Origin of the sequence: Streptomyces sp. WI03-4A, assembly GCF_033792105.1 — a bacterium.
Lineage (GTDB): Bacteria > Actinomycetota > Actinomycetes > Streptomycetales > Streptomycetaceae > Streptomyces > Streptomyces collinus_A.
In genome coordinates, this window is sequence record NZ_JARAUO010000011.1 from 1 (window position 1) to 57,142 (window position 57,142).

50 protein-coding genes (1 of these 50 cut by a window edge) are annotated in these 57,142 nt (G+C 73.2%); 31 read left to right on the top strand and 19 right to left on the bottom strand.

The features are described 5' to 3' along the window. Positions 1-1,526 (bottom strand): serine/threonine-protein kinase (locus PV343_RS14250; RefSeq protein WP_319147405.1); only part of this gene is annotated, 1,526 nt, incomplete at its 3' end. A gap of 253 nt (positions 1,527-1,779) precedes the next feature. Between PV343_RS14250 and PV343_RS14255 the strand changes: the two genes are divergently transcribed. Further along, positions 1,780-2,499 carry a hypothetical protein gene (locus tag PV343_RS14255; RefSeq protein ID WP_319147261.1) on the top strand — a complete coding sequence of 240 codons (720 nt, stop codon included), beginning with the start codon at positions 1,780-1,782 and terminating at the stop codon, positions 2,497-2,499. 129 nt (positions 2,500-2,628) lie between these two features. On the opposite strand, the gene PV343_RS14260 is transcribed toward PV343_RS14255, so the two are convergent. Continuing rightward, on the bottom strand, positions 2,629-3,210 hold the full coding sequence (locus PV343_RS14260) for a biotin transporter BioY (protein ID WP_319147262.1): 582 nt from the start codon (positions 3,208-3,210) through the stop codon (positions 2,629-2,631). A gap of 445 nt (positions 3,211-3,655) precedes the next feature. On the opposite strand from PV343_RS14260, the gene PV343_RS14265 reads away from it, so the two are divergent. The 8 genes from PV343_RS14265 to PV343_RS14300 all read left to right on the top strand — a co-directional run bounded on the left by PV343_RS14265 (position 3,656) and on the right by PV343_RS14300 (position 12,225). Beyond that, on the top strand, positions 3,656-4,855 hold the full coding sequence (locus PV343_RS14265; protein ID WP_319147263.1) for an ROK family transcriptional regulator: 1,200 nt from the start codon (positions 3,656-3,658) through the stop codon (positions 4,853-4,855). A gap of 207 nt (positions 4,856-5,062) precedes the next feature. Beyond that, positions 5,063-6,106: an ABC transporter substrate-binding protein gene (locus PV343_RS14270; RefSeq protein WP_319147264.1), complete on the top strand. Its 1,044-nt coding sequence runs from the start codon at positions 5,063-5,065 to the stop codon at positions 6,104-6,106. Beyond that, positions 6,103-6,951, top strand: coding sequence for an ABC transporter permease (locus PV343_RS14275; protein WP_319147265.1), 849 nt, complete (start codon positions 6,103-6,105; stop codon positions 6,949-6,951). The genes PV343_RS14270 and PV343_RS14275 overlap by 4 nt, the downstream gene beginning before the upstream one ends. Then, complete coding sequence (locus PV343_RS14280) at positions 6,927-7,661, top strand: ABC transporter ATP-binding protein (RefSeq protein WP_319147266.1); 735 nt, start codon at positions 6,927-6,929, stop codon at positions 7,659-7,661. Before PV343_RS14275 ends, PV343_RS14280 begins: the two co-directional genes overlap by 25 nt. After that, positions 7,658-9,001, top strand: coding sequence for an LLM class flavin-dependent oxidoreductase (locus tag PV343_RS14285; RefSeq protein WP_319147267.1), 1,344 nt, complete (start codon positions 7,658-7,660; stop codon positions 8,999-9,001). The genes PV343_RS14280 and PV343_RS14285 overlap by 4 nt, the downstream gene beginning before the upstream one ends. A gap of 20 nt (positions 9,002-9,021) precedes the next feature. Further along, positions 9,022-9,912: a TauD/TfdA dioxygenase family protein gene (locus PV343_RS14290; protein WP_319147268.1), complete on the top strand. Its 891-nt coding sequence runs from the start codon at positions 9,022-9,024 to the stop codon at positions 9,910-9,912. Between the two features lie 119 nt (positions 9,913-10,031). Next, positions 10,032-11,435 carry an amino acid permease gene (locus PV343_RS14295; RefSeq protein WP_319147269.1) on the top strand — a complete coding sequence of 468 codons (1,404 nt, stop codon included), beginning with the start codon at positions 10,032-10,034 and terminating at the stop codon, positions 11,433-11,435. A 142-nt stretch (positions 11,436-11,577) separates the two neighbouring features. Next, positions 11,578-12,225, top strand: coding sequence for a superoxide dismutase (locus PV343_RS14300; RefSeq protein WP_319147270.1), 648 nt, complete (start codon positions 11,578-11,580; stop codon positions 12,223-12,225). Between the two features lie 106 nt (positions 12,226-12,331). On the opposite strand, the gene PV343_RS14305 is transcribed toward PV343_RS14300, so the two are convergent. After that, positions 12,332-12,994: a DsbA family protein gene (locus tag PV343_RS14305; RefSeq protein ID WP_319147271.1), complete on the bottom strand. Its 663-nt coding sequence runs from the start codon at positions 12,992-12,994 to the stop codon at positions 12,332-12,334. Positions 12,995-13,129: 135 nt separating this feature from the next. On the opposite strand from PV343_RS14305, the gene pepN (PV343_RS14310) reads away from it, so the two are divergent. Both pepN (PV343_RS14310) and PV343_RS14315 read left to right on the top strand, forming a co-directional pair. Next, positions 13,130-15,712 carry an aminopeptidase N gene (gene pepN, locus PV343_RS14310; protein ID WP_319147272.1) on the top strand — a complete coding sequence of 861 codons (2,583 nt, stop codon included), beginning with the start codon at positions 13,130-13,132 and terminating at the stop codon, positions 15,710-15,712. 207 nt (positions 15,713-15,919) lie between these two features. Beyond that, positions 15,920-16,957, top strand: coding sequence for a hypothetical protein (locus PV343_RS14315; RefSeq protein WP_319147273.1), 1,038 nt, complete (start codon positions 15,920-15,922; stop codon positions 16,955-16,957). Positions 16,958-17,045: 88 nt separating this feature from the next. Here the strand turns inward: PV343_RS14315 and PV343_RS14320 are convergent, their stop codons facing one another. The 5 genes from PV343_RS14320 to PV343_RS14340 all read right to left on the bottom strand — a co-directional run bounded on the left by PV343_RS14320 (position 17,046) and on the right by PV343_RS14340 (position 22,176). After that, positions 17,046-18,209 (bottom strand): serine hydrolase domain-containing protein, encoded by a 1,164-nt coding sequence (locus tag PV343_RS14320; RefSeq protein ID WP_319147274.1) that lies wholly within the window; start codon positions 18,207-18,209, stop codon positions 17,046-17,048. A gap of 142 nt (positions 18,210-18,351) precedes the next feature. Next, entirely contained in the window at positions 18,352-20,100 is a 1,749-nt protein-coding gene (locus PV343_RS14325) for a TIGR03767 family metallophosphoesterase (protein WP_319147275.1), read from the bottom strand. Positions 20,101-20,299: 199 nt separating this feature from the next. After that, a complete protein-coding gene (locus PV343_RS14330; RefSeq protein ID WP_319147276.1) occupies positions 20,300-20,782 on the bottom strand; it encodes an NUDIX hydrolase in 483 nt (160 codons plus the stop codon). A 9-nt stretch (positions 20,783-20,791) separates the two neighbouring features. Further along, the gene (locus PV343_RS14335) at positions 20,792-21,727 is read right to left on the bottom strand and encodes a pyridoxamine 5'-phosphate oxidase family protein (protein WP_319147277.1); all 936 of its coding nucleotides are present in this window, start codon (positions 21,725-21,727) and stop codon (positions 20,792-20,794) included. 2 nt (positions 21,728-21,729) lie between these two features. Then, on the bottom strand, positions 21,730-22,176 hold the full coding sequence (locus PV343_RS14340) for a VOC family protein (protein ID WP_319147278.1): 447 nt from the start codon (positions 22,174-22,176) through the stop codon (positions 21,730-21,732). 125 nt (positions 22,177-22,301) lie between these two features. Here PV343_RS14340 and PV343_RS14345 point away from each other — a divergent pair, with 125 nt between their 5' ends. Together PV343_RS14345 and PV343_RS14350 are read left to right on the top strand one after the other, a co-directional pair. Continuing rightward, positions 22,302-22,844 carry a CGNR zinc finger domain-containing protein gene (locus PV343_RS14345; protein WP_319147279.1) on the top strand — a complete coding sequence of 181 codons (543 nt, stop codon included), beginning with the start codon at positions 22,302-22,304 and terminating at the stop codon, positions 22,842-22,844. Positions 22,845-23,000: 156 nt separating this feature from the next. Beyond that, positions 23,001-26,312 carry a S8 family serine peptidase gene (locus tag PV343_RS14350; RefSeq protein WP_319147280.1) on the top strand — a complete coding sequence of 1,104 codons (3,312 nt, stop codon included), beginning with the start codon at positions 23,001-23,003 and terminating at the stop codon, positions 26,310-26,312. A 69-nt stretch (positions 26,313-26,381) separates the two neighbouring features. Here PV343_RS14350 and PV343_RS14355 read toward each other — a convergent pair whose 3' ends face one another. Both PV343_RS14355 and PV343_RS14360 read right to left on the bottom strand, forming a co-directional pair. Further along, entirely contained in the window at positions 26,382-27,644 is a 1,263-nt protein-coding gene (locus tag PV343_RS14355) for a hypothetical protein (protein WP_319147281.1), read from the bottom strand. 1 nt (position 27,645) lies between these two features. After that, positions 27,646-28,206 (bottom strand): sigma-70 family RNA polymerase sigma factor, encoded by a 561-nt coding sequence (locus PV343_RS14360; RefSeq protein ID WP_319147282.1) that lies wholly within the window; start codon positions 28,204-28,206, stop codon positions 27,646-27,648. A 344-nt stretch (positions 28,207-28,550) separates the two neighbouring features. Here PV343_RS14360 and PV343_RS14365 point away from each other — a divergent pair, with 344 nt between their 5' ends. Together PV343_RS14365 and pepN (PV343_RS14370) are read left to right on the top strand one after the other, a co-directional pair. Then, entirely contained in the window at positions 28,551-29,567 is a 1,017-nt protein-coding gene (locus PV343_RS14365) for an aspartate-semialdehyde dehydrogenase (protein ID WP_319147283.1), read from the top strand. A 197-nt stretch (positions 29,568-29,764) separates the two neighbouring features. Next, positions 29,765-32,338, top strand: coding sequence for an aminopeptidase N (gene pepN / locus PV343_RS14370; protein WP_319147284.1), 2,574 nt, complete (start codon positions 29,765-29,767; stop codon positions 32,336-32,338). A gap of 46 nt (positions 32,339-32,384) precedes the next feature. Here pepN (PV343_RS14370) and PV343_RS14375 read toward each other — a convergent pair whose 3' ends face one another. The 4 genes from PV343_RS14375 to PV343_RS14390 form a co-directional block, all read right to left on the bottom strand. Then, a complete protein-coding gene (locus tag PV343_RS14375; protein ID WP_319147285.1) occupies positions 32,385-33,359 on the bottom strand; it encodes a LysR family transcriptional regulator in 975 nt (324 codons plus the stop codon). 47 nt (positions 33,360-33,406) lie between these two features. Next, positions 33,407-34,258, bottom strand: coding sequence for a DMT family transporter (locus tag PV343_RS14380; protein ID WP_319147406.1), 852 nt, complete (start codon positions 34,256-34,258; stop codon positions 33,407-33,409). Positions 34,259-34,483: 225 nt separating this feature from the next. Continuing rightward, positions 34,484-35,413 (bottom strand): EamA family transporter, encoded by a 930-nt coding sequence (locus PV343_RS14385; RefSeq protein WP_319147287.1) that lies wholly within the window; start codon positions 35,411-35,413, stop codon positions 34,484-34,486. A 30-nt stretch (positions 35,414-35,443) separates the two neighbouring features. Then, positions 35,444-36,736 carry an MFS transporter gene (locus PV343_RS14390; protein WP_319147288.1) on the bottom strand — a complete coding sequence of 431 codons (1,293 nt, stop codon included), beginning with the start codon at positions 36,734-36,736 and terminating at the stop codon, positions 35,444-35,446. A 107-nt stretch (positions 36,737-36,843) separates the two neighbouring features. Between PV343_RS14390 and PV343_RS14395 the strand changes: the two genes are divergently transcribed. Next, positions 36,844-37,362, top strand: coding sequence for a MarR family winged helix-turn-helix transcriptional regulator (locus PV343_RS14395; RefSeq protein ID WP_319147289.1), 519 nt, complete (start codon positions 36,844-36,846; stop codon positions 37,360-37,362). 110 nt (positions 37,363-37,472) lie between these two features. Here the strand turns inward: PV343_RS14395 and PV343_RS14400 are convergent, their stop codons facing one another. Genes PV343_RS14400 through PV343_RS14410 form a run of 3 tightly spaced genes read right to left on the bottom strand, consistent with a single transcriptional unit; the run spans position 37,473 to position 40,171 of the window. Beyond that, positions 37,473-37,733: a hypothetical protein gene (locus tag PV343_RS14400; RefSeq protein WP_317443371.1), complete on the bottom strand. Its 261-nt coding sequence runs from the start codon at positions 37,731-37,733 to the stop codon at positions 37,473-37,475. Between the two features lie 47 nt (positions 37,734-37,780). Beyond that, the gene (gene malQ, locus PV343_RS14405) at positions 37,781-39,925 is read right to left on the bottom strand and encodes a 4-alpha-glucanotransferase (RefSeq protein WP_319147290.1); all 2,145 of its coding nucleotides are present in this window, start codon (positions 39,923-39,925) and stop codon (positions 37,781-37,783) included. Then, positions 39,926-40,171 carry a hypothetical protein gene (locus tag PV343_RS14410; protein ID WP_133921117.1) on the bottom strand — a complete coding sequence of 82 codons (246 nt, stop codon included), beginning with the start codon at positions 40,169-40,171 and terminating at the stop codon, positions 39,926-39,928. 152 nt (positions 40,172-40,323) lie between these two features. Here PV343_RS14410 and PV343_RS14415 point away from each other — a divergent pair, with 152 nt between their 5' ends. From PV343_RS14415 to PV343_RS14435, 5 genes are all read left to right on the top strand, one after another. Further along, positions 40,324-40,941, top strand: a complete 618-nt coding sequence (locus tag PV343_RS14415; protein WP_319147291.1) for an RNA polymerase sigma factor — start codon at positions 40,324-40,326, stop codon at positions 40,939-40,941. Further along, entirely contained in the window at positions 40,938-41,825 is an 888-nt protein-coding gene (locus tag PV343_RS14420; RefSeq protein WP_319147292.1) for a zf-HC2 domain-containing protein, read from the top strand. The genes PV343_RS14415 and PV343_RS14420 overlap by 4 nt, the downstream gene beginning before the upstream one ends. A gap of 158 nt (positions 41,826-41,983) precedes the next feature. Further along, on the top strand, positions 41,984-42,742 hold the full coding sequence (locus PV343_RS14425; protein WP_387949919.1) for an ABC transporter ATP-binding protein: 759 nt from the start codon (positions 41,984-41,986) through the stop codon (positions 42,740-42,742). Then, positions 42,739-44,067, top strand: a complete 1,329-nt coding sequence (locus tag PV343_RS14430; protein ID WP_319147294.1) for a hypothetical protein — start codon at positions 42,739-42,741, stop codon at positions 44,065-44,067. The genes PV343_RS14425 and PV343_RS14430 overlap by 4 nt, the downstream gene beginning before the upstream one ends. Continuing rightward, a complete protein-coding gene (locus PV343_RS14435) occupies positions 44,064-44,666 on the top strand; it encodes a hypothetical protein (protein ID WP_319147295.1) in 603 nt (200 codons plus the stop codon). The genes PV343_RS14430 and PV343_RS14435 overlap by 4 nt, the downstream gene beginning before the upstream one ends. A 41-nt stretch (positions 44,667-44,707) precedes the next feature. On the opposite strand, the gene PV343_RS14440 is transcribed toward PV343_RS14435, so the two are convergent. After that, positions 44,708-45,244 carry an HNH endonuclease gene (locus PV343_RS14440; RefSeq protein WP_319147296.1) on the bottom strand — a complete coding sequence of 179 codons (537 nt, stop codon included), beginning with the start codon at positions 45,242-45,244 and terminating at the stop codon, positions 44,708-44,710. A 312-nt stretch (positions 45,245-45,556) separates the two neighbouring features. Here PV343_RS14440 and PV343_RS14445 point away from each other — a divergent pair, with 312 nt between their 5' ends. The 7 genes from PV343_RS14445 to PV343_RS14475 all read left to right on the top strand — a co-directional run bounded on the left by PV343_RS14445 (position 45,557) and on the right by PV343_RS14475 (position 53,679). After that, positions 45,557-46,675: a mechanosensitive ion channel family protein gene (locus PV343_RS14445; RefSeq protein ID WP_319147297.1), complete on the top strand. Its 1,119-nt coding sequence runs from the start codon at positions 45,557-45,559 to the stop codon at positions 46,673-46,675. A 226-nt stretch (positions 46,676-46,901) separates the two neighbouring features. Next, complete coding sequence (locus PV343_RS14450) at positions 46,902-48,113, top strand: ROK family transcriptional regulator (RefSeq protein WP_319147298.1); 1,212 nt, start codon at positions 46,902-46,904, stop codon at positions 48,111-48,113. Between the two features lie 96 nt (positions 48,114-48,209). Next, a complete protein-coding gene (locus PV343_RS14455; protein ID WP_319147299.1) occupies positions 48,210-49,553 on the top strand; it encodes an ABC transporter substrate-binding protein in 1,344 nt (447 codons plus the stop codon). Between the two features lie 2 nt (positions 49,554-49,555). Further along, positions 49,556-50,497 (top strand): carbohydrate ABC transporter permease, encoded by a 942-nt coding sequence (locus tag PV343_RS14460; protein ID WP_319147300.1) that lies wholly within the window; start codon positions 49,556-49,558, stop codon positions 50,495-50,497. Positions 50,498-50,499: 2 nt separating this feature from the next. Beyond that, the gene (locus PV343_RS14465; RefSeq protein ID WP_319147301.1) at positions 50,500-51,393 is read left to right on the top strand and encodes a carbohydrate ABC transporter permease; all 894 of its coding nucleotides are present in this window, start codon (positions 50,500-50,502) and stop codon (positions 51,391-51,393) included. 7 nt (positions 51,394-51,400) lie between these two features. Then, the gene (locus PV343_RS14470) at positions 51,401-52,666 is read left to right on the top strand and encodes a 6-phospho-beta-glucosidase (RefSeq protein WP_319147302.1); all 1,266 of its coding nucleotides are present in this window, start codon (positions 51,401-51,403) and stop codon (positions 52,664-52,666) included. Then, the gene (locus PV343_RS14475) at positions 52,657-53,679 is read left to right on the top strand and encodes an N-acetylglucosamine kinase (protein WP_319147303.1); all 1,023 of its coding nucleotides are present in this window, start codon (positions 52,657-52,659) and stop codon (positions 53,677-53,679) included. Before PV343_RS14470 ends, PV343_RS14475 begins: the two co-directional genes overlap by 10 nt. 78 nt (positions 53,680-53,757) lie before the next feature. On the opposite strand, the gene PV343_RS14480 is transcribed toward PV343_RS14475, so the two are convergent. Next, positions 53,758-54,177: a VOC family protein gene (locus tag PV343_RS14480; protein WP_319147304.1), complete on the bottom strand. Its 420-nt coding sequence runs from the start codon at positions 54,175-54,177 to the stop codon at positions 53,758-53,760. A 192-nt stretch (positions 54,178-54,369) separates the two neighbouring features. Here PV343_RS14480 and PV343_RS14485 point away from each other — a divergent pair, with 192 nt between their 5' ends. The 3 genes in view from PV343_RS14485 to PV343_RS14495 are tightly spaced (at most 54 nt apart) and all read left to right on the top strand, a layout consistent with a single transcriptional unit that may run on beyond the window. Beyond that, complete coding sequence (locus PV343_RS14485; protein WP_387949784.1) at positions 54,370-55,800, top strand: hypothetical protein; 1,431 nt, start codon at positions 54,370-54,372, stop codon at positions 55,798-55,800. Between the two features lie 14 nt (positions 55,801-55,814). Beyond that, on the top strand, positions 55,815-56,843 hold the full coding sequence (locus tag PV343_RS14490; protein ID WP_319147305.1) for a glutamate ABC transporter substrate-binding protein: 1,029 nt from the start codon (positions 55,815-55,817) through the stop codon (positions 56,841-56,843). Between the two features lie 54 nt (positions 56,844-56,897). Next, positions 56,898-57,142, top strand: the start of a protein-coding gene (locus PV343_RS14495; protein ID WP_319147306.1) for a hypothetical protein. It continues 1,066 nt past the right edge of the window; 245 of the gene's 1,311 nt are visible here — the first part of the coding sequence; its start codon is at positions 56,898-56,900; the stop codon falls past the right edge of the window.

Sequence of the window (57,142 nt, forward strand, 5' to 3'; positions counted from 1 at the left end):
GCTCCCGGCGCTTCCGGGTCCCCGGGCACGGCGGCCGTCCCCCCGGGCGCGGACGCGTCCCGGCGGGCCGCGCCCTCGGCTCCCGCCGCACTCGGGCTGCCGGCCCGACGGCCGCCACCGTCGACTCCCGCCCCTCCAGGGGCGTGCGGCTCGACCGCCACCGTCCCCGGACCTGACGCCTCCCAGCCCGCGTTCCCCTCACCCGCCGCACTCGGGCTCCCCGACCGACGGCCGCCACCGTCGACTCCCGCCCCTCCAGGGGCGTGCGGCTCGACCGCCGCCGTCCCCGGACCTGACGCCTCCCAGCCCGCGTTCCCCTCACCCGCCGCACTCGGGCTCCCCGACCGACGGCCGTCTCCGTCGACTCCCGCCTCTACGGCGGCTGTCGGCTCGGCGGTCAACTGCCGTTGGGCGACCGCGTCGGGGGCATCGTCCTCGGGCTGCCCCGGTGCGGGGCGCGGGGCTTCGGTCTGTGCTTCCTCGGCGCGGGTCGGCTGCGGCTCCGGCCCTTCGGGCCTCGGTGGTGCGGCGACTGTCGCCTCGGCCCCGGCCGGCCCCGGCGCCGTACCCGAACCCCCAGCCCCGGCCCCAGCCCTGAGCTCAGCATCCGCCCCGGGGTCCCCGTCCTCGGGACTCGTCGGCCCGGGTTCCGGCTGCTCGCGGGTGGACGCCGTGGCGGCCGGTGTCGGGGCGGGAGGGTGGGCTGTGGTGGGCGTGTGTTCCGGCGATGGGGGCGTGGGTGCTGCCGGGAGGGTCGGTGGTGGGGGTGGGTTGGCGATCAGGTGGAGGGTCGTCTCCAGAGCGGTGAGGGTGGGGCGGGTGGCCGGGTCCTTGCTCAGCAGTGCGGCGATCAGGGCGCGCAGCGGGCCCGGGGACGTGGGGAGTTCGGGCTCCTCGTACAGGACCGCGTGCAGAGTCGCAAGGGTCGTGTGGCGGGAGAACGGGGAGTGGCCCGCCAGCGCAGCGCAGAGGGTCGCCCCCAGGGACCACAGGTCGGACGGCGGCCCCTGACGCCGGCCGGAGATCCGCTCGGGGGCCATGTAGTCCGGGGAGCCGACGAGCATGCCGACCATGGTGAGGGCCGTGGCGTCCTGGATCGCGGCGATGCCGAAGTCCGTGAGGACCACGCGCCCCGCCCCGGCCGTGCCGGCCTCGACCAGCACGTTCCCCGGTTTGATGTCCCGGTGCAGCACCCCCCGCGCGTGCACCTGGCGCAGCGCCGCCACCAGGCCGAGACCGATGCGCGCGGTCTCCCGCGGGCCGAGCGGGCCCTCCTCGGCCATGATCCGCTCCAGCGACCGGCCGGGGACCAATTCCATGACGATCCAGAGGCGTTCGCCCTCGTCCACCACGTCGTAGACGCGCACCACGTTGGGATGGTCGATCCGCGCCGTCGCCCGCCCCTCCCGCAGGGTGCGTTCACGGCGGGTGCGGATGTCCTCGGCGTCGGATCCGTCGATGCGGATCTCCTTCACCGCGACCAGCCGGTCGAGTATTTCGTCGACGGCCCGCCACACCCGCCCCATTCCCCCCTGGCCGATGCTTTCGACCAGCCGGTAGCGCGCGTTCACCAGAAGCCCCGGAATCCCACCGGCTCCCGGCCCTCCCGCTTTCCCCATAATTCCCGGCACCGTGTCGCACCCCCCTTGTAGACCGCCCGTGATGAAACACAACGGTCACACTTCACGCCGTACCAGCATAGTGCGGGGAAATCTTGTGGTACCTCTTCAAGTACTGCGAATTCAGGCGCAGTCCAGGGGGAAGCAAGGGGGGGCGAACATGAGTTCTCGGCTCAGGGCGGGCATCACGGGATCGCTGGTCACGGCATCTTTCTCGGCCGTGTTGGTGCTTTCGTGGACGGCAGCCGCCGATGACCAGGGACCAGGCAGTGAGAAGGGGGGAAAGGTGGTCGACGAGGCCCCGGCGGGGGTGCGGTTGCGCACCCTGTTGCCGGAGAGGATCTCGGTCGACAACAGTTCGAAAAAGACGGCGATTACCGCCACGGTGAAGAACGAGGGAACCAAGGACAGCGACGGCGTCCGGCTTTTGGTGGTCGGCTTCGACGGACTGCGGATCACGGGTGTCCAGGGCTGCTCGGCGATCGCGGAAAAGAACCTGCCGGAAGGTTCGAACAGCGGTTTCAGTTGCCCGGTCGGCCGGCTCGCGGCCGGGAAGTCCAAGTCGTACGCGGTACGGGCCACCTACGACCTGCGCAAGACCGGGAAGATCTGTCTGCCCGTGCAGTCGGCGGACGGGAAGAAGACCTTCTGGCAGCAGGGCCCGGTGCCGTTCGGCACGACCAACCCGTCGCCGAACGCCCCGGCGACCCCGCTGCTCCTCGGCACCGACAACAAGCCGGCCGCGCCGGGCGGCGACGAGCTGCCGAAGACCGGTGTGGGGCGTGACGTGCTGCCCCTCGGCGCCACCGGTGCCGCGCTGGTCGCGGCCGGCGCGGCCGGCGTGTGGTGGTCCCGGCGCGGACGGCACGAGGCGGCCTGACCGGACGCACGCACGCCGAACACACGGCGGCCGCACACCCCCGACGCGGTACGTGGGGGTGTGCGGCCGCCGTGTGCGTCACGGGCCGGCCGGGAGGGGCCGGTTCCGCCGTGGCGGGCTCCGCGGGTGTCAGCGGTCGCCGGCGAGCTTCCAGGCGGCGGGCAGCGCGCCCATCGCCAGGGCGGCCTTCAGGGCGTCGCCGATCAGGAACGGGGTGAGCCCGGCCGCGATCGCCTGGCCGGCGGACATGCCGGTGGCCAGGGCCAGGTAGGGGACGCCCACGGCGTAGATGACGGCCTCGCCGAGGATCATCGTGCCCGCCATGCGCAGCGGGGAGCGGTCGGCGCCGCGGCGGGCCAGCGCGCCCACCAGCGCGGAGGCGAGCAGCATGCCGAGGACGTAGCCGAAGGAGACGGCGCCGTAGCCGGAGCCGCCGCCCGCGAACCACGGCACGCCGACGGCGCCGGCGACGGCGTACAGGGCGAGGGAGAGGAAGCCGCGGCGGGCACCGAGCGCGGTGCCGACGAGCAGCGCGGCGAAGGTCTGGCCGGTCACCGGGACCGGGGAGCCGGGCACCAGCACCGACAACTGGGCGGCGAGCCCGGTGAGGACGGCACCGCCGACCACGAGGGCGACGTCGCGCACCCGGGTCGCGGGCAGGAGATCGGCGAGGACTGCGCCGGGGCGGACGGCGGCGGTGGCGGTGCTCATGGGGACTCCGCGGAAGGTGTGGGCACGGGGGAACAGGGCGACGCTATACCGGTGTCCGGGCGCTGATCACCGTCAGCGCCCGACAAAGGCGGCGACGGAGCCTTGGTGGGCTCCGCACAAACGATGCGGGTTACACCCGGTACGGCGTGATACCGGTCACTGAGGTGGGGTGGCACGCGGTACGCGGAGGAGTGACGGCCCGTCTGTAGGGTTCCACCAAAGGCCCGGTGGGCGTCTCGCCCGTCGGTCGCCGTCTGGGCAGCGCGGGGGCGTTTTGCTAGCTTCGGACGCATGGTTGCCCAGGCCCGGAACTTCACGTCGCGTCGCTACGTCGACCTGCGACGCCAGGGCACGGCCACCTGTCGCCGCCCGGGGTAGAGGCGGCCCCCGGGGACGCCTCTCCTTCCGAGACGTGTCGGCTCCGTTTCCCGAGGACGGCTTCCCTATGCCCCGTACCGCGGCATCCACCCTTGTCTCCCCCGTGCCCCGCGCCGCCGGCAGCGACCGGCGGCGCACGAGTGCCAGCTTCGTGCTGCGGTCCGTGCTGGAGCACGGACCGGTGGCGCGCAGCACCATCGCCCGGCTGACCGGGCTCTCGCCCGCGTCGGTGACCGAGCACTGTGCGCGGCTGGCCGGGCTCGGGCTCATCCGCGAGGACGCGGCGCCCCGCCGCTCGGGCGGGGTCGGCCGGCCGCACGTGCCCGTCGACCTCGACGGGGAGCGGTTCGTGGTCGGCGGAGTTCACGTGGCCGTGCCGTACACGACGGTCGCGCTGCTCGACCTGCGGGGCCGGGTGGTGGCCGAACGGCAGCTGACCCACGAGGGGACCGATCCGGGCCGGGTGCTCGACCGGGCGGCCGACGCGTTCGCCACGCTGCTCGCCGGGGTGCCGGGCCGCCGGCCGCTGGGGATCGGGGTCGCGGTCGGCGGCTGGGTGGACCGGGAGACGGGCACCGTGGTCGAGCACGGGCTGCTGGGCTGGCGAGAGGTGCCGGTGCGGGACCTGCTCGGCGCCCGCACCGGGCTGCCGGTCCATGTGGACGGCCACGCGCGGGCGTTGGTCCACGGTGAGCGGATGTTCGGAAGGGCCAGGGGCAGCCGCAGCGTGCTGCACCTGTTCGTGGGCAACATGGTCGACGCGGCGTTCGCCACCAACGACGAGGTGCACCACGGGCCGCGTTCGGCGGCCGGGGCCATCGCCCATCTGCCGGTGCCGGGCGGCGACGAGCCCTGCGCGTGCGGCCGTACGGGCTGCCTCCAGGCGGAGCTGAGCGAGCGGACGCTGTGCCGGCGGGCCCGGGCGGCCGGGGTGGACGACGGGGTGAACCCGATGCGGGTGGTGGCCGCTGCGGCGGCCGGGGACACGGTGGCCCGGGGGCTGCTGCGGGAGCGGGCCGGGGCGACCGGACGGGCCGTCGGGCTGCTGCTCGACGTGCTCAATCCGGAGACGGTCGTGGTCACCGAGATCGGTGTCCTCCACTTCGAGGACTGCCTGAGCGCGCTGCGGGACGCGGTCGGCCCGGCCCGGTCCGCGGCCGTCCTCCCGACGAGTTTCCCGGATTCCGTGCTGGCGGTGGCGGGCGGCTCGGTGATGCTGGACGTGCTGTTCCGGGATCCGCTGAGTGCGTCACCTGAGGTTATTTAATTCAGAAACTCGGAATGTTGACAGAGAACACCAACAGCAAGGAACATGCTGGTCATGAGCCTGCTTACGAGCTGTCGCACCCTCTGTTGCTGACACATTGCCGCGCGTGAAGCGCGTGTTTCCGGCTCCTTTCATTTTTCTTTCCTCCGGTATCGCGTACCGGAATTCCATCTGCGTTTCCCCTCCTTTCCTCCGGGGAGTACTCCCATGCACCGTCGTGTCTTTCTCACCTCCATGCTGGGCGCGTCCGCCGCCGCCGTCGGCCTCAGCGGCTGCGCCAAGGGCGACGCGTCCGCCGACACCAAGGCGGCCGCCACCAGGCCGCTCTCCGACAAGGTGCCGGCCGGCACCAGCCTGAAGATCGCCTCGTACCAGAACACGCAGCAACTGCAGTTCCGGCTGGCCAAGTTGCCCGAGCTGCCGTTCACCGTGTCCGACTGGGTGAACCTCGGGGCCGGTCCCGACATCATCAACGCGTTCCGTGCCAAGTCCCTCGACCTCGCCAACAACGCGGGCATCCCGCCGATCCAGGCGCACTACCAGGGCTTCGACGCGAAGATCGTGGCGATCGACATCACCCGCAAGCCCAACTACGTGTTCGCCACCAAGCCCGGCAGTGACATCCGCTCCCTGCAGGACTTCAAGGGCAGGAAGCTCGCCTTCTCGCAGGGCCAGGCCCAGGGCGTCGTCCTGCTGCGGGCGCTGAAGAAGGCCGGCCTGAAGTACGACGAGGTGAAGCTGGTCCCGCTGACCAGCAACCAGTTCCTGACCGCCCTGCAGTCCGGCCAGGTGGACGTGGCCCCGCTCGCGAACAGCCAGGCGCCCGCCTATCTGAAGCAGTACGGCTCCAAGGGGGCGCGCACGGTCGCCACCGACGTCGTCGACCTGCTCAACCTGCTCTGGGCGCCGCAGTCGGTGCTCGCCGACCCGGCGAAGGCGGCCGCGATCGCCGCCTACATCCCCCAGTGGGCCAAGGGCCAGGTGTGGCAGTACGAGCACCCGGACGTGTGGAACGAGGAGTTCTACGTCAAGACCCAGAACCTGAACCTCGCCCAGGCGAAGTCCATCTCCGCGCTCGCCAACAAGCCGCTCTTCCCGCCGCGCTGGGACGAGGCGATCGCCTGGGAGCAGGAGACGGCCGACCTGCTCGCCGAGGGCGGTTTCGTCAAGAAGTTCGACGTCTCCTCGCTCTTCGACCACCGCTTCGAGCCCCTCGCCGCCCGGGCCGTGCCGGCGGAGTACCGGAAGTGAGCGCCGTGACCACGACGACGACCGCCGTGGCGGCGCCCGACGCCGCCGAACTGCCCCAGGTGCGCCGGCGCAGGCGCCTGTCCCCCGGCCGCCGGCTGCCCGCCGCCCGTCTCGCCGGGCCGCTGCTGGTACTCGCCCTGTGGGCCGCCGCCTCGGCGGCCGGGACGCTGGACACGGGCGCGATCCCGGCGCCCTGGACGGTGCTGCGGACGGGCGCCCGGCTGTGGACCGACGGCACGCTGTCGACCGACGTGCTGACCTCGCTGAAGCGGGCCGGGTCGGGTTTCGCGATCGGCCTGACCGCCGGCATCGTCCTGGCGCTCGCCTCCGGTCTCAGCCGGACCGGGGAGGCGCTGATCGACGGGACCGTGCAGCTCAACCGGGCGATACCGACCCTCGGCCTGATCCCGCTGTTCATCCTCTGGCTGGGCATCGGGGAGACCTTCAAGATCGCCATCATCGCGATCGTCGTCTACATCCCCATCTACCTGAACACGCATGCCGCGCTGTCCGGCATCGACAGCCGGTTCGTCGAGCTGGCCGAGGTACAGGGCCTGTCGAGGCTCAGGTTCGTCCGCCAGGTGGTGATCCCCGGCGCGCTGCCCGGATTCTTCGTGGGGCTCCGGCTCGGTGTCACCGGCTCCTGGCTCGGCCTGGTCGTGCTGGAGCAGATCAACGCCACCAGCGGCCTCGGCTACCTGATGTTCCAGGCGCAGAACTACGGCCAGAGCGACGTGATCCTGGTCGGCCTGCTGATCTACGGCGTCTTCGGCCTGGTCTCCGACAGCGTGGTCCGTCTCGTCGAACGGAGGGTGCTGTCATGGCGCCGCACACTGAGCAACTGACCCGCCCCGCCGTCCGGCTGCGCGGACTGACCCGCTCGTTCGGGGACCGCACCGTCCTCGACGGCATCGACCTCGACCTGCCGGCCGGGCAGTTCACGGCCCTGCTCGGGCACAGCGGCTCGGGCAAGTCGACCCTGCTGCGGGCGGTCGCAGGACTCGACCACGGGGTGGCGGGCGAAGGGCGGCTCACCGCGCCCGAGCGGGTGTCGGTGGTCTTCCAGGACTCCCGGCTGCTGCCCTGGCGCCGGGTGCTGGACAACGTCCTGCTGGGCCTGGACGGCAAGGACGCCGCCGAACGCGGCCGGGCCGCGCTGGCGGAGGTGGGCCTGGGCGGCCGTGAGCGGGCCTGGCCGGGCGAGCTGTCCGGCGGTGAGGCCCAGCGTGCCGCGCTCGCCCGCTCCCTGGTCCGCGAGCCCGAACTGCTGCTGGCCGACGAACCGTTCGGGGCGCTGGACGCGCTCACCCGGATCCGGATGCACAACCTGCTGCGCGAGCTGTGGAAGCGCCACCGGCCCTCCGTGCTGCTCGTCACCCACGACGTGGACGAGGCGATCGTGCTCGCCGACCGCGTCCTCGTCCTGGACCGGGGCCGGATCGGCCTCGACCTGACCATCGACCGGCCCCACCCGCGCTCCTACCGCGAGCCGGTGCTGGGCGAGTACCGCGAGCGGCTGCTGGCAGCCCTCGGTGTCACGGAGGACCACGCATGACCCGCCTGCTCCACCTGAACGCGTTCCTGATGAACACCGGCCACCACGAGGCCTCCTGGCGGTTGCCGGAGAGCGATCCGTACGCGCACGTCGACCTCGCCCACTACGTGCGGCTGGCCAGGACCGCCGAACGCGGCACCTTCGACTCGCTGTTCCTCGCCGACGGCCCCCAGCTGTGGAGCAACCTCGCCCAGCGCCCGGCCGGCGCCCTGGAACCGCTCACCCTGCTGACCGCGCTGGCGACGGCCACCCAGCACATCGGGCTGATCGCCACCGCGTCCACCTCCTACAACTCCCCCTACAACCTGGCCCGCAAGTTCGCCTCGCTGGACATCATCAGCGGCGGCCGGGCCGGCTGGAACATCGTCACCACCGCGGGTGCCGAGGCCGCCCGCAACTTCGGCCTGGACGCCGAGCCCGCGCACGCCGAGCGCTACGCGAGGGCCGCGGAGTTCCTGGACGTGGCCTCCAAGCTGTGGGACAGCTGGGAGGACGACGCGGTCGTCGCCGACAAGGCGGCCGGCGTCTGGGGCGACGACGGCAAGATCCACCCGCCCCGGCACCGGGGTGCGTACTTCAGCGTGGCGGGCGCCCTCAACGTGCCCCGCTCCCCGCAGGGCTACCCGCTGCTGGTGCAGGCCGGCTCCTCGGACGACGGCAAGGCGTTCGCCGCCCGGTACGCGGAGGCGGTGTTCACCGCCCAGCAGACCCTCGCCGGCGCCCAGGCCTTCTACGCCGACCTCAAGTCCCGCACCGAGGCGGCGGGCCGGAACCCCGAGCACATCAAGGTGCTGCCCGGCATCGTCCCGGTGCTCGGCTCGACGGAGGCGGAGGCGCGGGCCGCCGAGCAGGTGCTGGAGGACCACATCGTGCACACGCACGGCGTGGACCGCCTGGAGAACCTGCTGCGGCTGGCGCCCGGCACGCTGGAGCTGGACGCCCCGCTCCCCGACGACCTGCCGTCGGAGTCCGCCATCGAAGGCGCCAAGAGCCGCTACACGCTCGTCGTGGAACTCGCCCGCGGCGAGCGGCTCACCGTGCGGCAGCTCATCGGCCGGCTCGGCGGCGGGCGCGGCCACCTCACCGTCGCCGGGACGCCCGAGCAGATCGCCGACCGGATCGAGACCTGGTTCACCCAGGGCGCCGCCGACGGCTTCAACATCATGCCGCCCGTGCTGCCCTCCGGTCTCGAGGCGTTCGTCGAGCACGTGGTGCCGATCCTGCGCACCCGCGGCCTGCTGCGCACCGCCTATGGCCCGGAGCGGACCCTGCGTGAGCGCTACGGCCTGCCCCGCCCCGCCAACCAGTACCTGACCCCCGCCACCCCCGCCTTCGCCTGACCCGCCCGAGAGGAATCCCCATGTCCATCGAGATCACCAAGGTCACCGCACGCATCGGCGCACAGGTCTCCGGCGTCGACATCACCGCGCCGCTCGCCCCGGAGGAGGTCACCGCGATCCGCGAGGCCCTGAACGTCCACAAGGCGCTCGTGTTCGACGCCGGCGCGCTGGACGACGCCGGGCAGCAGGCGTTCGCCCGCCACTTCGGCGACCTGACCACCGCGCACCCGACGGTCGGCGCGGTCGACGGCGCCCCGAACGTGCTGCCGGTCGACAGCGAACGGGGCCGCGCCAACCACTGGCACACGGACGTCACCTTCGTCCTCAACCCGCCGCAGGCCAGCACCCTGCGCTCGCTCACCGTCCCGCCGTACGGCGGCGAGACCCTGATCGCCAACGCGGCGGCCGCCTACCGCGACCTGCCCGAGCCGCTGCGGCGGCTGGCCGACACCCTGTGGGCGGAGCACACCAACGACTACGACTACGCGGTGCCGGACGAGGAGATCGACGAGGAGAAGGCCGCCCAGCGGGCGCAGTTCACCTCGATCAGGTTCCGCACGACGCACCCGGTGGTCCGGGTCCACCCGCTGACCGGGGAGCGCGGGCTGTTCATCGGCGGGTTCGCGCAGCGGATCGCCGGTCTCTCGGTGGGCGAGTCCCGCAAGGTCCTCGACCTGCTCCAGTCCTACGTCACCCGTCCGGAGAACGTGCTGCGCCACCGCTGGTCGGAGAACCAGCTCGTGCTCTTCGACAACCGGATCACCCAGCACTACGCCATCGACAACTACGACGGCGCGCCCCGCCGGCTGCACCGGGTGACCGTCGCCGGTGACGTCCCGGTGGGCACCGAGGGCAAGGAGAGCTGGTCGGTGGAGGGCGACGCGGCGCACTACACACCGCTCGCCGCGTAACGGCCGTCTCACCCTCCGCACGGCGGGTGTCCGGATAGTGGGCGGCCCCTTCGCGTCAGCGGACGGGCCGCCCAGACTGTGGGGCGTTTTTGCCCCTCGATCGCAGGACGTGCCGCGCCATGCCCAGCAGCCCCTCCCTGGACACACCCCCGCAGCGGCGGGCGGACGCCCCGCAGGCCCCGGACGCCTCCCTGTCCCACGGCCTCAAGCAGCGCCACCTGTCGATGATCGCCCTCGGCGGGGTGATCGGCTCGGGCCTGTTCGTCGGCTCCGGTGCCGGCATCGCCGCCGCGGGCCCGTCCATCGTGGTCGCCTTCGCCCTCTCCGGCCTCCTGGTGATGCTGGTGATGCGGATGCTCGGCGAGATGTCGGCCGCGTACCCGTCCTCGGGTTCGTTCTCCGCGCACGCGGAGCGGGCGATCGGTCCCTGGGCGGGGTTCGCCGCCGGCTGGTCGTTCTGGGTGCTGCTGTGCACGGCCGTCGGCATGGAGGGCATCGGCGCCGCGAAGATCGTCCAGGGCTGGCTGCCGGGCACGCCGCAGTGGATGTGGGTGGCGCTGTTCATGGTGGTCTTCTGCGGCACCAACCTGGCCGCGGTGAAGAGCTTCGGCGAGTTCGAGTTCTGGTTCGCCGCGCTGAAGGTCGGCGCGATCAGCCTCTTCCTGGTGCTCGGCGCGCTGGCCGTCGCCGGCGTCCTGCCCGGCACCGACTCCCCCGGCGCCTCGAACCTGACCGACTTCCTGCCGCACGGCAGCGAGGGCCTGGTCATCGGCCTGCTGGCGTCCGTGTTCGCCTACGGCGGCCTGGAGACGGTCACCATCGCCGCCGCCGAGTCCGAGGACCCGGTGCGGGGCGTGGCGAACGCCGTGCGCACGGCGATGTGGCGCATCGCGCTGTTCTACGTCGGCTCGATGGCGGTCGTGGTCACCCTGGTCCCGTGGGACTCGAAGGAGATCGTGACCAAGGGCCCGTACGTCGCCGCCCTCGACCACCTGGGCATCCCCGGCGCCGGCCAGCTGATGAACGTGGTGGTGCTGGTCGCCCTGCTCTCGGCGATGAACGCCAACACCTACGGCTCCTCGCGCATCGCCCACTCGCTGGTGCGGCGCGGCATGGGCCCGAAGGCGCTGGCGAAGGTCTCCGGCGGGGTGCCGCGCGTCGCGGTCCTCGTCTCCTCGGCCTTCGGTTTCGCCTGCGTCCTGCTCAGCTACTGGCGGCCGGACGACGTCTTCGCGTGGCTGCTGAACATGATCGGCGCGGTCATCCTGGTCGTCTGGATCTTCATCGCCGTCTCCCAGCTGGTGCTGCGCCGCCGCATGGAGCGGGACCCGGCGCAGCGGCCGGCGGTCCGGATGTGGGGGTTCCCGTGGCTGACCTGGGTCGCGCTGGCGGGCATGGCGGCGATCTTCGTCCTGATGGCGCGGCAGCCCGACACCCGGGTGCAGCTCTACTCGACGGGCGGCATGACGCTGGTCCTCGCGGCCGTCGGGTACGCCCGGCAGCGGGCGCGCGCCGGGCGCTGACGCCCGGCGGACCGATCCGCCGATCCCGACCGCGGCCCCCACGTGTGCGACACGTGGGGGCCTTCGTGTTGCCCCGGGCCTTCTTGTTGCTAGCGTGTAGTTGCAAGTAAGTTGCAATAAGAGGTCCGGAGGGGAATCGTCCATGCCCGTCTACACGCTGCCCGAGCTGCCCTACGACTACGCGGCGCTGGCGCCCGTGATCAGCCCCGAGATCATCGAGCTGCACCACGACAAGCACCACGCGGCCTACGTGAAGGGCGCCAACGACACCCTGGAGCAGCTCGCGGAGGCGCGGGAGAAGGAGTCGTGGGGCACGATCAACGGCCTGGAGAAGAGCCTGGCCTTCCACCTCTCCGGGCACATCCTGCACAGCGTCTACTGGCAGAACATGACCGGCCCGAAGGAGGGCGGCGGGGAGCCGCTGGCGGCCGACGGCGTGGGCGAGCTCGCCGAGGCGATCAAGGAGTCCTTCGGGTCCTTCGCCGCGTTGCGGACGCAGCTGTCCAAGGCGGCGGCCACCACCCAGGGCTCCGGCTGGGGCGTGCTGGCCCATGAGCCGCTCAGTGGCCGCCTGATCGTCGAGCAGGTCTACGACCACCAGGGCAACGTCGGCCAGGGCGCGACCCCGCTGCTGGTCTTCGATGCCTGGGAGCACGCCTTCTACCTGCAGTACCGCAACCAGAAGGCGGACTTCGTCGAGGCGATGTGGCAGGTCGTGAACTGGCAGGACGTGGCCCGCCGCCACGCCGCCGCCCGGTCCGGGGCGAACGCCCTGCTGATCACAGCCTGAGACGTCCTGCCCGTGATCGTCTTCTCACCTTTCACGCAGGCAGGCGGAGAGACGGAGGGCCCCCGCGAGGACGTGACTCGCGGGGGCCCTCCGGCGTGCGCGGGACCTACAGGTTGCTGAAGTCGGGGCCCTTGGTGCGGGTGCGCTTGATCTCGTAGAAGCCCGGCACCGAGGCGACCGCCAGGGTGCCGTCCCACAGGCGGGCCGCCTCCTCGCCCCGCGGGGCGGGGGTGACGACCGGGCCGAAGAAGGCGATCTGCTCGCCGTCGGGGCCGGGCACCGCGATGACCGGGGTGCCGACGTCCTGGCCGACCTTCTCGATGCCCTCCTTGTGGGAGGCGCGCAGCTCGGCGTCGAACTCGAAGTCCTCCTGGTCGGCGTACTCGATCAGGTCGGCGGGCAGGCCGACGTCGGCGAGCGCGCCGGCGATGGCCTCCACGGTCGGGCCCTCGCCGTCGTTGTGGATGCGGGTGCCGAGCGCGGTGTAGAGGGGGCCGAGGACGTCGTCGCCGTGCTTCTGCCAGGCGGCGGTGACCACGCGCACCGGCTTCCACGCCTTGGTGGCGAGCATCTCCCGGTACTCGTCGGGCAGCTCCTCCAGCCGGTCCTCGTTGAGGACGGCGAGGCTCATGACGTGCCAGCGGACCTCGATGTCACGGACCTTCTCCACCTCCAGCACCCAGCGGGAGGTCATCCAGGCCCAGGGGCACAGCGGGTCGAACCAGAAGTCCACGGGAGTCCTGCCGGGCGTGGTCTCGGTCTCGGACATGCTTCTCCTCGGGAAAGGGCTTTTGAAGCGACAACAATCGCCCCGGCACCCCCATTCCCTGGTGCCCGTGTCAGGGGCACATGGCAGGATCGGTCCTGTTCCACGCATCCAAGCGACCACAAGGGAGTGCCGCCCGTGCCCGGTGAGAATCTGACCCGCGACGAGGCCCGGGAGCGGGCCGCCCTGCTGTCCGTCGACGGGTACGAGGTGGCGCTGGACCTGCGCTCCGCCCTCGGCGAGGGGAACGGCGGGCCGCGCACGTTCCGTTCGGTGACCACGATCAGGTTCCGCTGCAACGAGCCGGGCGCGTCCAGCTTCGCCGACCTGATCGCGCCGGGCGTGACGTCCGTGACGCTCAACGGCAAGGACCTGGACCCGGGCGAGGTCTTCGACGGCTCCCGGATCGCCCTGGAGGACCTGGCCGCCGAGAACGAGCTGACCGTGGACGCGCAGTGCGCCTACTCCCGCACCGGCGAGGGCATGCACCGCTTCGTCGACCCCGAGGACGGCGAGGTCTACCTCTACACCCAGTACGAGCCGGCCGACGCCCGCCGCGTCTTCGCGAACTTCGAGCAGCCCGACCTGAAGGCCCCCTACCGCTTCGAGGTGCGGGCCCCCGAGGGCTGGACGGTGTGGGGCAACGGCGCCGGGGAACTCACCGACGGCGTGTGGCGGTTCGCGGAGACCAAGCCGATCTCGACGTACATCACGTGCGTGGTGGCGGGTCCCTACCACTACGTGACGGACTCCTACGAGCGGACGTTCGCGGACGGCACGAAGCTGGAGATCCCGCTCGGCGCCCTGTGCCGCAAGGGCCTCGCGCCCTACTTCGACGCCGACGACGTCTTCCTGGTCACCAAGCAGGGCCTGGACTTCTTCCACGACCACTTCGACTACCCGTACCCGTTCGGGAAGTACGACCAGGCGTTCGTGCCCGAGTACAACCTCGGCGCGATGGAGAACCCGGGTCTGGTGACCTTCCGCGAGGAGTACATCTTCCGTGGCAAGGTGACGCAGGCCTCCTACGAGGCCCGGGCCAACGTCATCCTGCACGAGATGGCGCACATGTGGTTCGGCGACCTGGTCACCATGGTGTGGTGGGACGACCTGTGGCTGAAGGAGTCCTTCGCCGACTTCATGGGCACGTTCGCGAACGTCGGCGCGACCCGCTTCCAGGACGCCTGGATCACCTTCGCCAACCGCCGCAAGGCCTGGGCCTACCGCGCGGACCAGCTCCCCTCCACGCACCCGATCACCGCGGACATCCGCGACCTGCAGGACGCCAAGCTCAACTTCGACGGCATCACCTACGCCAAGGGCGCCTCGGTGCTCAAGCAGCTCGTGGCCTACGTCGGCCAGGACGCCTTCCTGGAAGGCGCCCGCCGCTACTTCAAGCGGAACGCGTACGGCAACACCCGCCTCGGGGACCTGCTGTCGGTGCTGGGCGAGACCAGCGGCCGGGACATGTCGGCGTGGGCGCGGTCCTGGCTGCAGACGGCCGGGGTGAACTCGCTGACCCCGCAGGTGCTGCTGGACACCGAGGGCGGCCGGATCGCCGAGCTGGCCGTGGTCCAGGACGCCCCCGAGTCGCACCCCGAGCTGCGCCCGCACCGGGTCGCGGTGGGCCTGTACCGCCGCACGCCCGAGGGCACGCTGGAGCGGTACGCGCGCGTGGAGACGGACGTGGACGGTCCGCGCACGGTCGTGGCGGAGCTGGCCGGGGCCGAGGCGCCGGCGCTGGTGCTGGTCAACGACGACGACCTGACCTACTGCAAGATCCGCTTCGACGAGACCTCGCTGACGACCCTGCGCGCGCACCTGGGCGAGCTGACCGACCCGCTGGCCCGCGCGCTGTGCTGGTCGGCGCTGTGGAACCTCACCCGGGACGGGCTGCTGCCGGCGCGGGAGTTCGTGGACCTGGTGCTGCGGTTCGCGGGCCGGGAGTCCGACATCGGCGTGCTGCAGATGCTGCACGCGTGGGCCGAGTCGGCGCTGACGCGCTACGCCGCGCCCGCCTGGCGGGCGACGGGCGAGCGGCTGCTCGCCGAGGGCGCGCTGCGGGAGCTGCGGGCGGCCGCGCCGGGCAGCGAGCACCAGCTCGCCTGGGCCCGCTCCTTCGCCTCGGCCGCCTCCGGCGAGGCGGACCTCGCCGTGCTCGAGGGGCTGCTGGACGGCACGGGTCCGGTGGCCGGCCTGGACGTGGACCAGGAGCTGCGCTGGGCGTTCCTGGAGCCGCTGGCGGCGCACGGGGCGGCCGACGAGTCCGTCCTCGCGGCCGAACTGGCCCGGGACGACACGGCGTCCGGCAAGCGCCATCAGGTGCGCTGCCTGGCCGCGCGCCCGTCGGCGGCGGTCAAGGCGCAGGCCTGGGCGCAGGTGGTGGAGTCGGACGCGCTGTCGAACGCGCTGGTGGAGGCGACGATCGCGGGCTTCGACCAGCCCTCGCAGCGGGAGCTGACGGCGCCGTACGCCGAGTCGTACTTCGCGGTGATCGAGCGGGTCTGGCGGGAGCGGTCGATCCAGATCGGCATGGACGTCGTCCGGGGCCTGTTCCCCTCCTTCCAGGACCGCCCGGAGACGCTGGAGGCGGCGGACCGCTGGCTGGCGTCCCACGCGGACGCGGCACCCGCGCTGCGCCGGCTCGTGCTGGAGGCGCGGGACGACCTGGCCCGGTCGCTGCGCGCACAGGCGTGCGACTCAGCGGCCGCCGGGGCGTGATCGTTGGCCTGAGCTTCCCCGGTCGGTGACCGTTACGGAATTCAGGCAATCACAGCCGTAACCCCTGGCCCGCACCCGATCGGACCAGGGGTTTCCGGTCCCTACTCGGCACCCGAACACCCGTCCTTTAGTACCGCCTTGTCCGCATTTCTCGACGGGCGTGTAACAGCGGTTAAGGAGGCGGCGGAGCGCGGGAATCCCCAGGCCATGACGCACAACACCCCGCTCTCCCCCCGCCCCCTCCGTCACCTCTCCGAGGTCCACCGCCGCGTCCTGACGGCGGCTCAGCTCCGCTCGCACGGCGTCTCGGCGGCCGAGCTGAGCGACCAGTGCCGCACCGGCGGCCCCTGGCAGCTCCTGCTGCCCCAGGTGGTCCTCCTGCACCCCGGGCCGCCCACGAGCGAGGAGCGGCTGCACGGGGCCCTGCTGTACGCGTCCCGGGAGTCGGCCCCGGGCGTCCCGGCCCAGCCCGCCGCGGGGGAGCCGCACCGCCCGCTGTACGCGGAGGCGATGATCACCGGTCTGGCGGCGCTGACCCTGTACGGCTTCTCGTCGACGCCGCCGCTGCTCTCCCTGGACCGCGTCGACGTGCTGGTCCCCCGGCTGCGCCGGCTGCGTTCCAGCGGCTACGTGCGCGTGCTGCGCACCTCCGGCCTGCCCACCCCGCGCGCGGTCACGGGGCTGCCGGTGGCACCGGTGCCGCGTGCGCTGGCGGACGCCGTCGCCGAGCTGACGGACGCGGACGCGGTGCGCCGGCTGCTGACCGAGGCGGTGCGCGGCGGCCACTGCGAACCGGCCGCCGTGGTGCGCGAACTGACCCAGGCGAAGCTGCTGACCCGGCCGCACGTGGTGGACGCCGTGGACTCGCTGCTCGCCGAGGGCCGGGCCATCGCTGAGGACCGGCTGTACCGGATGGTGACCGAGCACGGCCTGCCCGACCCGGTCTGGAACGTGGACCTGCGCCTGCCGGGCGGCCCCCACCTGGGCGGCCTCGACGCCTACTGGCCGGACCAGGCGGTCGCGGTGGAGCTCGACACCCGCGCGCCCCGCCAGGACGAGGACGCGCTCTGGTCGGAGTACGCGCGCAAGCGGGAGCACCTGGAACGACTGGGCATCACGGTCGTGTACATCACCCCCCGCAAGCTCAGGGAGTCGATGGAGCAACAGGCGGCGGTGGTCCGCACGGCCCTGATGGCGTCGGGCGACCGCGACCCGGCCGCGTACGTCGTCGTGCTGCCGCGATAGTGACGGACCGGGGCGGCGTCAGGAGGGGAGGGGAGGGTCCCCGGTGCCATGGCCGGCACCGGGGACCCTTCTCGTGTCCGGACACGGCCTAGCAGAACTCCTTCTCGATCACCGCGCCGTGGTCCCCCGTCCAGTCCCCGTTGAAGTTGAAGGCGAGGGAGTGGCGGCCGTCGGCCGTGGTCACCGCCGAGGACGTGGAGCCGTGGATGCCCCCTTCGTGGCCCCAGACGTGGACGCCGCAGGACAGCCGGGTGTCCATCAGGCCGAGGCCGTAGCGGACGTCGGGGGCGCCGTCGGTCTGCACGGTCGCCTTCATCTCCTCGAGCTGCCCGGGCGGGAGCAGCCGGCCGCGCAGCAGGGCGCCGTAGAAGCGGTCCAGATCGGCGGAGTCGGAGATCATCTCGCCGGCCGAGGACGCGAGGGACGGGTTGAGGGTCGTGACGTCGTACGTCGGGCCCGTCGCCGTCTGCGCCAGCTTGGAGTAGGCGCGGCCGCTGGGGCGCGGGACGGTGACCCGGGTCCCGGGCAGGGAGGTCGCCGTCAGGTGCAGGGGGCCGATGATCCGCCGGCCGATCTCCGCGGCGTAGGAGTGCCCGGTCACCTTCTGGATCACCATGCCGGCCAGGACGTAGTTGGTGTTGGAGTAGTTCCAGGACGTGCCCGGTGCGAAGTCCGGCCGGTGCCGCATCGCGACGGCCACCAGGTCGCGGGGCGTGAGCGTGTCGTAGCGGTGCCTGAGGAAGCCGTCGGCGAGGAAGTAGGTGCGGCCGAAGTCCTCGTCGGACGTGTAGTTGTAGATGCCGCTGGTGTGGTTGAGGAGCTGGCGGACGGTGACGCGGCGTCCGTCGTGGCCGTGGCCGTGGACGACTCCGGGCAGCCACTTCTCCACGCTGTCGTCCAGGGAGATCCGGCCCTCCGCCTCCAGCTGCAGCAGGACGGTGGAGACGAAGGTCTTGGTGATGCTGCCGACGCGGTAGCGGTCGGCCGCCGAGCGCGGGGCGCCGGTGCGGACGTCGCCCACGCCCGCGGTGGTGGACCAGGTGCCGTGGGTGTCCTTCGCGGTGGCGGTCACGCCGGGCACACCCGCCAGGACGGCATCCTGGAGCGCCCGGCGGGTGCCCGTGTGGCCGTCCGTGGCGGCCGTCGCGGTCCGCGTGCCGCCGGCGGGCCCGGCGGCCGCGACGGCCGGGCCCGCCAGGGCCGCGGTGAGGAGCAGGGCGGTGGCGCCCACCAGGGTCGTGCGTACGCGCATGTGTTCCCCCAAGTGTGCCGTCCGGCCGGCCGGGTGGGCCGGCCGGACGGTCGGAGTCGCGGCCGGCCGGGCGGCCGACCGGGGGAAGGGACTCCCGGGTGTTGCGCGAAGGTTGCTCCGGTGTAGGCCGGTTGAGTGACAATCAGCCCTTCTTCAGCACCAGTTCGGTGTTCCGGTCGGCCGGGTCGCCCGCGAGGGTCTTCTTGGCGCCGGGCGCGTTGAAGGACAGTTCGCGGTAGAGGGCGGCGAGGCCGGTCTGCGAGAGGTCGGCGTAGTCGGTGCGGTGCGGGGCGGCGGACTCGATCAGGGTGGTGAACAGGGAGACCGTGCCGTCCTTGTTGTCGACCAGTTCGATGACCCGGGCGAGCTGGGGGTAGTCGACGTGCGAGGCGGTGGAGATCTCCCAGAAGGAGCGGCCGCCGGACGCCTTGTGCGGGGTGATGACGTTCTTGTGGATGTGGCCGTTCACCCAGGCGAGCACGTTGGTGTGGGCGGACAGGACCGAGACCACCTCGGCGCCGGTGTGGCGGCGCTCGCCGGGGCGGGCCGGGTCGGGGCGGGTGTTCGTCATCGTCTTGCTGGTGTGGTGGCTGAAGACGACGGCGTAGGAGTCCTTGTTGTCCTTCAGCGTCCGGGCGAGCCAGTCGAGCTGGGCGGTTCCGATGGAGCCCTCGTAGTGGCCGCCGGCGTCGGTGGTGTCGAGGCTGATGCCGATGACGTCGTCGGAGATGCGGAAGGCGTAGTACTGGGTGCCCGCGTCCAGGTTCGCCGAGGAGTAGCCGTGCCCGACCGGGCCGACGCCCTGGTGGGCCGGGTCCAGGTGGGCCTTGAGGTAGTCGGCCCGGGTGTACGGGGCCCGCTTCTCGTCCGGGGTGACCGAGCGCATGGAGCGGGCGTGGGCCTTCAGGAAGTCCCGGTAGCCGGTGCCCTTGGGGTCGGTGGCCTGCTTGACGGCGTCCTGGAGCTTCTTGGCCTCGGCGGCGGTGGCGGTCATCAGCTTCTTGCCGCCGATGGCCGCCTCGGTGAGGTAGTTGTCGCCGTGGGAGCCGTGGCAGCCGAGCGGGAGCATGTCGTGGTTGCCGACGGTGGAGTACCAGGGCAGCTTGAGGCCGGGGCTCCTGGCCTCCCGGATCGCGGCGGCGAGGAAGCCCTTGAGGTGCGGGAAGCCGAGCGCCTTGTCGCTGTCGCGGACCGTGGAGTCCGGCTGCCAGTACAGCTTCAGGCCGCTGTTGTGCACGCCCTCGTAGTGCTTGGGGTCACCGGAGTTGGGGGTGACGCGGCCCCCGCTCATCACCGTCATGAACCACTCCAGTTCGGAGTGGGCGTTGTTGTCGGTGTTGTCGCCGGTGGTCATCACGAAGTGGAGCGGGGCGCCGGTGACGGGGGCGCCCCGCAGCGCGTTGACCCGCTCCACGAGCGAGATCGCGCCGGGCACGGTGAGCGCCTCGTGCGGGCGCCAGGCGTGCGGGTCGTGGGCGCGCAGGTACTCCAGGCGCAGCGGGTGCTGGACGTCCGTCAGGTGCAGGTCGGTGAACTGCACGAACGCGGCCAGCGTCGCACGGCGTCCGGCACGGCCGGACTTGGGCGCGGCCAGCTCGGCGCGCACGACGCGCTTCCAGCCGGGGCCGTCGCCGAGGCGCCGGTAGCCGGAGCTGTTGCGGGGGGCGGCGACGGAGGCGAGCGTGGTGCCCTTGGTGTAGGGGGCGAGCGGCGCGGCCGCGGCGGCCCGTCGGGAGTGGGCGACGGGCGCCTCGGCGGCGCCGGCCGCCTGGCTGTCGGTGGGACGCAGGGCGTAGCCCACCCCCGCCGAGAGCGACACCGCTCCGGCGGCGGCGAGGACGGTACGTCGGTGGACCCCCGGTACGGAGGTGGCAGAGCGTGAGCGCGACATGGCGCGATCTCCCCGAGTGCGAACGCGTCGGCAGTGGTCGCGGGCCGTCCAAGGCGCGAACGCCCCGCTCGCTCTGGATGGTTGGCATCGGGGATGACCTGTGCGTGAACGCGGCGGCAACGCGCAGCGCCGATCACCGTACGTGGATCACGGGTGGGCGGAGCGGCCACGGAGTGGATCGCGCCCGGCCCGGCGGCGGTCACTCCTCGTTCATCTGCCGGGGTAGGGGACGGTCCTCCAGGCGTCCGTCCGCCGGTCGTTCCCGCCACAGCCGCAGCGCCACGTCGACGAGCCGGACCCGGGCGAGTCCGGGCACGGCGTCCAGGTCCTGCCAGGCGGCGAAGTCGGTGGTGCCGTTCACCTCGGGGCGCAGTTCGCCGCCCACGACCTCGCCCTCGTAGACGAGACGGAGCGCGTGGTGGTCGGTGGCGGGTTCCAGGCGCCGGCCGGCGAAGAGGTGCTGACGGGAGTCGACGCCGAGGAGACCGGTGACCCGGATGCGGTAGCCGGTCTCCTCCATCAGCTCGCGGTGGACGGTGTCGTACGGGTCCTCGCCGTGCTCCATGCCGCCGCCCGGCAGGACCCATTCGCGGGTGCCGTCGTCGGCCGGGGAGCGGGCGAGCAGGATCTGTCCGTCGCGGACGCAGACGGCGTAGGCCGCCACTCTCAGGTTCCGTCGCATGCGGGGACGTTAGCGCGAGTTGTCCGGGTTGGCGGGTGAATATTCCGGCGCGGACCAGCTCAGCGGCAGGGCCGCAGGCGTGAGGACGGCCCCGGCGACGGTGAAGCGGACGGTCCGCCCGCCGTCGGCGGTGAACTCGGCGCGCGCCTCGCCGGTGAGCTGGAGGGTGGTGCCGGTCGTCCAGTCCAGCAGGAGCAGTCCGGCGCGCGGGTCGGCGCGCAGGTTGCCGAGGGTGAGGAACATGGCGTTGCCGGGATAGTCCGGCCAGGAGAGTTCGCGCGGTGAGACCACCCGGACGAAGCCCGGATCGCCGCCCCGGTGGCTGGCGTCGGCGCCGCCGGGGTGCACCGTGGCCAGGAAGAAGGTGTCGGCCGAGGCGACGAACGCGGCCTGCTCGTCGTCCAGTCGGCCGGTGGTGCGCGGTGGGCCCGGCACGCGGTCCGGCACCCATGCGCAGGTCTCCCGGCGCTGGATGTACTTCGGGCAGTTGGCGAACACCTGGTCGGCGTCGACCGCGAAGCCCCGGGCCGTGGGCTCCCCACGGCCGTTGAGGCGCATCCGGCGGCGGGTGCGCGGGTCGAGGGCGATGGTGCCGACGGGGGTGCCGGGGGTGGCCAGGGCCGTCGTGAGCGGGTCGGCGGGGGCGAGGCCGCCGCCGGGACCGCCGCCGGCGACGGGGGCGGTGGCCGGGGCGGTGGACGTGGTGACGGACATCCGCCGGGGCCCGGTGGCCCGGACGAAGCCGGGGCGGCCGGTGACCGCCGAGGCCCAGACGCGGCCCGTCCCGGGGTCCGCCGCGCCGACGACCAGGAGGGGCTGGAGTTCCAGGAAGGCCGCGGCGACCGGTTTGATGCCCCGGCCGAGGGAGAGGCCGACGTGGTCGGCGCGCTCCCGCACGCCGACCAGGTCCTGCACCGCGCGCGAGCCGGCGTGGTACACGCTCATGGCTAGAAGAAACCGCAGGTGGGAGCGGACGCGTGCGGGGCGGGGGCGCCTTCGGCGCCGTCCGGGACGGAGATCTCCAGACGGGTGCCGTCCGGGTCGTGGAAGAAGATCCCGCCCGAGGCCGAGCCCTCCCGGTGGGCCACCAGGCCCTCGTGCGCGAACTCGGCCCCGGCGGCCCTGAGCGCCGTCTCGTACTCCCGGACCCGGTCCACCGAGTCGGCCGTGAACGCCAGGTGGTGCAGTCCCGCCCGGCTCCCGTCGTACCCGCCGCCCGCCTGCTGCCAGAGGGTCAGCACGGGCAGGTCGCCGCCGTCCCCGAGGAACGCGAACCTGCGGTCGTCCTCCTTGCCCTCGGCCAGCAGGGCGAAGCCCAGCACGTCGCGGTAGAAGGCGAGCGAGCGGTCGAGGTCGGTGACGTTCAGGCCGGTGTGGCCGGTGCGCAAGGTCATGGCTCTCCCCTTCGGGCTGTTCGGTCATGAGGACTATCTAACCCTCTTTTCTACGTTAGAAGGTTAGCGGGGGCGCGGTCAACCGGTCACGTACTCTTGAGGGGTTAGCCGAGAAGGAGTGCCCGATGTCCGCCGCCCGCGATCCCCGCCCGCTCACCGGCGAGCCCCTCGCGCTCGACCTGCTCAACACCCGGTGGAACAAGGAGGGCGTGGCCCAGGACCTGCTCACCGACACCGCGGGGCTCGCGGTGTGGCTGGCGGGCAACGGACTCGACGGCGCCCACGCGGCCGACGCCGAGGTGCTGCGGCACCTGCGCGAGACCCGGGAGGCGCTGCGGGCCGCGGTGGACGGCTCCCTCGCCCAGGGCGCCCCGCTCGTCGACGCCGTGCTGGAGCACGGGCGCATCCGGGCCCGGCTGACCGAAAACGGTGTGTCCGAGGAGCCCGAGTTCACCGACCCGTCCTGGGGCCCCGCCTGGCTGGCCGCGCGGGACTACCTGGACCTGCTGACGCGGGCGCCGGACCGGATCCGCCGCTGCGCCCACGAGACGTGTGTCCTGCACTTCTTCGACACGTCGCGCAACGGCACCCGGCGCTGGTGCTCGATGGCCGCGTGCGGCAACCGCGCGAAGGCCTCGCGCCATTACGCCCGTTCCAAGGACAACTGAGCAAATCCGCCTCGGTCAGCTCTTATTCCCCCAAATCCCATCGCGGGTTTTCCCCATACATCCATCACGTTCCGGTCAACGGTCCCCAAAGTCCTGAACCTTGGGTAAAGCTGTGCGCTCGTCCGGCTCAGGATTCTCGACCTGCAAGGGATGCCGATGACCCAGACCCCCGAGCGCGCCCCGATACCCGGCCACAGACATCTCGCCCGTCTGGCGGTGGCCGTCGGCGTGGTGGCCGCGCTCTCCGCGACCGGGCCGATACCCCTGGCCCTCGCCACGGACGCGCCCTCCGCCACGGCCACCGGACCGGGCGTCAAGTCGGCCCACGACAAGCTCGGTTCGGACGACGCCGACGCGCTTGCCGAGGCCAAGGCGGACCACGCCAAGACCGTCACGATGATGATCGCGACCACGCCCGGCAAGACCGAGCAGGTCGCCGGCGAACTGGACGCCGTCAAGGGCGGGTCCGTGGGCCGCACCTACGACAAGCTCGGCTACGTTCGGGCCACCGTGCCGACCGCCAAGGCGGACTCGGCCATCGCCGCCGCCGCGAAGCTGTCCTCGGTGCAGGCGATCGACCTCCGCCAGGAGATAGCGCTCGACGACCCGTCGCCCGCCGCGGACACCGCGCACGGCGCCAAGGGCAAGCCGTCGGCCGCCACTTACCCCGGCCCGGACAAGAGCACCCCGGCGCGGAACCCGTACAACCCGTCCTTCGAGACCGGTGCCGTCGACTTCGTCAAGGACCACCCGAAGGCGGACGGCCGCGGCGTCACCATCGGCATCCTCGACTCCGGCGTCGACCTCGGCCACCCGGCGCTGCAGAAGACCTCCACCGGCGAGCGCAAGATCGTCGACTGGGTCACCTCGACCGACCCGATCGTGGACAGCGACGCCACCTGGCGCCCCATGGTCACCGCGGTCTCCGGCCCCTCGTTCGCCTACGGCGGCCAGAACTGGACGGCCGCCGCGGGCTCGTACGAGATCAGCACCTTCAAGGAGTCCGCCACCACCGGCGGCGACGAGGCGGGCGACCTCAACCGCGACGGCGACACCACCGACAGCTGGGGCGTGCTCTACGACCCTGCGGCCGGCACGGTCACCGTCGACCTGAACAACAACCACGACTTCACCGACGACACCGCGATGAAGCCGTACAAGGACGGCTACCAGGTCGGCTACTTCGGCACCGACGACCCGAAGACGGACGTCGTCGAGCGCGTGCCGTTCGTCGTGCAGATCCGCAAGGACGTGGCGATGGACCCCTACGGCGGGTCCTGGGTCGGCAAGAAGGCCGACTTCGTCAACATCGGCGTCATCGAGTCCGAGCACGGCACCCACGTGGCCGGCATCACCGCCGCCAACGGCCTGTTCGGCGGGCGCATGAACGGCGCCGCCCCCGGCGCGAAGATCGTCTCCTCCCGTGCCTGCACCTGGACCGGCGGCTGCACCAACGTCGCCCTCACCGAGGGCATGATCGACCTGGTCGTCAACCGGGGCGTCGACATCGTCAACATGTCGATCGGCGGTCTCCCGGCGCTGAACGACGGCAACAACGCGCGCGCCGCCCTGTACACGCGGCTCATCGACACCTACGGCGTCCAGCTCGTCATCTCCGCGGGCAACTCCGGGCCCGGCGCCAACACCATCGGTGACCCCGGCCTCGCCGACAAGGTGATCTCGGTCGGTGCCGCCATCTCCCGGCAGACCTGGGCGGCCAACTACGGCTCACAGGTGGAGAAGGACTACCAGCTGATGCCCTTCTCCTCGCGCGGCCCGCGTGAGGACGGCGGCTTCACGCCGACCCTGGTCGCGCCCGGTGCGGCGATCAACAGCACCCAGACCTGGCTGCCGGGCTCCCCGGTCGCCGAGGCGGGCTACTCGCTGCCGGCCGGCTACTCGATGCTCCAGGGCACCTCGATGGCGTCCCCGCAGGCCACCGGCGCCTCCGCGCTGCTGCTGTCGGCCGCCAAGGAGAAGGGCATCGACCTGACGCCCGCCACCCTGCGCACGGCGCTGACCTCGACGGCCGACCACATCAAGGGCGCGCAGGCCTACGAGGAGGGCGCGGGCCTGATCGACATCGTGGACGCCTGGGACTCCATCCGGCACCACGCCACCGCCCACGACTACACCGTCAAGGCCCCGGTCGACACCGCGATCGACTACGCCCTGAGGACCCCGGGCTTCGGCACCGGCCTGTACGACCGCGAGGGCGGTCTGAAGGCGGGCCAGAAGAAGACCTACGACATCACCGTCACCCGCACCTCGGGCCCCGACAAGGCCGTGTGGCACGAGCTGCACCTCGCGAACAACGCCGAGCACACCTTCCGGATCCTCGGTGACGACACGGTGCGGCTGCCGCTGAACCAGCCGGTGACGGTCAAGGTCCAGGCGGCCCCGCGGTCGGCGGGTCTCAAGAGCGCGATCCTGGAGGTCGACGACCCGCGCACGGAGGGGGTCGACCAGCAGATCCTCACCACCGTCGTGGTCTCCGCCCCGGTCGGCTTCACCTACTCCGCGTCCGGTTCGGTGCAGCGCAACAGCACCCGGTCCTACTTCCTGACCGTGCCCGAGGGCGCCAAGTCCCTCGAGGTCGCGATCGGCGGACTGAAGGACAAGAGCCAGACCCGGTTCATCGCGATCCACCCCTACGGCACTCCGGTCGACAACACCGGCACCCCGTACTGCTACAACAACTACCTCGACGGCAACGGCTGCAAGCCGGACGTGCGCTCCTACGCCGACCCGCAGCCCGGTGTCTGGGAGGTGGAGGTCGAGGCGCGCCGTACGTCGCCGCTGCTCGACAATCCGTACAAGCTGGACGTGGCCGTCCTCGGCGCGGCCTTCGACCCGGAGACGGTGTCGGTGCCCGAGGCGAAGGTCGGCGTCCCGGCCGCCGCCTCCTGGAAGGTGACGAACAAGTACGCGGCGCTCGACGGCACGCTGGTCGGCGGCCCGCTCGGCTCGTCCAAGACGACCCGTCCGGCGATCAAGCAGGGCGAGACGCAGACCACCACGGTGACCGTCCCGGCCGGCGCCAAGTCCCTCGACGTCGCGATCGGCAGCGTCTCGGACGCGGCCGCCGACCTCGACCTGACCGTGTACGACGCGAACGGCAAGCAGGTCGCGCAGTCCGCCGACGGCGACTCGGAGGAGGCGGTCTCCATCCCGTCGCCGGCCGCCGGGACGTACACGATCCAGGTCGCGGGCTACTCGGTGCCGTCCGGGTCGACCGACTACGACTACCGGGACGTGTTCTTCTCCTCCTCGCTCGGCACCGTCACGGTCGACGGCTCGGCCCCGGTCAAGCTCGGCACCGGTGACTCCGCCTCGGTGAGCGCCCAGGTCACCGCGGCCGCCGAGGCCCCCGCGGGCCGCGAGTTCTTCGGCCGGGTGCAGCTGGTGAACGCCCGCGGCACCGTCGCCGGCACCGGCAGCGTGAAGATCGAGAAGGTCACGCCGTAAGGAGTGACGCCCGCTCGGGGAGCGGGTGAGGTGAAGTGAGGGGCGGGCGTCCGGACGGGCACCCGCCCCTCACGGCTTTCCGGTCGGCGCCTCCCGCCCGGACGGGCAGCCGGTGTGCCGGGCCTCGGGGAGCGCCTCGGTGATCCAGGCCCGGTTGACCGCCACGCGGGTGTCCCCGACGGCCCACAGGGAGGCGTTGGTCCGCCCACGGCCGACCGCGACGAGTACGTGCTGGCCCTCGCGCGGGGCCGGCCGCGCGCCGGCGTCGAGGTCGAAGGCGACCCGGGCCGGTGTGTGCGCGGGCTCGTACGCCCGGCGCACGGTCAGCTCGATCCGGGTCCAGGGCGACCCGGACCGCGGCTCCACCGCGGCCACGGTGCCCTCGACGACCAGCTTGTAGCAGGCCAGGGCCTGGGCCGGGGTGTCGGGCCGGCCGGCGTCACCGGAGGTCTCCACCGGGGCCTGGCCCGCGCTCTTGGCGGCGTCGGCCGCGCTCGACTTCGCGTCCGCGCCGGTCCCCCCGGTCCGGGCGACGAGCAGACCGAGCCCGGCCACCATGCCGAGGGCCGCCACACCGGCCAGCGAGCCCAGCGCGACCCGCAGGGCCCGCCGGGGACCACGCGGGCGACCGGGTCGCGGCGGGGTGCCGGGCCGGGCGACATCACGAGACCGCCTGCCGGGCCGCACCGGGGCAGCGGGAGCGGTGGCGTCAGCCTCCCCGGCAGGGGCGGTGGTCCCGGCGTCGGTCTCCCCGGAGGGGGCGGTGGCGCCGCCGTCAGCCTCCCCTGCGGGAGCGGTGGTGTTGGCGGCGACCTCCCCGACGGGAGCGGTCTCGGCGTCGGTCTCCCCGGAGGGGGCGGTGGTCTCGTCGTTGGCTTCCCCGGCCGGGGCAGTCGCGCCGGCATCGCCCTCCCCGGCAGGCGCCGTGCTGCCGCCGTCAGCCTTCCCGGCAGGGGCGGTGGTGCCGGCGTGGCCCTGCCCGGCAGGGGCGTTGCTGCCGGCGTCGGCCTCGTCGGCGGAGGGCGTGGTGCCGGCGTCGACCTCCCCGGCAGGGGCGGTGGGCCCGTCCTCGGCCGGCTCCCGGGGGGTCGGGGTGCGTCCGGTGCTCGGCGTGGGTCGGTCGCCCGGGGTCTCGCCGGTCAGGGCTTCGGCGAGCCTGGTCAGGTGGTGCCTGAGCAGGGCCACGTCGGTTTCGGCCGCGTGGTGCTCGGTCAGGAAGGCGGGGTCCCGGCGGGCCTCCTCCGGCAGGGGGTCGCCCGTGATCGCGGCCATGAGCGCGTCCATGCCGGCGTACTCCCGCGCGCCCTCCGCGCCCTCGTGTTCGGCGGTCATGTCACACCCCCTCGTGCTCGTCCTCGTGCAGCCTCGCGCGCAGGGCGCGGACCGCCGTGTGCAGCCTGCTCTTGACCGTGCCCTCCGGGATGCCCAGCTCGTCGGCGATCCCGCGCACCGGCAGGTCGGCGAAGAAGCGCAGGACGAGGACCTGGCGCTGGGTGTCGGGCAGTTCGTCCAGGCCCTGGGCGACGGCGAGGGAGAGCAGACTGTTCTCCTCGCCGGAGGCGTGCGCGGGCTCGCGCAGCGCGGCCAGCCGTTCCCCGAGCCGCTCCTGGCGCCGCTTGGCCCGGTGCCAGTCCATGGCCAGGTTGGAGGCGACCACCGCCGCCCACGCCGACACGTCCCGCGGTGCCTCCCGCCCGCTCGCGGCCCGTTCCAGCAGCCGCAGGCGGACCTGCTGCACCCCGTCCGGCAGGTCCGCCTGCGGCACGCCGCCGAGCGCGAGCACCGCCCGCACCCGGCGTTCCTGGGCCGCGTCCAGGGGATCGTCCTCGGTACGGCCGGTCCCGTCCGCACCGGCGTACGCCCCCTGGTCGCGGCGCGCCCCTCCGCGCAGCACAAGCCACCCCCTCCCGCGTCTGCCCCTACGACGCCCGGACGGCCGGAAACGTTCGGCCGGTGCTCCGGGACTTCGGCGAGGCGTACGTCACACCGCCGTGTGGCCGAGGCCCGGACGGGCAGGGGCGGCACAGCACAGCTTCCGGCGCGGGCCCGCCACCGGGGGAACATCTGCAGCTCAGCGGGGTGTTCGACGGAGGTCCGGAACCGTCCGCCGGGTAATCGTGTCCCACTCCTCGGGCACGCGTCGCAAAGAATTGGACAGGTGGACCGGGGTCGGCCGCATCATGGAAAAGCCCCGGTCACGCAAGAGACACGCAGTAGAGACACGTAGAGGGAGTCGCCGTGAGGGTCGGAATCGTCGGAGCCACCGGTCAGGTCGGCACGGTCATGCGCGGAATCCTCGCGGAGCGGAACTTCCCGGTCACGGAGCTGCGCCTGTTCGCCTCGGCCCGCTCGGCCGGGACCGTGCTGGACGGCGTGACCGTGGAGGACGCGTCGACCGCCGACTACACCGGCCTGGACATCGTGCTCTTCTCCGCGGGCGGCGCGACCTCCAAGGCGCTGGCCGAGAAGGTCGCCTCCCAGGGGGCCGTGGTGATCGACAACTCGTCCGCCTGGCGCAAGGACCCCCAGGTCCCGCTGGTGGTCTCCGAGGTGAACCCGCACGCGATCGCGGACCGCCCCAAGGGCATCATCGCCAACCCGAACTGCACCACGATGGCCGCCATGCCGGTGCTCAGGCCGCTGCACGAGGAGGCCGGTCTCGAGGCCCTGGTCGTCGCGACCTACCAGGCGGTCTCCGGTTCCGGTCTCGCGGGCGTGGCCGAGCTGCACGGGCAGGTGCAGAAGGTGGCCGCCGAGGCGGACAAGCTGACCCACGACGGCGAGGCGGTCGACTTCCCCGAGCCGCAGGTCTACAAGCGCACCATCGCGTTCAACGTGCTCCCGCTCGCGGGCAGCATCGTCGACGACGGTCTGAACGAGACCGACGAGGAGCAGAAGCTGCGCAACGAGTCGCGCAAGATCCTGGAGATCCCGGAGCTGAAGGTCTCCGGCACCTGCGTGCGCGTCCCGGTCTTCTCCGGCCACTCCCTCCAGGTCAACGCCCGGTTCGCGCGCCCGCTGTCGCCGGAGCGCGCGACCGAGCTGCTCGGCGGCGCCCCGGGCGTCGCCCTCTCGGACATCCCGACCCCGCTGCAGGCGGCCGGCAAGGACGCCTCGTACGTGGGCCGCATCCGCCGGGACGAGACGGTCGACAACGGCCTGGCCCTGTTCATCTCCAACGACAACCTCCGCAAGGGCGCCGCGCTGAACGCGGTGCAGATCGCGGAGCTGGTGGCGGCGGAGCTCAAGGGCTGACCGCTTCGGGCACAGCACGTCACGGTGCGTCACGGCGCGCCGCGGAATCGGCAGGGCGGGTGCCCCCTCGGGGGACCCGCCCTCCCGCTTGCCATAGGGCTTTCCCTAGGGCTGCGCCGCGCAGCCGCTGGACGTCGCCCTGCGTGCAGGTCCCGTGGAAGGATGACCGAACCCACCCATATCGAGGAGATGACCGCGTGCCTGGCACAAACCTGACTCGCGAAGAGGCGCAGCAGCGGGCGAAGCTGCTCACCGTTGACTCGTACGAGATCGATCTCGACCTCTCCGGCGCGCAGGAGGGCGGTACCTACCGGTCCGTGACCACGGTGCGCTTCGACGTCGCCGAGAACGAGGCGACGTCCTTCATCGACCTGGTCGCCCCGGCCGTGCACGAGGTGACGCTCAACGGGGACGCGCTCGACCCCGCCGAGGTCTTCGCGGACTCGCGGATCGCGCTGCGCGGCCTGCTGTCGGGCCGCAACATCCTGCGGGTCGTCGCCGACTGCGCCTACACCAACACCGGCGAGGGCCTGCACCGCTTCGTGGACCCGGTCGACGAGCAGGCGTACCTCTACACCCAGTTCGAGGTCCCGGACGCCCGCCGGGTCTTCGCCTCGTTCGAGCAGCCCGATCTGAAGGCGACCTTCCAGTTCACCGTGAAGGCGCCCGAGGGCTGGACGGTCGTCTCCAACTCGCCGACGCCCGAGCCGGAGGGGAACGTCTGGACCTTCGCGCCGACGCCCCGCATCTCGTCGTACATCACGGCGCTGATCGTCGGCCCGTACCACTCGGTGCACAGCGTGTACGAGAAGGACGGGCAGAGCGTGCCGCTCGGCATCTACTGCCGGCCCTCGCTCGCCGAGTTCCTCGACTCGGACGCGATCTTCGAGGTGACCCGGCAGGGCTTCGACTGGTTCCAGGAGAAGTTCGACTACGCGTACCCGTTCGAGAAGTACGACCAGCTCTTCGTGCCCGAGTTCAACGCGGGCGCGATGGAGAACGCGGGCGCCGTGACCATCCGCGACCAGTACGTCTTCCGGTCCAAGGTGACCGACGCGGCGTACGAGGTGCGCGCGGAGACCATCCTGCACGAGCTGGCCCACATGTGGTTCGGCGACCTGGTCACCATGGAGTGGTGGAACGACCTGTGGCTGAACGAGTCGTTCGCCACGTACACCTCCATCGCCTGCCAGGCCTCCGCGCCCGGCTCGAAGTGGCCGCACTCGTGGACCACGTTCGCCAACTCGATGAAGACCTGGGCCTACCGGCAGGACCAGCTGCCGTCCACGCACCCGATCATGGCGGACATCCGCGACCTGGACGACGTGCTGGTCAACTTCGACGGCATCACCTACGCCAAGGGCGCGAGCGTGCTGAAGCAGCTCGTCGCCTACGTGGGCGAGGAGGAGTTCTTCCGGGGCGTGCAGGCCTACTTCAAGCGGCACGCGTTCGGCAACACGCGCCTGTCGGACCTGCTGGGCGCGCTGGAGGAGACCTCCGGCCGTGACCTGAAGACCTGGTCGAAGAAGTGGCTGGAGACGGCCGGCATCAACGTCCTGCGGCCGGAGGTGCAGACGGACGCGGAGGGGGTCGTCACCTCCTTCGCCGTCCGCCAGGAGGCCCCGGCCCTGCCGGCGGGCGCCAAGGGCGAGCCGACGCTGCGGCCGCACCGCATCGCGATCGGCCTGTACGACCTGTCGGCCGACGGCAAGCTGGTGCGCACCGAGCGGATCGAGCTGGACGTCGACGGCGAACTGACCGCCGTGCCGCAGCTCACCGGCAAGCGCGTGCCCGCCGTCGTCCTGCTCAACGACGACGACCTCTCCTACGCCAAGGTCCGCTTGGACGAGAAGTCCCTGGCCGTGGTCACCGAGCACCTCGGGGACTTCGCGGAGTCCCTGCCGCGCGCCCTGTGCTGGGCGTCGGCGTGGGACATGACCCGCGACGGCGAGCTGGCCACCCGCGACTACCTGGCGCTGGTGCTGTCCGGCATCGGCAAGGAGTCCGACATCGGTGTCGTCCAGTCGCTGCACCGCCAGGTGAAGCTGGCGATCGACCTGTACGCCGCCCCGGCCACCCGGGAGGCGCTGCTGGCCCGCTGGACCGACGCCACGCTGGCGCACCTGCGCGCGGCCGAGGCGGGCGGCGACCACCAGCTCGCCTGGGCGCGGGCCTTCGCCGGGACGGCCCGCACGCCGGAGCAGCTCGACCTGCTGGAGGGGCTGCTGGACGGCTCGCAGACGATCGAGGGCCTCGCCGTCGACACCGAGCTGCGCTGGGCGTTCGTGCAGCGGCTCGCCGCGGTCGGCCGCTTCGACGAGGCGGAGATCTCGGCCGAGTACGAGCGGGACCGGACGGCGGCCGGTGAGCGGCACGCTGCCACCGCCCGGGCCGCCCGGCCGACCCCGGAGGCCAAGGCGGAGGCGTGGGAGTCGGTCATCGAGTCCGACAAGCTGCCGAACGCCGTGCAGGAGGCCGTGATCGGCGGCTTCGTGCAGACCGACCAGCGGGAGCTGCTCGCGCCGTACGCGGAGCGGTACTTCGAGGTCGTCAAGGACGTCTGGGACTCGCGTTCGCACGAGATCGCCCAGCAGATCGCGATCGGCCTGTACCCGGCGATCCAGGTCTCCGACGAGACCCTGGCCCGGACGGACACCTGGCTGGCCGCGGCCGAGCCCAACGCGGCCCTGCGCCGCCTGGTCTCGGAGTCCCGCTCGGGCGTCGAGCGCGCCCTGAAGGCCCAGGCCGCGGACGCCGCCGCGGCGTCGTAGGTCCCGCAACCCCGTGAAGGGCGCCCGGCTCGCCGCCGGGCGCCCTTCACGCGTCTTCCGCCAGCCGCCCGCGGGCCCGGCCCGGCGGTGCGCCCGCCACGCCCGGCTCGTGGGCTCGGTCCGGCAGGGCGCCCGCCGCCGTGCGCAGGGCCTGGAGGACTCGGTCGAGGGCCGCTGCCGACTGCGCTCCCTTGCGGACCGCGGCGATCACGTGCCGGACCGGGCGGTCGGCGGCCAGTTCCCGCATCACGACGCCCTCCCGGCGGGCCGCGGCGGTGCGGGGGACCAGGGCGACGCCCATGCCCGCCTCCACCATGGCCAGGATGGCGGTCCAGCCGGAGGCCGAGTGGCCCTGGTGCGGGGTGAAGCCCGCGGCCTCGCAGGCGCGCCGGGTGATGTCCGACCAGGGGCCGCTGCCGCCGAAGATCCACGGTTCGGCGGCGAGGTCGGCGAGGGTGAGGCCGGGCGCGGCGGCCAGCGGGTGGTCCGGGGGCAGGGCGACGTCCAGCGGGTCGGACAGCAGCGGAAGCCGGGTGAAACGGGGGTCGGCCGCGCTGGGTGCCTCGGCGCCGAGGGAGAGCGCGAGGTCGACCTCCCCGGCGGCCAGCAGCTCGTACGCCTCGCCGGCCTCGGTCTCACGGACGCGTACGGTCACGCCCGGGTGGGCCGTCCGCAGGGCGCGCACAGCGGGTACGACGAGGGCGGGCACGGCCGTGGCGAAGGCGCCGACCCGGACCTCGCCCGCCTCTCCCCGCGCGTGGGCCGCCAGCGCGGCGTCGGCCCGCTCCAGTTCCTCGAAGACGGCGTCCGCGTGCCGCAGCACCAGCCGGGCCGCGTCGGTGAGCCGCACCCCGCGCCCCTGGGCCTCCAGCAGCGAGACGCCGAGCTGCCGAGCGAGGTTGGTGAGCTGCTGGGAGACCGCGGAAGGGGTCATGTGCAGGGCCTCGGCCGCCCCGGTGACGGTGCCCCGCTCCCGCAGCGCACGCAGGATCCGCAGTTTCCTCAGGTCCCACTCGGCCATGCCGGCACGCTACACGCCGGCCGGCACCGCCCCTTGCGGGACGGCCCTCAAGGGCGGGCGCGGGTGCCCAGGACGACTCCGGTCAGGATCAGGGTCATGCACAGGAGCTGGGGTGGGCCGGTCCGTTCGTCGAGCAGGGGCCAGGAGAGGGCGGCGACGCACACCGGCTGGAGGTAGTAGACGATGCCCGCGCGGGTGGCACCGATCAGGGCGATGGCGCGGTTCCAGGCGAAGAAGGCGACCGCCGAGGAGGCCACGCCGACGTAGAGCAGGGACAGGACCGTGCCGGCCGTGGGGCGGAAGCCGCCGTGCACGGCGAGGTCGGCCGCCTGCACCGGCAGCAGCAGGACCGTGCCGACGAGGAACGTGGTGACCAGGAAGGCGGCGCCGCCCAGTTCGGCGGGACGGCGGCGGAGCAGAGCGCTGTAGCCGGCGAAGCAGCAGGACGCGGCGATCATCCACAGGTCCCCGGGCCCGAAGCCGGCTCCGCCGCCCATGAGCAGGAACACGCCCGCGCAGGCCGTGAGCAGTCCGGCGGTCCGCCGCATCCCGAGCCGGGTGCCGCGCAGCCGCTCGAACAGCGCCATCAGGACGGGTGAGGCGGCCATGATCATGCCCATGGTGGCGGCCGGGGTGGTCAGGCCCGCCTGGTTGACGAGGGTGTTGTAGCCGGCGACGCCGAGCAGCGAGACCAGCAGGACGTAGCGGGCGTGCCGGCGGATCACCGCCCGCCGGCGCCAGGCCTGCCGGGCGCCGAAGGGGGCGACCGCCACGAGGGCGATCACCCAGCGCCAGAAGGCGTGCTGGACCGGCGGGACGCTGTCGTGCAGCGCGCGGGAGGTGACGAAGCTGCCGGACCAGACGACCGTGGCGAGGCCGGCGAGCGCCGGCCCGCGCAGGGACGCGGCGGCTCTCGGGAGCGGGGCGCGCGCGGTACCGGCGGGCGCGGTGGCGGCGGGCGCGGTGGCGGCGGGGGCCGCGCCCGGTGCGTAACCGGCGCGTGCGGTGGCGGCGGGGGTCTCACTTGGTGCGGTACCGGCGGGCGCGGTCGGTCGGGGTGGGGTGGTCCGGGGCCGGACTGCGGCCACAGGGGTCCTCTCGCTGGGCGGTGGGCGGGTGTACGCCTACCGTCGCAGTGCCGGAACCGTCAGGTCCATCGAATCTTTTCGAGCAGTCCTTTCAGCGGAGCTGAACGGTCGCGGCCGGCCCGTCCCCACCTGGCCCGCCAGCGTCGCGCCGAAGGCCAGCACCATGCCCGCCGTCTGCACCGGGGTGAGCGCCTGGCCCAGGGCCGCCCAGCCGACCACGGCCGCGGTGAGCGGGGACAGCGGGCCGAGGAAGCCCGCCTGGGTGGCGCCGAGCCGGCCGATGCCGCGGAACCAGAGCCAGTAGGCGACCGCCGTGTTCGCCAGGGCGAGGTAGAGGACCCCGGCCAGCGCAGGGCCGTCGAACGCGGGCGGGGCGCCCTCGGCCAGCAGCGCGACCGGCGCGATGAGCAGGCCGCCCGCGGTGAGCTGCCAGCCGGCCAGGGCCAGCGGGCCGACGCCGGCCGGGCGCCCCCACCGCTTGGTCAGCACCGTCCCGGTGGACATCGAGGCGGTGGAGGCGACGGCCGCAAGGACCCCGAGCGGGTCGAGCGCGCCGGCCCCCTTGAGCACGACGAGGCTCACCCCGACGGCGGCCACGGCCCCGGTGACCAGGTGGCGCACCGCCGGCCGCTGCCCGAGCAGCGGCAGCGAGAGGCCGACGACGAACAGCGGCCCGACCGAGCCGACCACGGCGGCCGTACCGCCGGGCAGCCGGTACGCCGACACGAACAGCAGCGGGAAGAAAGCGCCGATGTTCAGCGCGCCGAGCACCAGGGCCTTCCACCACCAGGCACCGCGCGGCAGCACCCGGGTCAGCGCCAGCAGCAGCAGGCCGGCCGGCAGGGCCCGCACCAGTCCGGTGAACAGGGGGCGGTCCGGCGGCAGGAACTCGGTGGTGACGGCGTACGTGGTGCCCCAGGAGACGGGGGCGAGAGCGGTGAGCAGCACGGTCAGGGGTCGCTTCATGACGGTTCCCTTCGATCTCGGAAGGTGGGGTCACACCGTGGCGGGCGCGGGGACGGCGGGGGTGGTGCCGCCGACCGTCACCGGCTTCGGCCGTACCGCCTCAGCGGGCAGCCGGCGCTCCACCCGCAGCAGCAGGGCCGCGGCCACCGCCGAGGTGAGCATCAGGAAGGCCCACGGCACCCGGCCGTCCAGCGCGAGCAGGGAGGTGAACAGGGAGGGCGCCACCGCCTTGGCCAGGGACCAGGACATCTGGTACGCCGCCATGTAGCGGCCGCGCACCGCCTCGGGCGCCGCCGACACGGCGAGCACCTCGGCGGCGGGGCTGTGGACCAGCTCGCCGAGCGTGTAGACGAGGACCACCGCGACCAGGGCGCCGGCCAGGACCGGGCCCGAGCCGGGCCGCAGGGTGCCGAGCACGATCTGGGCGGCGAAGGCGGTCGCGAACAGGCCCCCGCCCAGCGCCGCGGCCCGGGTGCGCCGGGCCCCGGCCCGCCGGACCCGGGCGCCGACGAACACGCCGGCCGCGGCGCACAGCGCGGTGTTGACGGTGAACGCGGCGCCGGTGAGCGCGACCGGCCCGTGCAGCCATTCCACGGCGAACAGCGGGAAGAGGACGGAGAGGGCCGAGTAGCTGAGGGCGTTCAGGAAGTTGGCGCCGGTGAGGACCAGGAAGGGCCGGTCGGCGAGGACGAGCCGGTACCCGGCGCCGGTGCGGCGCGCGGCCGGGGTGCCGGGCGCGGCGGGCAGCGGCTTCAGCGGGCGCAGCAGCAGCGCGGCGAGCGCGAAGGAGACGGAGTTGCCCCAGGCCGCGTAGGCGTACCCGGCGCTGCCCGCGAGGGCGATCACCAACGTGGCCAGCAGCGCGCCCGCCCCGTTGCCGGCGTTCTGCAGCGCGCGGGTCGACGCCTGGAGCCGGTCCCTTCCGGCGCCCCGGGCCACCTCGCCGATCAGGGCCTGCTGGGCGGCCGGGAAGGCCCGGTCGGCGGCCGCGGTGACCAGCGCGACGGCGGCAAAGGCGACGAGGGCGTGGGCGAAAGGGTAAAGGGCGAAGCCCAGCACCCGGACGCCGTACAACAGGTACTGGACGCGCTTGGCGCCGTACCGGTCGACCATCGCGCCGGCCCACGGCAGCGCGGCGATGCCCGCCAGGCCGGTGACGGTCAGTACGGCGCCGACGGCCGCGAAGGACAGCCCGGTGACGCTGTGGAAGAAGACCAGCGTGAACGGGACGTACATGCCCGTGCCCACTCCGTTGACCGCGGCGGCCACGGGCAGGGCCCACTCCCCCGCCACCCGCTCGTCGCGCACTCTGTGCCACTTCACCGTCGGCTCCCCTCCTGAGTGACTTGATGGAAAGTAGCTTAGCTCTAAGCTACTTTTCGTCAAGCTACTTTCTTGCGGCCGACCTTCGGTGGAGCGATACTCGGCCCATGAGTGAAGGCCGCCAGCAGGGCAGGGATCCCGTGGACGCGATCATCGACCAGTGGGCGGCCGTCCGGCCCGACCTGGACACCAGGGCCATGGAGGTGTTCGGGCGGATCTACCGCCTCGCCCGCGCCATGGGCGACCGCATGGAGAAGGCCTACGCGCCCTACGGCATCTCGCGCGGCGAGTTCGACGTGCTGGCCACCCTGCGCCGGGCCGGCGAACCGTTCACCCTCTCCCCGCGCCGGCTCGCGGAGACGCTGATGCTCACCACCGGCGGCATGACGGGCCGCCTCGACAAGCTGGAACGGGCCGGGCTGCTGCGCCGCTCCCCCGACCCGCACGACCGGCGCGGCCTCCAGGTCACCCTGACCGAGCAGGGGCTCGACGCCGTCGACCGGGCGGTCGGCGCGGGTCTGGCCGTGCAGAGCGCCGCGCTGGCGTCACTCGACGGCGAACAGGCCGAGCTGCTGGCCGGCCTGCTGCGCGAACTGCTCGCGGGAACCCGGGCGGAGGCGGACTAGGCGCGCGCGGACGCCAAAAACGCGCGGGAACGCCGGAAACGCGCCGAGGGCGCCGTTCCCACCCCATGTGAGCGGTGGGAACGGCGCCCTCGGCGAAGATCAGCGGCGGATCAGGCCTTGGCCCGGGCCTTCGCGGGCTTGGTCACGCGGGTCTTGGACTTGTCCAGGACCATCACCAGACCCGTGATGACCGCGAACAGCGCCAGGGGGCACAGCACGTACAGGCCCAGCGTCTGCGCGACGCTCAGGCCGGCGCCGGGGTCGTCGCCGTCGTCGCGGGTCAGCGCGAGCGCGGGGGACGACATGAGCAGCATCATCAGCGTCGTACCGGCAGCCAGGGCGCCGGCGCGCAGGGCGTTCTTCTTGTCCACGTTCTCAAGTTAGCGAACGCCCCGGACGGCCGCGCGCCCGGGGTGCCCTACACGGGCCCGGCCCCCTCCCCGGCCCGGCAGACCTCCAGCAGCGCGCGCAGCCGCGGCGACGCCGTCAGCTCCTCCAGCGCGACCGGACGGCCGTCACAACCGGCGATGGGCAGCCGCCAGTTCGGGTACTGGTCCCAGGTCCCGGGCAGGTTCTGCGGCCGCCGGTCGCCGACGCCGTCCGGGAGCCAGACCCCGATCAGGCGGGCCGGGGTGCGCAGCAGGAAGCGGTGGACGCCCTCGATCTCCGCCTGCTCGTCGGAGCCCGGGGGCCCGGCCGCCGGACTGTCCAGCAGCCCGAGGCTGCCCAGCAGCGCGAGCCACTCCGCCGTGTCCGCGGTCGCCTCCGCGCGCTCCTCGGCGGCCGGGCGGGTCAGCAGGCCGAGGCGGTCGCGCAGCTCGACGTGGTCGCCGGTGAGCCGGGCGGCGGTCGGCGGCAGGTCGTGGGTGGTGGCGGTGGCCAGGCAGTCGGCGCGCCAGCGCTCCGGCGGCAGCGGACGGCCGTCGCCCTCCCAGTCCCGCTCGAACCACAGCACGGAGGTGCCGAGCACCCCGCGCCGCTGGAGCGTCTCGCGGACCCCCGGCTCCACGGTGCCCAGGTCCTCGCCGATCACCACCGACCCGGCGCGGGAGGCCTCCAGGGCGAGCACGGCCAGCATGGCCTCGGCGTCGTAGCGGACGTAGGTGCCCTCGGTGGGCGGGCTGCCCTGGGGCACCCACCAGAGCCGGAACAAGCCCATCACGTGGTCGATGCGCAGGGCGCCGGCGTAACGGAAGAGGGCGCGCAGGAGCCGGCGGAAAGGGGCGTACCCGGAGGCGGCGAGGCGGTCGGGGCGCCAGGGCGGCAGCCCCCAGTCCTGGCCGCGGGCGTTGAAGGCGTCGGGCGGGGCGCCGACGGACATCCCGGCGGCGAAGTGGTCCCCCTGCGCCCAGGCGTCGGCACCCGACGGGTGCACCCCGACGGCGAGGTCGTGCACGATCCCGACGGGCATGCCGGCCTCGCGGGCGGTGCGCTGCGCGGCGCGGAGCTGGCCGTCGGTGAGCCAGGCGAGGCGGGAGTGGAAGTCGACGCGTGCGGCCAGGTCGGCGCGGGCCCGCGCGGTCGCGGCGGAGCGGGGGTCGCGCAGCGGCTCGGGCCACCGGTGCCAGTCGTGGCCGTACGTCTCGGCGAGGGCGTACCAGGTGGCGTGGTCCTCCAGCGCCTGCCCCTCCTCGGCGCGGAAGGCGTCGTAGGCGGCCTGCCGCCCCGGTCCGAGCGGCACCTCCAGGACCAGTTCCAGAGCCTGCCGCTTCAGCTCCCACACCGCGTCCCGGTCGATGAGGTCGCCCTTGTCGAGGACGGCGGCGCGCAGCCGTGCGGCGCGCTCCAGCAGTTCCTGCAGCCGGGCGCGGTCCGCGGGATCGTCGAGGTGGGCGAACTCGGGGATCGCCTCGATCCGCAGGTGCACGGGGTCGGGGAAGCGGCGCGAGGACGGCCGGTACGGGGAGGGGTCGGTCGGGGCTCCGGGCACGGCCGCGTGCAGCGGGTTGACCTGCACGAAGCCTGCACCCGCGGTCCGGCCGGCCCAGCCGGCCAGCTCGGCCAGGTCACCGAGGTCGCCCATGCCCCAGGAGCGCCGCGAGAGCAGCGAGTAGAGCTGCACGAGCAGGCCGTAGGAACGGCCGGCGAGGGCGGGCAGCCGGTCCGGCGCGACGACGAGATGGGCCTGGCCGGTGCGGCCGTCCGGGGCGGTGGCGGTCACCCGGTGGACGCCCAGCGGCAGGCCCTCGGCGCCGTCCCGCGCCTCGCCCTGCTCGGTCTCGACGGTCAGCCGGGTGCCGGGGGGCAGCGCGGTGAGGGCGGTGGGGCCGCTCGGGTCACCGGCCCAGTGCACGACCGTGGGCGGCAGCAGCCGCTCGCGCAGCTCGCGCTCCCGCCCGGCGAGCGCGGAGCGGACGGCGTCCGGGGTGCCCGCGTCGACGCCGAGGGCGGCCAGGGCGGCGACCACGGCGGAGGCGGGGACCGCGACCGTGCGGTCCGGGGCGGGGCGGTAGGAGGTGGCGACCCCGTGCAGCCCGGCGAGCCGGGCCAGCGGTCCGTCCTCCTGCGGCTCGTCCCCGTGCGGTTCGTGCGCGTGCGGCTCGTCCTCGTGCGCCGCGGTCATCTACAGCACCGCGTCGAACGAGTCGGGGACCGGGTCGGACTCGCTGGTCAGCGGGGCCGCGTCGGCGAGCGGCGGCTCGCTGGTCAGCGGCTCGGCGTCGGGCAGCGGCGGCTCACTGGTCAGTGGCGCCTCCGCGCACGCGGCCTCCGCGCTGAAGACGCACGCCTGTACGTCGGTGGTCTCGGCGGACGGGTCCGCCACGGGTTTCCACTGGGCCGGGATCGTGAGACGAGCCGGTGCGGCCACGGAGGCCTCCTTGTCACTGGGTCGATTGCTGCGGCTTGCGGTGGTTACGGCAGGCCTACCCAGAGACGGCGGCGGCACTCTCCACGACCGGTGGGGCAGGGGTGAGCGCCTGGTGGTGATCCGGTACCGGCCGGGCCGTCGATAGAGGGGGTGTGAGACTGTTCCGCCCCGTGGGGGGCCAGCGGGATGAGGACGGCGCCGGTGGCGACGCGGCACTGCTGCGGGCCGTCGCGGCGGGCGACGCCGCGGCGATGGCCGAGCTGTACGACCGGCACGCGGGATGGCTGTACGCGCGGCTGACACGGCGCTGCGCCGATCCCGAGGTCGTCCGGGAGGTGCTGCAGGACACCTTCGTCACGGTGTGGCGGTCGGCGGCCGGGCACCGCGGGCAGGAGGCCGGCGGCTGGCTGTGGACCATCGCCGCGCGGCGGCTGGTCGACGCCCGGCGGGCGCAGGAGCGGGCCGCCCGGCTGGCGGGCCCGCCGCTGGAGCCGGAGCCGCACGGCCGGTACGCGGCCGCGGCGTCCGCCGAGGACAGGGTGCTGGCCGGTCTGGAGTACGGCGACGTCGGCGCGGCCCTGGACCGGATCTCCCCGGAGCTGCGCGAGGTGCTGCGCGCGACCGTCGTGGACGGGCTGAGCACCCGGGAGGCCGCGCGGCTGCTGGGCATACCCGAGGGCACGGTCAAGTCCCGTGCCCGGCGGGCCCGCGCCGAGCTGCGCGCGGCCCTGGACCACCTGCACCCGTCCCCGCTGGGAGGCACGGCATGACCCGCGGCAACGCCCGTGTGTGGCACGCCTGCGACGACCTCGTCGCCCGTTACGCCGACGGCTCCCTGCCGGAGCCGGACGCCTGGTCGCTGGAGAAGCACCTGGAAGGCTGCACGCAGTGCGCCGTCCGGGTGTCGCGGGCGGTGCGCGGCACGGCGCCCGCCGCGCTGCTGGCCGAGGTCGGGGAGGCGGTGCTGGCGGCCGCCCCGCCGGTGGCCCGGCCGCTCGTACCGGCTCCGGCGCCGGTCCCGGGGCCGCCCCGCGCCGCCCGTCTGCTGTGGGCCGCCGGGCCCGCGGTGCGCGGGGCGTGGCTGCCCGCCGTGCTGCTGGTGGCTCTGGGCGCGATGGTCCTGGAATTCGGCGGCGGGTTCCACGGGGCGCGGGCGCTGCTGCTGGCGATCGCCCCGGTCGTGCCGGTCGCCGGGGTCGCACTGTCCTACGGGCCGCACGCCGACCCGCTGTACGAGGTGGTCGCGGCCACCCCGGCGGGCGGGCTGCGGCTCGCGCTGACCCGGACGGCCATGGTGCTCGCGGTGTGCCTGCCGCTGCTGACCCTCACCGGTTGGCTGTTGCCCGCCTCGGGTGCCCCGGCCGCCGCGGCCTGGCTGCTGCCGGGGCTGGCGCTGTCCCTGGCCACGCTGGCCCTGGCGTCCTTCACCGGCTTCCGGACGGCGGCCGCCGCGACGGCGGGGGGCTGGCTGTGCGCGGTGCTCGCGCCGGTGCCGGCCGCGCCGGGCGGCGAGGCCACGCAACGGCTGGCCGAGCAGCTCTCCCGCTGCCTGGACGGCGCGGGGGCGCAGAGCGCGTGGGCGGCGGCGGCCGTGCTCAGCGCGGCGCTGCTCGCGGCCCGCCGCCCGGCCTACGACCGCCTGCCGCGCCGCTAGGGCCGATTTCTCCACCCACCGATTCCTCGATCCCGCCTTTTCTCCGATTTTCTCCGATGTTCTTCGTTTTTCTCTGATTCTTCGATCCGCCGGTGACCGCGGCCGTCCGTGGCCCGTCCCGGCGTCCCCTCTGGGAGACCCTTGTGAGTTCCGTAAGCGTGACCGGCCTGCGGGTCCGGCATCGCAAGACCCTCGCGCTGGACGGCGTCGGCCTGGACCTCGGCACCGGGGTGCACGGCCTGCTCGGGCCGAACGGTGCCGGGAAGACCTCGCTGATCCGGGTACTGGCCACCGTGGCGCAGCCGTCCGACGGCCGGGTGGAGATCCTCGGCCGGGACACCGCCGAGGAGCGGGGGCGCGCCGAGGTCCGGCGCCGGCTCGGCTATCTGCCGCAGGAGTTCGGCTACTACCCGGGCTTCACCGTGCGGGAGTTCGTCGCGTACGTGGCCTGGCTGAAGGAGGTGCCCGCCGCACGGGTGCCGGACGCTGTGGCGGACGCGGTGGCCCGGGTCGGTCTCGCGGACCGCATCGACGCGAAGATCCGCACCCTGTCCGGGGGCATGGTCCGCCGGGTCGGCATCGCGCAGGCCCTCGTCAACGAACCGGGCGTGCTGCTGCTGGACGAACCGACCGCCGGTCTTGATCCCGAGCAGCGGGTGGAGTTCCGCGAGCTGCTGCGCGAACTCGGCACCTCGGCCACGGTGATGGTCTCCACCCACCTGGTGGAGGACGTGGCCGCCGCCTGCACGGAGGTCACCCTGCTGGACGCGGGCCGGATCGCCTACCGGGGCACACCGCGGTCGCTCTCGGAGCTGGGCGAGACCTCGGACGGACCGGGCGACCACCCGATCGAGCGCGGCTACACCGCCGCGCTGCGGGCCCACCGGGCCACGGGTGCGCGGGAGTCGGTGCGATGAGTGCGGTGACCATACCTAAGACGCCCGTACGCGTGTCCCATCCGCTGCGCGCCGAGGCCGTGCGCGGCTTCGCACCCATCGCCGGGGCCGCCGTGGTGCTCACGCTCGGAGTGCTGCTGGTCGGCAGCTCGGCGCACTGGCAGGGCGGCTGGGCGGAGACCGCCGCCCAGCTGCACAACAGCGTGCTGGTCTCCGTTCCGCTGGCCGCGGCGGCGGGGTGCTGGCAGGGCGGGCGGGAGCGGCGGCGCCGTACCGAGGAGCTGTGGGGGACGGTCGTCCGGACGCCGCTGGTCCGGTTCCTGGCCTCGGCGCTGCCGGTCGCGTTCTGGACGGCGGCCGGCCACCTGGTCGCGGCGGCGCTCGCGATGCTCGCCACCTGGCCCTACGCGCAGGGCGACCGGCCCCGGTTCGGCACGGTGCCCGGGGACGCCGTGGCGGTGGCGGCGGCCGCGCTGCTCGGGCACGTGGTGGGCCGGGCCGTGCCCACCCGGCTGGCCGCGCCGCTGCTGGCGATCGCCGGGTACGTGGGGCTCGGTGTGCTCGCGTCGGCCGACCCGGGGCTCGCCGGACCTCTCGACCCGGCCTTCCCGATCATGGACACGGACGTCCCGGTGTGGTGGCAGCCGCTCGCGATGGCCGGGTGGACGGCCGGCCTGGCGCTGGCCGCCGCGCTCGGCTCCGCCGCGCGGCGCCGGGCGACGGCCCTGCTGCCGCTGGCCGCCGCCGTGGCCGCTGCGACGGTGCTGGTGCAGGCCGGGGACGGCCTGTGGCACGAGGACCCGGCCGCCCACCGGCAGGTCTGCGACACCTCGACCACCCCGGCGATCTGCGTCGAGGCCCGGTACGCGGGGATGCTCCCGCAGATCGGCGAGGCCCTGTCGGGCATCACGGGCAGGCTCAAGGGGGTCCGGAACCTGCCGGCGCGCTGGGAGGACGTGAACCACGAGCCACGGGACCCCGAGGCCCAGCTACCCATGCTGACGCCGCTGGGCTGGTCGGTCGTGCGGGGGCGGCTGACAGATCCGCGGCAGTACGCCTGGGAGGCGGCCGCGGCGTTGGAACGGCGCCCCGAATGTCTCCACCCGACGCGGCGGATGCTCCTCGCCGACGACGCGGTGGAGGCCTACCTGGCGCCCAGCCCGCTCCAGGACGACACGGACGCGTGGGACGCGAAGGGCAGCGCGGAGCAGCGTGCGCAGGCACGGTCCCGCAAGGCCGCGCGCGCCCGGCTGCGCACCATGGACGACCAGGACCGCCGGGAGTGGCTGTCGGCGTACTTCGCGACGGCGGGCACCTGTGACGTGAAGGGGGTGCCGGCCCTGTGACCGGACTCGTGCTCTACGCCCGCTCCCGCGCCGTTCCGCTCGCGCTGCTCGCGCTGGCCGGCACCACCGCCTTCGCGGTCTGGGCCGCGCGCGGCCTGGACGCCTACCTGGACCCCGACCGCCGGGTGCCGGTCGTCGCGCTGGCCCCGCTGATGGCGGCCGCGGTGATCGGCACGAGTCTGCACACGGCCTCGGACGAGCTGGACCGGACGGCGGTACGGCCGTGGTGGCCGCGCCGGCTGGCGCAGCTGGGGGCGCTGACGGCCCTGGCGGCGACGCTGCTGCCGCTGGCGGTGCTGGGGCACGCGGAGACGTTCGGCGCGCCCGCGGTGGTCCGCAACACGCTCGGCTGCACGGGCGTCACGGCGGCTTCGGCCGTCCTGCTCGGCGCGCGACTGAGCTGGCTGCCCGCCTTCGGCTATGTGAGCGCCGTGTACCTGGCCTCGGTGGGGACGCGCGGGCGCGCGGTCACGGTGTGGGCCTGGCCCATGCAGCCGGGCCCGCAGCCGGGCGCCTGGGCGGCGGCCCTCGCCGCCTTCGTGCTGGGCGCCGCCGCGTACGCGGTGTACGGGGCGCGCGCCGAAGGGCCCCGTGGCTGATCGGTCCCGTTCGGCCACGGGGTGCGCGAAAGCCCGGATCGTCAGGCGGAGATGCCGTCGATCCGGGCCATGGCGTCGTCCGCGCCGTACGGCTGCAAGTAGGGCAGCCAGCGCGGGTCCCTATGGCCGGTCCCGATGATGCGCCAGGCCAGACCGGTGGGCGGAGCGGGTTTGTGGCGCAGCCGCCAGCCCAGTTCCACGAGGTGGCGGTCGGCCTTGACGTGGTTGCAGCGGCGGCAGGAGGCCACCACGTTGTCCCAGACGTGCTTGCCCCCGCGGCTGCGCGGGATGACGTGGTCGACGCTGGTTGCGACGCCACCGCAGTACATGCACCGGCCCCCGTCCCGGGCGAAGAGCGCGCGGCGGGTGAGAGGAACGGGCCCGCGGTAGGGAACCCGGACGAAACGCTTGAGCCGGACCACGCTGGGTGCGGGGACTGTGACGGTCGCGCTGTGCAGAAAGGCGCCGGATTCCTCGAGGGAGACGGCCTTGTTCTCCAGGACGAGGACGAGCGCGCGGCGGAGCGGTACGACGCCGAGCGGCTCGTACGACGCGTTGAGGACCAGGACATGCGGCACGGGTGCCTCCTTGGGCGTCGGCGGCGCGTGGCTCGCGCCGGGACGATCTGCAGTCAGTCTCCCCTCATGCCTGGTGAACGCGCCACCATGTCCCGGTAACGGGCTGGGAGTGTTTTCGACCACACCTGATGGATCCCCAGGATCATGACCTGTTCAAGCCGGGGTGAGACCGGTCTCTCCCCGCGGAACGGCGCGGAGCACACACGATGCCCCGTTAGTGTGTTGGTTCTGTCCGTCCGGTGACCTTTTCGTGATCGCGAAAGCCTTGACCGCCCCGCCTTGACCGCCCTGCCGGACGGACCGCGCAGCACCATGGAGGTACCTGCCGTGTCCTTGCCCGTCGTCCAGCTGGCCGCCGGCGCGTCACCGTCCCCCTCCCCCTCCGGTTCGACCGCACCGGCCGTTCCCTCGCTCCAGGACGCCCAGGAGAGCGCGACGAACGCGGCGAGCTGGGTGGAGCAGAACTGGTCGACCTGGCTCGCGATGGGTCTGCAGATCCTGCTGGTCGTGGTCGTGGCCGTCACGCTCAGAGCGATGGTCCGACGGGCGATCACCAAGCTGATAGAGCGGATGACCCGGTCGGCCCAGACGGCGGAGGGCAGCGCGCTGGGCGGGCTGCTGGTCAACGTCGAGCGGCGCCGGCAGCGGGCGGCCGCGATCGGCTCGGTGCTGCGCTCGGTGGCGAGCTTCCTGATCCTGGGCACGGCCGCGCTGATGGTGCTGTCCACGTTCAAGATCAACCTGGCGCCGCTGCTGGCCTCGGCGGGTGTGGCCGGTGTGGCGATCGGTTTCGGTGCCCGGAACCTGGTCACGGACTTCCTCTCCGGCGTGTTCATGATCCTGGAGGACCAGTACGGCGTCGGTGACGTGATCGACGCGGGCGTGGCCTCCGGCGAGGTGATAGAGGTCGGGCTGCGGGTGACCAAGCTGCGCGGCGCCGACGGCGAGATCTGGTACGTCCGCAACGGCGAGGTGAAGCGGATCGGCAACCTCTCCCAGGGCTGGGCGACGGCCGGGGTCGACGTGACCGTGAAGGCGGGCGAGGACCTGGACCGGGTCAAGGCCACGCTGGACGAGGTCGCCGAGAAGATGACCAAGGAAGAGCCCTGGAACGAGCTGCTGTGGGGTCCGGTCGAGGTGCTCGGCCTGGACTCGGTGCTGATCGACTCCATGGTGGTCCGGGTCACGGCCAGGACCATGCCGGGCAAGTCGGTGACGGTGGAGCGGGAGCTGCGCTGGCGCATCAAGCGGGCCTTCGACGCGGCGAGCATCCGCATCGTGGGCGGCGCGACGGCCCTGGAGGACGCCGAGGGCACCCCGGACCCGACGGCGGCGGTGGCGGCTCCGTCGGCGTACTCCAACGCGGACTCCCCGCAGTCGGCGGCCGCGACGCCGATCGCGGTGCAGCGTTCGACACCGCCCGCCAAGTAGACCGCGGACCGGGCGCACCCCGCCCGGACCCACGCCCCCGAGGTAACGACTCTGTTGCCTCGGGGGCGTTGTCTATTGACGCCCTCTTCGTCCTGGGCTTACGTTCCTCCCACGCCAATAGGAAAGTTTCCTAACAGTGATCTTCCCGGCGGCCGGTGATCAAGGCTGGACGGCAAGGCCGGGTCACTGAAAAGCTGGGCGGCTGGAAAGGCAGGTGTCGAGACGCATGGCAGGAACCGCCGGTACGCCGGGCACCCCGCGCGTCCTGCGCGCCATGAACGACCGCGCCGCCCTCGACCTGCTGCTGGAACACGGGCCGCTGTCGCGCACCCGGATCGGCAAGCTCACCGGCCTGTCCAAGCCGACCGCCTCCCAACTGCTCGCCCGCCTGGAGGCGGCGGGACTGGTCCGGGTCACCGGCACCAGCGAGGGCCGGCCGGGACCCAACGCGCAGCTCTACGCGGTCAACCCGGCCGCCGCGTACGCCGCAGGGCTGGACGTGACCCCGCACCGCATCCGCGCCGCCGTCGCCGACGTCACCGGCCGCACCGTCGGCGAGTTCGAACTGCCCACCCCCGGCCGTCGCCCGGCGCACCCGGTCGTCCGGCAGGTCACCGACGCCCTCGACGGCGCCGTGAAGGCCGCCGGGCTCGCCCGGGACGACGTGCACCGCCTGGTCATCGGCACCCCCGGCGCCTTCGACCCGGGCACCGGGCGGCTGCGCTACGCCTCCCACCTGCCCGGCTGGCACTCCCCCGCGCTGCTCGACGAACTCGCCGCCGCGCTGCCGATGCCGGTCGAGTACGAGAACGACGTCAACCTGGTCGCCGTCGCCGAACAGCGGCTCGGCGCGGCCCGGGGCCACGCGGACTTCGTGCTGCTGTGGAACCAGGAGGGCATGGGCGCCGCCCTCGTCCTCGGCGGCCGGCTGCACCGCGGGTGGACCGGTGGCGCCGGCGAGGTCGGCTTCCTGCCGGTACCCGGCACCCCGCTGGTGCGCCAGGTGACCAAGGCCAACAGCGGCGGCTACCAGGAACTGGCCGGCTCCCAGGCCGTACCGAAGCTGGCCCGCGAACTCGGCATCGAGGACGTGCCGTCGGGGCCGTACACCGAGGCCGCCGCGGAACTGCTGGCCCGGGCCGCCGACCACGCGGGCGGCCCGCACCGGGAGCTGCTGCGGACCTACGCGACCCGGCTGGCCACCGGTCTCGCCTCGCTCGTCTCCGTCCTCGACCCCGAACTCGTCGTCCTCAGCGGCTCCGCCCTGACGGCAGGCGGCGAGGTGCTGCGCGCCCTCGTCCAGGCCGAGCTGGAGGAGCTGGCCGCGGCCCGGCCACGGCTGGTCGTGGGCGACGTCCACGACCACCCCGTCCTGCGCGGCGCGCTGGAGTCCGCGCTCGCCGCCACCCGCGACGAGGTCTTCGACACCTCGCGCTGAGCGCACCCGCCTTCCCCGCTGTCCCTGCTTTCCCTGCTTTCCCCGCATTCGCTGTTTCCCCTGTTTTCCCGACCCCCGTCCCTGGGAGACCTCGTCATGCCCACAGCCATACCCCGAGTGGCCCGAAAAGCGGCTTTCGCCCTGACCGCCTCCGCCGTACTGCTCACCGCCGCGTGCACCGGCCAGTCGGACTCCGGTGCCACGGACGACCCGTCGAAGGACACGACGATCAACTTCTGGCACGCCTGGAGCGCGCCGAACGAGGTGAAGGCGGTCAAGTCGCTGGTCGCCGGCTTCGAGAAGACGCACCCCAACATCCATGTGAACGTCGTCGGCAACATGACCGACGACAAGATCAACCAGGCGCTGCGCGGCGGCGGCGACCGGGCCCCCGACGTCATCTCGTCCTTCACCACCAACAACGTGGGCAAGTTCTGCTCGTCGGGCGCGCTGATCGACCTGGGCCCCTTCTTCAAGAAGGCGGACATCGACCCGGAGACGACCTTCCCGAAGGCGATGAACGAGTACACCCGGTTCGACGGCAACCGCTGCACCGTGCCGCTGCTCGGTGACGCCTACGGCCTGTACTACAACAAGACGGCGTTCGGGAAGGCGGGCATCGCGCACCCGCCGAAGACGTGGTCCGAGTTCGAGGCCGACGCCAAGAAGCTGACGATCCCCCAGGACGGCGGCTACAAGCAGCTCGGCTTCATGCCGGACTACCACGGCTGGGAGTCGACCACCGAGCACTACTTCGCGCAGTTCTCGCCCACGTACTTCGGCAAGGACGGCAAGTCGGCCCTGGCCACGGACCCGGCCTTCGAGAAGGGCTTCACGCTGCAGAAGAGGCTCGTGGACGAACTCGGCGGATTCCAGAAACTGGAGAAGTTCCGGGCCACCCTGGGCGACGAGTGGGGCCCCAAGCACCCCTTCCACACGGGCCAGGTCGCCATGCAGCTCGACGGCGAGTGGCGGCTCGGGATGGCCGAGGAGGCCAAGCCGAAGTTCGAGATCGGCGTCGCCCCGCTGCCCGTCCCGGACGACCAGGCCGACCAGTACGGCAAGGGCTACATCACCGGCACCATCGCCGGCATCGCCGCCACCAGCCACAAGCAGAACGCCGCCTGGGAGCTGGTGAAGTACATGACCACGGACACCGACGCGGTGGTCGGCTTCGCCAACGACATCCACAACGTGCCCTCGACGCTGGCGGCGCTGAAGTCACCGAAGCTGAAGTACGACCCGCGGTTCAAGACCTTCCTGGACATCGCCGCGAACCCGGACTCCACCACCACGCCGGCATCGATCAACGGCGGTGTGTACCTGGTGACGATCCAGCAGTTCGGCTACGACTACGAGAGCGGCAAGGTCACCGATCTGAAGGCCGGGCTGAGGAAGACGGCCGCGCAGATCGACACGGACATCGCGCAGGCGAAGTAGCCATGACCACGCTCACCCTCGCCTCGAAACGCCGCAGGTCGGCGCTGCGCACGGCCGCCTTCATGTCACCCTGGCTGATCGGCTTCGCGGTCTTCTTCGCGTATCCGCTGATCTCCACGGTCTACTTCTCGTTCATGCACTACGACGGCTTCCGGCCGCCGACGTGGAGCGGCACGAAGAACTGGACGTACGTCTTCGAGCACTACCCGCTGTTCTGGCCCGCCCTGCGCAACACGCTGTGGCTGGTGCTGGTCATGGTGACCCTCCGGGTCGTCTTTGGGCTCGGTGTGGGACTGCTCATCACGAAGATCAAGACCGGGGCCGGGGTCTTCCGCACCCTGTTCTACCTGCCCTACCTCGCCCCGCCGGTTGCGGCCACCATGGCCTTCGCCTTCCTGCTCAACCCCGGCACGGGCCCGGTCGACTCCCTGCTGGAGAAGGCGGGCATCTCAGCGCCGGGCTGGTTCAACGACCCCGCCTGGTCCAAGCCGGCCCTGACCCTGCTCGCCCTGTGGGGCATCGGCGACCTCATGGTCATCTTCATGGCCGCGCTGCTCGACGTACCGGCGGAGCAGTACGAGGCGGCCGAGCTGGACGGGGCGTCGGCGTGGCAGCGGTTCCGCTACGTCACCCTGCCGAACATCTCCCCGATCGTGATGTTCGCGGTGGTCACCGGCGTGATCCAGACGATGCAGTACTACACGCAGCCGCTGGTCGCCGGGAAGGTCGCCTCGGGCGTGATCCAGGGCGCCGGCACCCAGTTCGAACCGGGCTACCCGGACAAGTCCACGCTCACCCTCCCCCAGCTCGTCTACAACCTCGGCTTCCAGCGCTTCGACTACGGCTCCGCCTGTGTGGTGGCGCTGGTGCTGTTCGCCCTGTCCATGGCGTTCACGGCCCTGCTCATGCGGCGCCGGGGCGGCCTCGTCCAGGCAGGTGACTGACCATGACCCAGGTACTCGACAAGCCGGTCAAGGCCGCGCGACGGATGCCCGAGGCCGAGCGGACCGCCCGGCGCAGGACGCTCCTGGAGTGGATCGCGGTCCACTCGCTCGGCGTCGCCGCCGCGCTGTTCTTCACCCTGCCCTTCGTCTTCGTGTTCCTCACCTCGCTGATGAGCGACTCACAGGCGCTCAGCCGGGACCTCGTCCCGCACACCTGGGAGTGGGCCAACTACCGCAAGGTCTTCGACACCCCGGGCTTCCTGACCTGGTGGCGCAACACCTTGATCTACGCCGGCCTGGGCACCGTACTGACCGTGGTCTCCTCGCTCCCGGTCGCCTACGCGCTGGCCAAGTTCCGCTTCCGCGGCCGCAGTCTGTCCCTCATGCTGGTGATCTCGATGATGATGCTGCCCCCGCAGGTGGTCATCATCCCGATGTACCTCTTCTGGGCGAAGCAGCTCGACCTGTCGGGCACGCTGTGGCCGCTGATCGTGCCGATGGCATTCGGGGACGCGTTCTCCATCTTCCTGCTGCGCCAGTTCCTGATGACGATCCCGAACGAGTACGTGGACGCGGCCAAGGTGGACGGCTGCGGGGACCTGCGCACCCTGCTGCGGATCATCGTGCCCATGGCCCGCCCGGGCATCGCCGCCGTGGCCCTGTTCCAGTTCTTCTACGCCTGGAACGACTACTTCGGCCCCCAGATCTACGCCTCGGAGAATCCCGGCGCCTGGACGCTCTCCTACGGCCTGGAGTCCTTCAAGGGGGCGCACCACACCGACTGGAACCTCACCATGGCCGCGACCGTGCTGGTCATGGCCCCCGTGATCCTCGTGTTCTTCTTCGCCCAGAAGGCGTTCGTCGAAGGCGTCACTCTCACCGGAGTGAAGGGTTGATCCGCATATGAAACTCACCGTGGTCGGCGGAGGCTCGACCTACACCCCCGAACTCATCGACGGCTTCGCGCGCCTCAGGGACACCCTGCCGGTCGAGGAACTGGTCCTCGTGGACCCGGCGGCCGAACGCCTGGAGCTGGTGGGCGGCCTGGCCCGCCGCATCCTCGCCCGGCAGGGCCACCCGGCCCGCGTCGTCACCACCTCCGACCTGGACGCCGGCGTCGAGGGCGCCGACGCGGTGCTGCTCCAGCTCCGGGTCGGCGGCCAGGCGGCCCGCGAGCAGGACGAGACCTGGCCGCTGGAGTGCGGCTGCATCGGCCAGGAGACCACCGGCGCGGGCGGTCTCGCCAAGGCGCTGCGCACGGTCCCGGTCGTCCTCGACATCGCCGAGCGGGTCCGCCGGGCCAACCCGCGCGCGTGGATCATCGACTTCACCAACCCGGTCGGCATCGTCACCCGCGCCCTGCTGCAGGCCGGTCACCGGGCGGTCGGGCTGTGCAACGTGGCGATCGGGCTCCAGCGCAAGTTCGCGGCGCTGCTGGGCACCGACCCCCGGGACGTGCACCTGGACCACGTGGGCCTGAACCACCTCACCTGGGAGACCGGCGTGCGGCTCGGCGGCCCCGAGGGCGCGAACGTCCTGCCCAAACTGCTGGCCGGACACGGCGACGCCATCGCCGACGACCTGCGCCTGCCCCGCCCGCTGCTGGACCGCCTGGGCGTGGTCCCGTCGTACTACCTGCGCTACTACTACGCGCACGACGAGGTGGTGCGGGAGCTGGGCACCAAGCCCTCCCGCGCGGCGGAGGTCGCGGCCATGGAGCGGGAACTGCTGACGATGTACGGCGACCCGGCCCTGGACGAGAAGCCGGCCCTGCTGGCCAAGCGCGGTGGGGCCTTCTACTCGGAGGCGGCGGTGGACCTGGCGGCGTCCCTGCTGGGCGGCGGGGGCAGCCCGTACCAGGTGGTGAACACGCTCAACAAGGGCACGCTGCCCTTCCTGCCGGACGACGCGGTGATCGAGGTGCAGGCGGCGGTGGGCCCGACGGGTGCCGTGCCGCTGCCGGTCGCGGACCTGGACCCGCTGTACGCGGGCCTGGTGGCGAACGTGACGGCGTACGAGGAGCTGGCCCTGGAGGCGGCCCTGCGGGGCGGCCGGGACCGGGTCTTCCGCGCCCTGCTGAGCCACCCCCTCATCGGCCAGTACGCGTACGCCGACGCCCTCACCGACCGACTGATCGCGCACAACCGGGAGCACCTCGCGTGGGCCTGACCGCAACCGACACCGCGAGCGTCCTCGCCATCGACGCGGGCAACAGCAAAACCGACGTGGCCGTGGTGACCACCTCCGGAGAGGTGCTGGCCACGGCGCGCGGCGGCGGGTTCCGCCCGCCCGCGGTGGGCGTGGGCCCGGCGATGGACGCCCTGGCCGAGCCGGTCGGGCGGGCGCTCGCGGACGCCGGCCTGCCCGCCGTCTCGCACGTCTCCGCCTGCCTCGCCAACGCCGATCTGCCGGTGGAGGAGGAGCAGTTGGCCACCGCGCTGCACGCGCGCGCGTGGGGCGGCTCGGTGGAGGTCCGCAACGACACCTTCGCGATCCTGCGGGCCGGAGTGGCCGAGCCGAGGGGTGTGGCCGTGGTGTGCGGCGCGGGCATCAACTGCGTGGGCATGCGCCCCGACGGCCGCACCGCCCGGTTCCCGGCCATCGGCCGCATCTCCGGGGACTGGGGCGGCGGCTGGGGCCTGGCCGAGGAGGCGCTGTGGCACGCGGCCCGGGCGGAGGACGGCCGGGGCGGGCCGACGGCGCTGGCCGGGACGCTGCCGGCCCACTTCGGGCTGCCGTCCATGTACGCGCTGATCGAGGCCCTGCACCTGGGGCACGTCGAGCACGACCGCAGGCACGAGCTGACGCCCGTGCTCTTCGCGACGGCCGCCGCGGGCGACCCGGTGGCGCGGTCCCTCGTGGACCGGCTCGCCGCGGAGGTGGCGACGATGGCCACGGTGGCCCTGACCCGCCTGGAACTGCTGGCCGAGGAGACGCCGGTGCTGCTGGGCGGCAGCGTGCTGACCGCGGGCCACGCCCGGCTGGACGACGGCGTCCGGGAGCTGCTGGCCGCCCGGGCCCCGAAGGCCGACGTCCGGGTGGTGACGGCCGGTCCGGTCCTGGGCGCGGCCCTGCTGGGCCTGGACCGGCTCGGCGCGGGCGCGGCGGCACAGGCGCGGGCGCGGGCCCACTGGGAGACCGGCCTGCCCCGGGCGCGGGGCCGGCAACAGGCGACCACCTAGGGCCTGTTGCGAAAGTGGCCTCGTCGCCCGAAGGGCGGCCGGGCGTCGCACGGCAGAGGACCACTTTCGCAACAGGCCCTAGTCGCCGCCTGCGTCCACGTAGAGGCAGAAGGGATGGCCGGCGGGGTCGAGCAGCACCCGCACACCGGGCTGCGGCTGGTGGCCGGCCTCCCGCGCGCCGAGTTCCCGCGCGTGCGCCACGGCGGCCGGCAGGTCCGCCACCTCGAAGTCGAGGTGCATGGTCATCCGCTGCTCACCGGCCCGGGCGGGCCAGACCGGCGGGGCGTACCCGGCCGAGCGCTGGACGGCGAGGTAGGCCACGCCCTCCGGCGGCGCGACGGCCGCCCCGTCGTCGTCCTCCCAGGCGATCTCCCAGCCGAGGAGGTCCGCGTAGAAGCGCGCCAGGGCGCCCGGGTCGGGTGCCTCCAGCACCACGCCCCACCAGTCGTGCCGCGCCGTGCGGGGCGTGCCGGGCTCGTGACTCGGTCGTCCGTGCATGCCCGCGAAGGCTACAAGGAACCGAACAGCCGCACAGGGCGTGTTGAGGGACGGGGGGTGGTGCGGCACGCTCCCCGCGCCGGCATGCCGTAGGTTGCGCTGCGATCCGATCAAGATCGCGTGAAGGCTGGTGCGGATGCCGGCCCGGGCGGCGATACTTGGCGGCGAACGGATGACCATGGGGGAGGTCAAGTGACACACCCGCCGAAGAGCAGCGCGGCGCCGCCACAGGCGGGCCCCGCCCTGCCCGCCGTTCCCCCGCAGCCCGGCCCGGCCGTACCCGCGCCCGTGAGCCCGCCCCCGGCCCCCCGCCGTACCGCCTTCGCCGAGGGCGCCGAGCGGCTGCGGGCCGCCGCGACCACCGAGCCGGGCCGGCTGCGCGTCATCGGGGCCGTACTGGCGCTGCTCGTCGTCGCGTTCGGGGCGGTCACCGCCTGGCAGACGTCCGAGCGCGCGGCCGCCGCCGACGACGTGCTGCACCGCAGCCAGCCGCTCAGCTCGGGCGCGGCCGGGATCTACCGGTCGCTGGCCGACGCCAACACGGCCGCCTCCAGCGGCTTCCTGGCGGGTGGTCAGGAGAGCGCGGCCTCCCGCGACCGGTACGAAAAGGACATCCGTGCCGCGGCCGGCGGACTCGTCACGGCCGCCGCCAACGCGGAGCCGGGCTCGTCCTCCGAGGCGACCATCGCCCGGCTGAACCGGCTGCTGCCCGAGTACAAGGGCCTGATCGAGCGCGCCCGGACCTACAACCGGCAGGGCTACCCGGTCGGCGGCGCGTACCTGCGCTACGCCAACGAGAAGATGCAGCAGGAGATGCTCCCGGCCGCGGAGGATCTCTACACCAAGGAGAACCAGCGGCTGGACGCCGACTACGCGGACGCGACGCCGTACCCGTGGGCGGCGATCGCGCTCGGCGTACTCGCCCTGGCCGCGCTGGGCTGGGCCCAGCACCGCACCTACCGGCGCACCAACCGCGTCCTGAACCACGGCCTCGTCGCCGGTACGGCCGCGACGACGGTGGTGCTGCTGTGGCTGGTGGTCGGGCACGCGGTGGCGCGCACGGAGCTGAACGGCTCCTACGACCACGGCATCCGCTCGCTGAAGGTGCTGCACGACGCGCGGATCGCCTCGTTGAAGGCGCGCGGCAACGAGAACCTCAGCCTGGTGGCGCGCGGCGCCGAGACCGTCACGGTCGGCGGGCAGACGTACGACGCGTACTACCACGACTTCGACAAGGACATGGGCGTGCTCGGCCGGGGACTGACCGAGGCTGCCGGGCTCGCCGACGACCAGGCGGGCAGCAAGCCGGTCGCGGCGGCCCAGGGCAACATGGCGGTGTGGAAGAAGCGCCACGCCTCGGCCCGTGGCGAGGACGAGAACGGCAACTACCAGCAGGCGCTCGACCTGGTGATCGGCGCCAAGGGCGCGACCGGCGAGTGCTTCGACAGCGTCGACAGCAATCTCGCCCGCGCCATCGACCACGAGCAGACCGAGTTCAGGCAGGCCGCGGGCAGCGGTCTGGACGCCATGACCGGGCTGACCCTCGGGGCCGCGGTGCTCGCCGTGCTGGGCGCCGCCGGTGCCGTCGCGGGCATCGGGCGCAGGCTTTCGGAGTACCGGTGACAGGGGGCAGGACGATGTACGCGAGCCGTGTACGGACCTCCCTGCGAGGCTGGGGCGGGGTCGGCGCGATGGCCGTCCTGTGCGTCCTGGCGCTGGCGGCCGTGCTGCTGCTGCCCCGCACCCAGACCCCGGTCCAGGACGACCCGGCGGGCGCCCGGGCGGCCACCGGCCTCCAGGCGCGCGCCGGCGACTGCAAGGACTCCGAGGCGCAGGACAGGACGCTGCCGCCGTCGGGCGCGGACGGACCGACCATCGAGGCCATCAAGTCCCGTACGGGCGCCAAGCGCAAGCTGGTCGTCGGCGTCGACCAGAACAGCTACCACTGGGGCTACCGCAACCCGAACACCGAGGGCGCGGAGCTGGAGGGCTTCGACATCGACCTCGTCCACAAGATCGCCGCGGACATCCTCGGCGACCCGGACGCCGTCCAGTTCAAGGCCATACCGACCAGCCAGCGCATCCCCGCCATCAAGGACGGCCGGGTCGACATGGTGGTCCGCACGATGACCATCACCTGCGAGCGGCTCGGCGACGTCGCGTTCTCCGCGCCGTACTTCAAGACCGGGCAGCAGGTGCTGGCGCCCAAGTCGTCGGATGTGACCGGCTACAACGGCACGCTCGCGCACAAGAGGATCTGCACGGCGTCCGGTTCGACCGCGTACATCAAGCTGAAGGCGGACCGCGACAAGGGCACCCTGCCGGCCTCCACCGACATCTCCACCACCGTCCCCAACCAGCTCGACTGCCTGGTCCGGCTCCAGCTCGGCGAGGTCGACGCGGTGGTCACCGACGGCGCGCTCGCCGCGAGCCAGGCCGCCCAGGACCCGACGCTGGAACTCAAGGGCGAGGCGTTCACGACCGAGTACTACGGCGTGGCGATGAAAAGGGACGCGAACGATCTGGTACGCCGGGTGAACCGCATCCTGGTCGACTACCGCGCGCACGGCTGGCAGACCTCGTACGACACCTGGCTCGCGGCCACACTGGGCAAGGACCCTGGGCCGTCCAAGCCGCCCGCCCCGCAGTACCTGCGCACGGACTGAGCGCGCCCCGACCGAACCCGACCAGGCCAACCACACAGCAGCGAGAGGTGATCGATGGGCGTCACGGACCCCGCCGGGCCGGTGATGGACCGGGACGAGGTGGACCGTGCGCTGGCCCGGCTCGGCGCCGAGCACGAGGCGATCGAGACCTCGCTGCTCGCCCTCCAGGACCACGCCGGCCGCAGGCTCCTCGAAGGCGCCGAGCTGACCGGCGTCACCCGGGAGCGCTGGGCCGCCGCCGAGGCGTCCATCACCCTGCTGTGGGCCTACTTCGACGCCTACACGGCCGCGCTGCGCTC

Excerpts from the sequence above, each read along its gene's own strand:
- PV343_RS14255 (WP_319147261.1), top strand. The coding sequence starts at position 1,780 with ATGAGTTCTCGGCTCAGGGCGGGCATCACGGGATCGCTGGTCACGGCA.
- PV343_RS14260 (WP_319147262.1), bottom strand. The coding sequence starts at position 3,210 with ATGAGCACCGCCACCGCCGCCGTCCGCCCCGGCGCAGTCCTCGCCGAT.
- PV343_RS14265 (WP_319147263.1), top strand. The coding sequence starts at position 3,656 with ATGCCCCGTACCGCGGCATCCACCCTTGTCTCCCCCGTGCCCCGCGCC.
- PV343_RS14270 (WP_319147264.1), top strand. The coding sequence starts at position 5,063 with ATGCACCGTCGTGTCTTTCTCACCTCCATGCTGGGCGCGTCCGCCGCC.
- PV343_RS14280 (WP_319147266.1), top strand. The coding sequence starts at position 6,927 with ATGGCGCCGCACACTGAGCAACTGACCCGCCCCGCCGTCCGGCTGCGC.
- PV343_RS14285 (WP_319147267.1), top strand. The coding sequence starts at position 7,658 with ATGACCCGCCTGCTCCACCTGAACGCGTTCCTGATGAACACCGGCCAC.
- PV343_RS14290 (WP_319147268.1), top strand. The coding sequence starts at position 9,022 with ATGTCCATCGAGATCACCAAGGTCACCGCACGCATCGGCGCACAGGTC.
- PV343_RS14295 (WP_319147269.1), top strand. The coding sequence starts at position 10,032 with ATGCCCAGCAGCCCCTCCCTGGACACACCCCCGCAGCGGCGGGCGGAC.
- PV343_RS14300 (WP_319147270.1), top strand. The coding sequence starts at position 11,578 with ATGCCCGTCTACACGCTGCCCGAGCTGCCCTACGACTACGCGGCGCTG.
- PV343_RS14305 (WP_319147271.1), bottom strand. The coding sequence starts at position 12,994 with ATGTCCGAGACCGAGACCACGCCCGGCAGGACTCCCGTGGACTTCTGG.
- PV343_RS14315 (WP_319147273.1), top strand. The coding sequence starts at position 15,920 with ATGACGCACAACACCCCGCTCTCCCCCCGCCCCCTCCGTCACCTCTCC.
- PV343_RS14320 (WP_319147274.1), bottom strand. The coding sequence starts at position 18,209 with ATGCGCGTACGCACGACCCTGGTGGGCGCCACCGCCCTGCTCCTCACC.
- PV343_RS14325 (WP_319147275.1), bottom strand. The coding sequence starts at position 20,100 with ATGTCGCGCTCACGCTCTGCCACCTCCGTACCGGGGGTCCACCGACGT.
- PV343_RS14330 (WP_319147276.1), bottom strand. The coding sequence starts at position 20,782 with ATGCGACGGAACCTGAGAGTGGCGGCCTACGCCGTCTGCGTCCGCGAC.
- PV343_RS14335 (WP_319147277.1), bottom strand. The coding sequence starts at position 21,727 with ATGAGCGTGTACCACGCCGGCTCGCGCGCGGTGCAGGACCTGGTCGGC.
- PV343_RS14340 (WP_319147278.1), bottom strand. The coding sequence starts at position 22,176 with ATGACCTTGCGCACCGGCCACACCGGCCTGAACGTCACCGACCTCGAC.
- PV343_RS14345 (WP_319147279.1), top strand. The coding sequence starts at position 22,302 with ATGTCCGCCGCCCGCGATCCCCGCCCGCTCACCGGCGAGCCCCTCGCG.
- PV343_RS14350 (WP_319147280.1), top strand. The coding sequence starts at position 23,001 with ATGACCCAGACCCCCGAGCGCGCCCCGATACCCGGCCACAGACATCTC.
- PV343_RS14355 (WP_319147281.1), bottom strand. The coding sequence starts at position 27,644 with ATGACCGCCGAACACGAGGGCGCGGAGGGCGCGCGGGAGTACGCCGGC.
- PV343_RS14375 (WP_319147285.1), bottom strand. The coding sequence starts at position 33,359 with ATGGCCGAGTGGGACCTGAGGAAACTGCGGATCCTGCGTGCGCTGCGG.
- PV343_RS14385 (WP_319147287.1), bottom strand. The coding sequence starts at position 35,413 with ATGAAGCGACCCCTGACCGTGCTGCTCACCGCTCTCGCCCCCGTCTCC.
- PV343_RS14395 (WP_319147289.1), top strand. The coding sequence starts at position 36,844 with ATGAGTGAAGGCCGCCAGCAGGGCAGGGATCCCGTGGACGCGATCATC.
- malQ (WP_319147290.1), bottom strand. The coding sequence starts at position 39,925 with ATGACCGCGGCGCACGAGGACGAGCCGCACGCGCACGAACCGCACGGG.
- PV343_RS14420 (WP_319147292.1), top strand. The coding sequence starts at position 40,938 with ATGACCCGCGGCAACGCCCGTGTGTGGCACGCCTGCGACGACCTCGTC.
- PV343_RS14430 (WP_319147294.1), top strand. The coding sequence starts at position 42,739 with ATGAGTGCGGTGACCATACCTAAGACGCCCGTACGCGTGTCCCATCCG.
- PV343_RS14445 (WP_319147297.1), top strand. The coding sequence starts at position 45,557 with ATGGAGGTACCTGCCGTGTCCTTGCCCGTCGTCCAGCTGGCCGCCGGC.
- PV343_RS14450 (WP_319147298.1), top strand. The coding sequence starts at position 46,902 with ATGGCAGGAACCGCCGGTACGCCGGGCACCCCGCGCGTCCTGCGCGCC.
- PV343_RS14455 (WP_319147299.1), top strand. The coding sequence starts at position 48,210 with ATGCCCACAGCCATACCCCGAGTGGCCCGAAAAGCGGCTTTCGCCCTG.
- PV343_RS14460 (WP_319147300.1), top strand. The coding sequence starts at position 49,556 with ATGACCACGCTCACCCTCGCCTCGAAACGCCGCAGGTCGGCGCTGCGC.
- PV343_RS14465 (WP_319147301.1), top strand. The coding sequence starts at position 50,500 with ATGACCCAGGTACTCGACAAGCCGGTCAAGGCCGCGCGACGGATGCCC.
- PV343_RS14470 (WP_319147302.1), top strand. The coding sequence starts at position 51,401 with ATGAAACTCACCGTGGTCGGCGGAGGCTCGACCTACACCCCCGAACTC.
- PV343_RS14480 (WP_319147304.1), bottom strand. The coding sequence starts at position 54,177 with ATGCACGGACGACCGAGTCACGAGCCCGGCACGCCCCGCACGGCGCGG.
- PV343_RS14490 (WP_319147305.1), top strand. The coding sequence starts at position 55,815 with ATGTACGCGAGCCGTGTACGGACCTCCCTGCGAGGCTGGGGCGGGGTC.